We start from the raw sequence: 57,671 nt of genomic DNA on the forward strand, positions 1-57,671 counted from the left end.
CAATCGTAGAAGGAGGAGAGCTGGCGGTTCTTGGCGCAGTGGCACTTGCGGGTGATGAAGATGCACAGCAACAATTTGCGCGTGATGTAGAAACACTCTTCAATAATGTAAACACCGCACTAGGCCAATCGCCAGACTCAGCCCCCACCGTTGATACAGAATACTTTATCAATGGGCTTATCACGCTCAAAAATAAGGAACAGGCGTTAGCTGGTACAGGAGACTATGAGGCGTACAATCAAATAGCACAACAACGTGATGAGTTGATGTCGGGCCTCCCATTTGAAAGCAAAATGGAAATTACCGGCGCGGTTAACGAATTTATTAGCGCAACAAATAACTATAATTCACCAGAGAAAAATGGTTTCCAAGCAAAAGGAAATGAGCCTTCTGCAGGTAATATGGATAATCCTGTTTCCAATGTGCCTGCTACTGGGAATTACATTAATATCTCGCCAGAAACGATTGATGCTTCAAGTGTAACTGAGGTAACTGATAGTATTTCATCTGATACTGAAACGGTAGTGCAGGATGAATTTTCTGGCGCTAATGTTCAGTTGAGTATAGATAGCTCGTTGAAATACATTCCTCCACCAAAGGAAATTGATGGAATAAATGGTTTAAAATCTGCAAAGCCTAAAACAGCCATTCAAGGTGGAGGTGGTCTTAGAAAAAGGTGGAAAGATAAGAAAGGCAATATTTATGAATGGGATAGTCAACATGGGACAGTAGAGAAATATAATAAACAAGGCAAACATTTAGGCGAGTTTGATCCAAATACGGGAGAGTAAACTAAACCTGCAGATAAAAATAGAAAAGTTGAGAAATAACAATGACTAGGATTATAAGATATTTTGACAAGCAAGATGAAAGTTTAGTCGGTGAGTTTAAGGTTGGTGAATTGCAACTTGCAGAGTTGCAATTATTGTTTGAGGTTGATTCAAGCAACCCTATGTATGATAGCTTTCAAATCAAATCTGAAATGATTCCATATTTTTCGGCATTTACTAACCATCCATTCAATTTTTCACAATATGATTATTTCCTTGAGTTTGATACATGAAATAAATAATAGACACCCAAACTATGGCACCTAATTTTTTCGAACATTAGAAAGAAGTCCATTGACTTCCACACACTTAAATAATGTACATACACTCTCTACATTCTGACATCGCTTCGAAGTATTAAAGCCTCTTCCAGTACTAGAGGGCAAAATGTCGCCAGCATTTGGTCAGGAAGGTGGTGGTACTCAAATTCTTCCTGACTTGCCTGATAGAGTTAATATTCAATGGCTAATTGATAACAAATATTTAAAGGAAATTGAGGGGTAATTATGCATAATTTCGAAACCATGACTGCAGATTTAAAAAAGCTTGGAGCAATAATTGATGCACCTTCATCCTTGCTTTCCGGTTGGGGTATTCCAAAAGAAGATGGTACGCCTTATATCGAAATAGGGGATGACGTTTACCTTTATTTATCCTCTGAAAGAGGATATCAAATCTTTAAAAAAGAAGTATCTAACTACGATGAATTGTTATATCTAATTTTTAGCAATATAACTCACAAGATGGCGGTCAACTATGAACTTCGTAACCGCAACTCTGAAGAAGATTGTAGAAGAACAATTTTCAGTAAACAATTAGAATTGCTGGGAACTGTAAAAGCTGAATGGCGTTGTAAAAGGGAAAAGGAGATTGAAGCTATTTTAAGAAATGCACCTTTTGAAGATTGAATAGCATAGCTAATTGGAGTTGAGCGATCATCGACACCCACACTCTGATACGTGCTCTTGTCAAACAATGGAAGGATGTTTTTGTAGCTGCCCATCATCTTCCGCTGACTCGATAAACAAAGAAGGCCCTATCAAATCTTGTTCACCCTTACTCTGTATTCTGACATGTGGGAACATCATTCATCTGACAGGTGGGTGTCCAATAGTTTCTGTAAAAGCTGAGGGGGAGTTAGATTCACGGATTTTCATCGATACTAATCAATCTGCGAGGACAACATTTTGAATCGACACTAATTTCCTAGACACCTCTTAGTTAGATAAACTAACTAAAAATACAGAGGTGTTTATGAGCGGAAAACGCTATCCAGAAGAATTCAAAATTGAAGCGGTTAAGCAGGTGGTTGATCGGGGCCATTCAATATCTGACGTTGCCAAACGATTAGATGTCACAACACATAGCCTTTATGCGTGGGTTAAAAAATACGGCCCTGATTCTAAACAGCATAACGAATTGAGCGATGCACAAGCGGAAATTAGGCGATTACATAAAGAGTTAAAACGCACAACAGAAGAGCGTGACCTGTTGAAAAAAGCCGCGGCATACTTCGCAAAGCAGTCCGACTGAGGTATGCCTTTATCAAAGAAAACTCGGACAGTTGGCCTGTTCGTTGGCTATGCAAAATGCTTGATGTTCATCCGAGTGGATATTATGCATGGAACAAACAACCTCGCTCCAAACGCGCCAAAGCCAATCAACGTCTTACAGGTTTGATTAAACAGTTCTGGCTAGAATCAAACATCTCATAGACACCCACCCCCTTACCTCAAGTACAGTATCAAAAAGACGAAGAATGAGGCACAGTTTGAGTCAATAATTTTCACACACTGATGCAACATGCCTCGACCTCGCAAATCGTTAATTTCGCTAACTGACACTCCTTACTACCATTGCGTTTCTCGCTGTGTACGTCGGGCCTTTTTATGTGGCAAAGATAAATTCACAGGGCAATGCTACGAGCATCGCCGACAGTGGGTTGAAGACCGTTTACTTCGCTTGGCAGCGGTGTTTGCTATCGATATATGTGCGTTTGCGGTAATGAGTAACCACACCCATGTCGTACTGCATGTTAATAGAGAAGCTGCATTAGGCTGGTCAACCAAGGAAGTCTTGGTACGGTGGCACAAATTACATCAAGGCACGCTGTTAACCCGGCGTTTTGTTCATGAAAAAGAAACGAGCGCCATGTCAGCGGTTGAGCACAATGCGGTTGAGAAAATCGCTGATATCTATCGTCAGCGTCTGCACGATATCAGCTGGTTTATGCGTTCGTTAAATGAGTATATTGCACGGCAGGCCAATAAAGAGGATAAGTGCAGCGGACGCTTCTGGGAGGGGCGGTTTAAATCTCAGGCGTTGTTAGACGAAACGTCCTTGGCCGCGTGCATGGCTTATGTGGATTTGAACCCTGTTCGTGCAAGAATGGCAAAAACGCCCGAACAATCCAATCATACCAGTATCCAAAAACGAATTAGTGCAGCTAAAAGTAATCGGCAACCCGCAAGTTTATTGTCCTTCGCAGGAAATCCGAGAAAAGATATGCCAATAGGCTTACCTTTCAGGTTAGAAGAATACCTTCAACTGGTAGAAGAGACAGGGCGACACTTTCACCCAAGAAAACGAGGAACGATTATCAGTAATCAACCGATTCTGAAACGCGCTGGTTTAAACTCGGTCGACTGGAACTGGTTGGTTGCCAGTATTGAAACGGAATTTACCACTACCATCTGCGCACCGTTGATAATGCGAAAGTTAGACAAGAGAGGGTACCAAGATACTGCATAAGAGTATGTAGCAATTTACTTTATACCACGTCTATCGTAACAAACGTTTCTCCATGCGAACGATTGCGCCCTCAAAACACCCATGCAAGGCAAAAGTTTCCAGCTCTATTGAATTAGAGTCAATTTTGTACGCTTTTTTAATATAAAAATTTTTTCAGTATCGAAACGCATTGTGGGATTTTCAACTTTTGGTTATGTGGGTGTCTTGCTTTAGATAGAAGTAGCGTCTTGCTTTAGATGGAAGTAGCGTATTAAGTCTTGATTAACGCTACGTCAGCCTCGAAAAATCAAGAGGCCCTAAACCCTTTTTCAGCCAGCCACGCCATGGCCGCGTCTTCATTACTGAAAACGCCTAGCTCAACGCCGGCTCGTTCATAAATACGACTAAACTGCGCATTAACCATTGCTGCAATGGTGGTTTCGCCAGTCACTATGGCGCCTAGCACCATGCCTTTACTAACCCGCCACTCGATTGATTTTTGCAGCTCAATTTCTCCTCCTTTCGTTAGCAAAGCCGAGCCGTGAAGAAAGCCTAAAAATGCCCATCGATGGCCGTTAAACTGACTTACGACCTCCATCATATCACTCCCGTAGCGCGCTATAGCATCAGTGTCTGCAATACCTTCGGCAGATACAGCAACCACATTTCCTAGGACTGCTATTTGATATTGGCCATACTTACTTTTAAGTTTAGCTTGCGGGTTAGTGAAAATTTTCATCCAGCTTACTCTACTGAGAACTTAAATAATGGACACCCACACTCTGTCATCTGATCTTTTCAAACATCTGACAGGTGGGTGTCCAATATTTTTAAATAGTCCTATCGAATAGTCTTTTACATGTGCTCTTTTCGAACATATAACAGGTGGGTGTCTATCGAATAGTCTTTTCTATCGAATAGTCTTTACTCAATATCCTTCAAAATTGCGGTAAGGTCTTTGATGACCACCGGTTTGACCAGGTGATAATCGAATCCGGCCAATTTTGAGCGGTTGCGGTCTTCGCTATGTCCATAACCGGTCAATGCTATCAGTACTGTATTGGCGGCCCGGGGGAGCGCGCGGATGCGTTGCGCCAGTTCATAACCATCCATCTCAGGCATGCCGATATCAATCACCATGGCCTGGGGAATGGCGTGTTCTAATCGCCTGAGCGCTGCCGGCCCCCTGTGCTCAATTTGGGTACGATGCCCCTGAATAGCGAGTAACATCGATAGCATTTGGGCAGCGTCAACGTTGTCATCTACAATCATAATATCAAGTGCACCATCAATCGACTTCTGTGGTGGCGCCTCTGTGATTTCTGGTTCTTTGCAGCTTAACGATAGCGGTAGCAGCACGGTAAACAGGCTGCCCTGATTTAAGCCGTTACTTTCTGCCGTCGCACTACCGTTATGCAGTTCGAGCAAACTTTTGACCAAAGCCAAGCCCAGCCCTAAGCCCCCTTGAGCGCGATCCGGTGAGCGCTCTGCTTGTGTGAAATGGTCGAAAATATGCGGTATCAGTTTGGCCTCGATACCAATACCATTATCCTGGATGGTGATTTTACAATTTCCTTCATCAACCGTTAGTGTCACCTGAATGTGGCCGTTCGCGGGGGTGTAACGATTAGCATTATTGAGAATGTTGGCAACCACTTGCGTGAGCCTGCTGCGATCACCATCAACAATGGCTTGCTGGTGACTGATTCTCACCTCTAGACGCTGTCCTTTTTGTTCAATCAGGGGGCTGACTTGCTCAATCGCATCTTCTATAACTTTTGCCAGATCGACTGGCTTCATTTGCATTGATATTAAGCCTCGCGTTACACGCGACACGTCTAGCAGATCATCAACTAAGCCGGTCATATGTACCACCTGACGCGAGATAATATCACTGGCTTTTTTTACCAGCGAAGGCTCAGCTGGGGAATGGCCAAGGAGCTCTGCCGCCGTACCTATTGGGGCCAGCGGATTGCGTAGTTCGTGGGCCAGCATAGCTAAGAACTCATCTTTTCTGCGATTCGCTGCCTGCAGTTCTTTCTGCACATTCTCTATATCGTGAATGTCAGTATTAGTACCCAGCCATTGCATGATTTTACCCGCCTCATCCCGTAGGGGAGTGGCCCGGGTAAAAAATGTACGATATTCACCCGACGCAGACCGTAGGGGGAAACTAAGTTCAAATGTTTCTCCCGACTGCAGGCATCGCTTGTACGTTGACAGCACCATAGGTAGGTATTTGGGTTCGTGAAGTTCTGTCCACTTCCAGCCAGTCACTTGTTCTTCAGTGGTGCCGGTGTATTCGTACCAGCGATTATTAAACCATAATATCTGCCCATCTGGCTCCGCCAGCCAGGCAAGGTGTGGGATGGAATTCGCCAACTGCCGCAAGTGCTGCTCGCTTTCGTGTAGGGCTAAGGTGGCTTTCACTGCTTCTGATACATCACTGCCTTCAATAAAGATGCCTGTTATCTGTCCACTCGCATCACGAATGGGCTGATAGATAAAATCTACGTAATACAGTTCTAATTCTTCGGCAGGGGGGCGGCGCAATTTCACTGGAATACCCCTACCTACATAGGGTTCACCTGATTCAAAAACGCTATCAAGCAGTTCAAACAGGCCTTGGCCCTCAATTTCAGGAAGTACATCGCGAGCCTTTTTTCCAATTAACTCTCGGTTGCCTACTAACCGCTGGTAGGCGTCATTGGCCAGTTCAAAGACATAATCCTTTCCCCGCAGTACCGCGATAATGCCAGGTGCTTGCTGGAAAAGTTGACGCAGATGCTCTATTTCATTTTTGCGTTGTCGCGTTGCCAGCACCTGCTGTGTCGTCTCGGTGCAGGCACAATACATGCCTGCAACAGTGCCGTTTTCATCGTAGATAGAAGAGTAAGAAAAAGTGAACCAGGTTGACTCCTCGTAGCCTTTTCGTTTCAGGGTTAAGGGTAAATTTTCATGATAAGTAGACTCTCCCGCCATTGCCTGTTCGACAATTGGGGTAATATCGTTCCATATTTCTGACCACACCTCTTCGAAGGGGCGCCCTAATGCGGAGGGATGTTTGTTGACCAGCAAATTTACATACGCGTCGTTGTACAGCAGCGCCAGTTGTGGCCCCCAAGCCAGAAACATTGGAAATTTGGAGTTTAAGATTAGCGTAACCACTGTGCGCAATACTTGCGGCCAGGTATCCGGGTGACCTAATGGAGACTGACTCCAATCGTGCGTTCGCATTAAAGCGGCTACGGTGCCGTCACCAAAATTATCGGCAACGTGCAAGGAAGGACTGTTCATTTAGTGTTACCGGTAAGTAATGGCTGAAATTGCTGCAAAAATACGACATTGCAACAAACGAATAGAGAGTATATTTTGACCGTAAGCCATGAGAGTGACATAGACTAATTGAATATTCAAATTAGCACGAAAAGCACGGCAGCTGTTATAAATATTCGGAAGAACCTATAATAGTAAACATTTTACCATTAATATTCTTCCGCGAGGAACATCGCGGTTGATACCTGAGACAGATTGATTAATAATCGAGGTCAATATTGCTCTCGCGCTGCTTGATGGTCTGGGCGGAGATACATTATGAACCATAAAAATTCTGCTCGGCTACTTACTTTTCTCTTAGCATTGTTGGTGTCATTTTTCGGGTACCCGCAACCGATTATTGACCTCACCGATACCCCAGAACTCACCGCGGGTGAATACACCCGTTACTTGCAAGAAAACAATGACGAAAAGCTGACGCTAGCGCAGGCTATAGCTGCGTTTAACTCTTCTGAAGTACGCCTTGGAAAGCATCAATCCATCTCGTTAGGGATAAGTGTTGCGCCGGTCTGGTTAAAAACCCGCTTGCTGAACTCAACAACGAATGACGAAAACTATCGGATCAGCGTCGAAACTCCTTGGTTAGATGTGATTGAGGCCTGGATTGTTTATCAGGGCAGGGTGATTCAACAGGTAAGCGGTGGCGATGCGGTCGCGTTCGAACAGCGCCCTATGCAGTACCGCTACTTTGCGTTTGAAGCCGAACTCCCCAAAGGTGAGTCGCAACTTTATCTGCGCGTTGAAAGCGTAGGGCCAATGGCCATACCATTACGCATTGCGACGACAGAGCTTGCGGTAAAAAGAGATATTTCAAGTAGTTATCAGTACGGCTTTCTCTACGGCATTATGGTCGCGTTAGCCCTGTACAACCTTATTTTGTTTTTCAGTGTCCGCCTGCCGGAATACGGCCTGTACGCGCTTTACCTGATAGGGTTCGTCATCAACAGTTTATCGTATACCGGCCAACTGCACACTTGGATAACACCCGACTTCGGACCGTACTTTCAGGACTGGCTGGACATATTTTTAATGATCACCTATTCCATCGCCGGGTTGCATTTTGCGCGTAAGTTGCTACAAACAAAGCAGTATGCACCGATATTGGATAGGGCGACCATTGTCGTAACCCTTGTGATTCCTGCCGGTATGGTAATAGGTTTTATTTTCAACCAACTTACTTTTGCACTATTTCTGGCATTTTTGCTTAACACCACTTTTGCCGTACTTTTTATCTTACTGGGGCTACAGGCCCTTAAGCATCGCATAGCCGCAGCCAGACTATTTCTTATTTGCTCTGTTACTGCTGCCACCTGCATTTGTATTTCTACCGCCGCCGTTGCGGGGTTTGTACCCTATAACGATGTAACCTTTAAACTGATAGAAGTCGGTATGGCATTTGAGGCAATTTGTCTGGCGTTTTTGCTGGCACAACGCTTTCGCTCTGCCGAAGCGGACAAGCAAATGGCTGAAAAAACCGCTCGCCTTGATTCGCTTACTGGCTTGAATAATCGCCGCGGGTTTGCTCATGCCGCCCAACCCATCTGGTTTCAGGAAATCAGGAACGGCCGGGATGTTTCGGTGGTGTTGATTGACATTGATCACTTTAAACGGATCAACGATGGCTTTGGTCATTCTAAAGGCGATGAAGTATTAAAAGCAGTCGCTGCGGTGTTAAAACGAGGGGCGCGCAGAAGTGATATTATTGCCCGATGGGGGGGTGAGGAATTTTTAATTTTATTACCAGAAACCTCTGAGGCACAAGCCACCCAGCATGCTGAGAGGCTACGTCAACAAATCGAAAAAATTGAACTGACTAGCCCGGGCGGGGCGATTAAGTTTACCGCCAGTTTTGGAGTGTGCGGTACCATAGATGGTATGTTCAGCAAGACCAAATTACGTGATGATGATTTAGAAACCATAATTAATGTAGCTGACGAGGCGCTTTATCAGGTTAAAGCGTCGGGCCGCAATCAGGTTAAGGCAGCGACTCAGCAGCACGTTCGTCAGAGCCGCTCAAAAGTTAAAGTTTAATCTGGTTTGGATATTCGTGTGATCGCAATGTAACTGAAAAAGCCAGTTTGGCGTGAAATGTTTATTTTTCGTCCGATAATGATTGTTCGTTGCCACAAATTGAATAAACTCAGAGTTATGAATGTTAAGGCATCAGTGAAGATAAACTCCCACACATGATCAATCATATTAAATTGAGCTGCCTATTTTTATGGCTTATTTGTTTCCACACCGTTGCTGAGCCGACCGCCCGCAACACCGACCAGGCCACTCAGCCGCACATCCAGGTACGCCTGGTAAGTGAGTTTGCGCAATTAAAACCGGGGGTGAATTGGTTCGGCATCTGGTTAAGGCCCGATCCTGAATGGCATACCTACTGGCGCAATCCAGGCGATTCGGGTGAGCCACCCAAAATTGATTGGATATTGCCAGAAGGGGTGAGTGCGGGTGAAATTCAGTGGCCGTTACCCAGTAAAATTCCGATTGCTCACTTGGTAAATTATGGCTATGAAAACCATTCATTATTGATGGTTCCGTTGACCCTAAGTGACGAAGTAAAGTATGGGGCGACCCTCGATATCAGTGCGGATCTGTCCTGGCTAGTGTGTAAAGAAGATTGCATACCAGGCTGGGCAACGCTGACCAAAACGCTGAAAGTAGCCTCCGATCACCAGCCTTCAGCGCAGGCCGGGCTTTTTGATGAAGCGCGCGAGCAGCTACCGGACGAAGTAGTTAAGAGTGCTCGGTATGAAATCACCGATAATAAGGTGGTGCTGCAGTTAAATGAATTATTGCCTGACGGTGATTGGCTGCTTTTTCCGTTTTCATCCAGTATATTAAACCATGCCGGTGCCATCCAACATATTGAAACCGCACAATCCTCAACCTTTGTCGGGGCCAAATCAGATTACTTTACGCCATCACAAAATTCACTTCGCTTTCTGGTTAGTGATGGCCAAACCGGATTTTATGTCAAAGCACAAATGAATAATGCGGTTGCTGGCGAAGTGCTTCAAGCTAAGAATGTATCAGCTACTTTTACGTATACAACAATTCTCGTCAGCATGGCCATGGCGTTTATAGGTGGCGTGATTCTCAATCTGATGCCCTGTGTGCTGCCGATACTGTCAATCAAAGCTTTGTCGATGCAAAGAACGTCGCAGTCAACCGCGGTTAAGCTGGCTTATGCATCCGGCGTGCTGGTGAGTTTCAGCGTTTTCGCGTTAATTATCATTGCCTTTAAACATAGTGGTTCAACACTTGGGTGGGGCTTTCACATGCAATCACCTGTCGTGGTTGCCGCACTGGCGTTTCTATTTACATTTATCGCTGCGGCCTTGTTTGATATGGCTCCTGCCGGAAATCGACTGGCGGGAATTGGCCAGGGATTTATTCAGCAGAATGGATTTACCAGCCAATTTGCTACCGGCGTGCTGGCGGTAGTGGTGGCTTCACCGTGCACCGCCCCTTTTATGGCTGCGGCGCTGGGTGTTGCTCTGGTCAGTTCAGACATGATCACACTCGCGATCTTCTTAAGCCTTGGATTAGGTTTTGCGCTGCCGCTGAGCGTTCTTTTTTGGCTACCCGGGTTAACCCGCAAGATTCCTAAGCCCGGGCCCTGGATGAGCACTTTTCGCCAGTTTTTGGCGTTTCCCATGCTGGCCACCGTGATCTGGTTGCTCTGGGTATTCGGCAATCAAACTTCGCCAATGGCAATGATGGCATTGCTTGGCGGCTTGCTCATTTTGTTTTTCGCATTGTGGTTATACCGCCGGACTCAGCGCACCTTTGCGCATGTCGCCGCACTGATGTTCGCTGTTTCAGGGTTCTTAGTACCGCTTTTCGTGCTCACTTCGCCATCGACTGACAGCCAAGCTACAACCCTGGCGTTTAACAAGCAACAGTTAGCCGCCTTGCGCCAGGACAATCAGGTTGTGATCGTGAACATGACCGCCGACTGGTGTATCACCTGTAAAGTAAACGAACAGGTCGCATTCACCTCCAGCGCGTTCACCCAGGCACTCGCGCAGCCGCAGGTACATTATATGGTAGGCGATTGGACCAATAAAAATGATGAGATATTAGGGTATCTGAACCAGTACCAACGTTCAGGTGTACCTTTATACGTAGTGTATGCGGGAGAGCAAAGCAAAGAAGTACTACCGCAAATTTTAACCCCTGATCTGGTAGTAAAGGCAATAACGAAAGCCGTTAATGAGGTGAATGATGAAAATTAAAATGTGGTTAGCCAGCGTTATGCTGGGCTGCTCTTCAATGCTGACAAACGCCGCGGTAGATATTGATAAACAGGCACCCGACTTTTCCCTTACCAACACCCAAGGTGAGCAAGTCAGTTTAGCTGACTTTAAGGGCAAAACCGTCATCCTGGAATGGACAAATCATTTGTGTCCGTATGTACAAAAACACTACAACAGCGAAAACATGCAGGATCTGCAAAAAAGCTATACTGACGAGGATGTAGTGTGGTTAACCATCATTTCGTCTGCGCCGGGTAAACAGGGTCATGTCAGTGCAGCTGAAGCGGTGAAACTGACTGAAGATAGAAATGCCAGCCCGTCACATGTGTTGTTTGATGAAAGTGGCGAAGTAGGGAAGATGTACGCCGCTAAGACCACACCGCACATGTATATTATCGATGACAGTGGCATGCTACGTTATGCTGGTGCTATAGACAGCATTAAATCGGCTAATCCTGCTGATATCGCTAAAGCAGATAATTACGTGAAAATGGGGATGACGTCATTAGCGTCTGGGGAAGAACTTCAATATAAGAAAACCGCACCCTACGGCTGTTCAATCAAATATAAAAGCTGAGGGCAAGCGACGGATATACAAAATAACAAGCCAGCACACTGGTGCTGGCTCTTTTAAATGTCACTTATTCAGCGCTAACCTGAACGTCTTTCTTTTTAAAGTCGTTTACGAATTTAGAAATCGGTGCATCGTTACAAACAATACTTCTTACTTCATGCGCATTCAAGCCGTGAGTCGCAGCAGCGCGCTGCAGACCGATAGCAGCCGCATCTGCACAAACTTTAGATTCTTTGTTGTTCTTAGCTACTAAAACTACACTCTTTTTCGCTGCTTCAGTGTTAATTTCGCGTTGTTCAACTACCGTTGCACCACTATAACGGTTGGCGAAAGCCGACACTGACACGCCATTACACTCGAGGTGTCTGGTGAAACGAGCGAAAGACTTACCAGACTTGCTCACTTCCTGCATTGCCGCGTCTAAACCGTGGGCTGCTGCTGTCAGGCATACGCGAGATTCCAACGAGTTATCTTTCAAAAACAGGCCAACTTTTTCGTTTGCCACTGAACTGAAAGAAAGTGAAGAACCTGCAACTAACGCAACAGCTAAAATAGTTTTCATTGTATAAACCTCAACAAAATAAGAATAAAAAGTAATCGACTCAAGTAATCTGGCGCGCATTATAGGCAGGGGTGGGCAAAAAACAATCTGGATAAACAATAACCAGGTATCTTGCGCGAGACATAGTTATTGTTCCTTACACCATTGTAAAAACGGTGCTAAATCATCGTTTTATTTGTGAATTTTATGGGTGCAACAATGCGTAATTTATAAACACTTCGCCATATTTAAACCGAACTGTTTGCAATTGATAGTACGAAGGTACTACAGCGGAATAAGCCATTTACGTTAACACTTGGTTAACATTTTATCAGTAAGTGGAGACCTTTATGAAATTTCTGTACCTCGTCATAGTAACTATGGCGACTGTTCTGGCCCACCAGGCAAGCCATGCCGGCAGCTGGCAAAACAATGTCACAACGGGCGGATTTAACAGGGTGCATATTTATACCCCCGATAGCCAGTCGTCGGTAGGTGAAGGTAAGGCATTGTTAATTGTGTTACATGGTTGCACACAGTCGATTGATGCATACCTGACTGCGAATCTTGAACAGGCCGCCGAGGCTTACGGAATGGTTATTGCGGTACCTGATGCAATGAACAAAGCGGGGTTTAGCTGCTGGTCGTACTGGCAAGGGGCCAAAACGAGAACCTCAGGCGACTATAAAAATTTGATTAATCTGGCTGGCGCATTAAGCAATGACGCGGCTTACAACATTGACGAAAATCAGGTGTATATTGCAGGCTTATCGTCAGGTGCCGCTTTTGCCAATACCACCGCATGTATTGCACCTGATGTGTTTGCTGGAATGGGCGTGAGCGCAGGCCCCAGTATCGGCACCAGTTCTGGCGGTGCAATTGGCAGTTGTGAGGCGGCCAATGTTGCGCAACGTTGCCAGCAGTACGCAGGTTCGTATGCAGGCTTTTTAGACACCCAGATTGCGTCTATCGCACATGGTGATGCCGATACTACTGTGGATCAGTGTTATAACCGCCAAAATGCCGAGGGCATGGCAGCGGTGTATAACGTTGCTGAATCACCTGGCACAACCACCATTGGCTCTAGTAGTCGTACCGCTGAAGAACACAGATGGACGGACGGTCGCGTTTCCATGTTGTGGCTAAATGGCGTAGATCATGCCTGGTCCGGCGGGCAGGGGGCTTCGGGTTCGTACATCAATGGCAATGGCATTAACTACGCCATGTATTTAGGTGAATATTTTGCTAACAATAATCAGCGGGTAAATCGAAACGAGGCACCGGTGCTGACCAACTTGAATTTAAGCGCTGCCAACAGCCAGATAACGATTTCAGGACAGGTAACAGATGCTGATGGATCAGTGGACACGATCTTTATTCAGGTGCAGGACGATGCCGACAATATCTATCAATATTCCACCCAGGCCCTTGTCGGTGAAACCTTTAGCGTAACGACCAGTGCATTGCCTGATGCACTGTATTACATTGATGCCAATGCCAGCGATAATGAAGGTGCAATATCATTGACTCAATCAGACACCATCAGGATTGGTCCGCCGCCGCCGCAAACCGCGCCCGAACTGAGTAATATTCAGGTGGTTATCCAAGCCCAATGCGCAGACATTACCGGTGAGGTGATTGATATCAATCAAGACCTGACCCGGGTAACGGTTGCCTTTAGCAACGCCACTAAAACTGCAGAAATAGACGGCAGACTGTTCAAAGCGTCAGCATGTAAGTTACCTGGAGGTCAACAGTCAGCCACGGTCACAGCGACGGATAGCACGCAGCTCACCACTTCCGCACAGCTGACATTTTCTATTGATGCGGGAATAACGGATAATCTGGATGGGCATATTGCAGCGGGCAGATTAGATTATACCAACTACTCCAATTGTTATCTTGAGTACAGCAGTAACCCCTTTAAACTGAATGAGATTGGTGTAACGGGCCAACAGTGTCAATGGCAGGACAATGATAATAGCTGTGCGGGCCCCGTTCAGGCATGCAGCGGCAACCAGGGCGGTGGCAGTGGTGGCGGAAATGGAGACGGCAGCGATGATCAATGCGCCTCCTTTACTACCGCCAACTATTATCACAAAGTGGCTGGACGCGCGTTTAGCACCGGAAACTATTGGTCACCAAACTATTTTGCAGTAGGTTCCAATGATCCCTTAACTGGCTCTACCTGGGGTAATAGCACATTGTCGTCACTAGATGGTGAGAGTTGGTACGAAGGCGATTGCCCGTAACCGGCTTAATAAATAACAATGGGGCAGGATGCCCCATTGCCTGGTGCATCTGATTAGTGGCCTTGTGAAGCGCCGCCCCAGCTATCCAAAATGGGTTCCATCTTTTTAGGAATATACGGTTTATCAGGGTCAAACCCTTCTGCTTCGTTGCTTGCCTGGCTCGCTGCCTGTTTATCAATTTCTCTGCGTACTGGTGCGTCCAATTTTTTAACCACATGAGCAGCGGCAAATCCAATACAGCTGCCGATCAATACTTTTGATAGCCGGCTGCTGCCGCGCTTTTTCGACTTATCCAGTATTGCCGATGCCGCAAAACCGGCTGCCGATGCAGCCAATAACGGACCAGAGGCATACGGTACAGTACCACTTACCGCAGCGATAGCGGCCGCATTGTCCGTAGGCCCGTCGACGGCTTCATCAACCACATCCACTATATCGTTGTCGTCTACACTTTTTCGCCTTGTGAGCGCCTGGATCCCCGACGTGACCAGTCCTGCGATGGCGGTGCTGATAGTCGCCTTCAACAGAAAACGTTGTACCTGTTTATATTTGGTTAACTTGGAAACTGAATACGCAGTTGCCGTTAATGCCATTATAGATGGTGGCTGAGTGGCAACACTAAGCGGCTCAGAGGCAACCGCTTGCTCGACACTACGTGTTTTTTGTTTCAGCGTTTTGAATAGCTGGTAGGCAACTAAACCATTGGTTCCTAAACCCATCATAAATCCGTCCTTTTGTGGAAGAAAAAATAAATGTGCGATCTCAGCTTTATATTGGTTTTAGCTACAATTAGATCGCTCAGGCGTAGGTGACACAATGTAAAAAGGCCGCAAGCGCGGCCAATAACAAGTTACAGCCTTAGTTATCTAAGTGACAGTGGCCGTTTGGTGATGGTGCGTTTTGCAGACTCGTCTAACAGGGCCAGTTGGTCCTGGTCATAAAGCCTGACATTGCCAACAGCATACGGGCCAACAAAGGTCTGCTCGCCTAATTTACTTAGATCAAACGGAATGATGATATCCCTTTCACCACTGTTCAACATTTGTGCCGCATGTCCTTCCATTATCGCTACCTGCTTACCTGCGCGGTTATAGCCATACAGAACTGCTCTTACTTCGTATCTGGCAGGCTCACGGGCTAACAACGTAATGTTAGCGGCAGCGGGTTGGTCTGGTAACATGGTATAGCGGGTTAACGATGCCGTCATGGTTGGAATGGCAACAGCCACTTTGACATTGCGTTGCAGTATGTGCCCGCCATACGTTGCATTGAGTTTAACTTCTATATCGTAAAGTCCCTGGCGGGGGGGTAACGGCTGATTTATTTTTGGCGGCAAAATCGTCATTTCCTGCGGCCCCTGTGCCACCTCCAGTTGAATACGCTCACCATCTGGTGCGTGCAAAATCGCTTCCACCGATGCAGCGTGTTTATTCAATGAAAGTTTTTGCCGCGCAAACAGTTTCATCGACACTTTTGCCAGGTGCGGCTGAGTTGTTTTAACCTGTTGATGGGGAGCAAATACATCCAGACTCACCGGAGAGTATTTGTCTTTCACGGTCATGACAAACAATTGTTCGTCAGCAAAAGGTTGATTAGATTGCAGGGTGAGTGGCCCGCGCGCTGCTTTATCTTCAGTCATTACCGCGGCAGAACGGGAGAAAAATCCGGTCTCGCGTAACGCCTGTTCAGATACCATCTGGCTTTTCACTGCGATACCTTGTTTGTCTTTTAAAATAAGCTGTTTTACATCAATGACGTCAGTTGATGAAGATTTTGAATGATGTGAAAGTAAAACCAGCGGTTGCGCACCGTGGTTATATAACGCGACACCTTGCTTCAATTGTTTACCGGAAACCTGCCGCCATAATGTTTTGCTCGACTCCAGCGTTGGTTGATTGGCATTCTCAATGGTCGCGACAGCAGCGATAGGAAAACTATAATGCACATAATCCCCTGTGGTTGCTGAACCAGCATTTACAGCCAGAGACAAGGCCGATGTCGTAAAGAGCATTAAATTACGGAATAAATTTTTCATCATGCAGCCTCCTATATGTCGTCGCGCAATATGCGGTCAAGGTTAAAGCACTTGCGCCGTGATTGCTGGTGACTTAACGGTTCACGTCCTTTGGTTCGTTGCTTATCACGAAACCATAAGTTGCCTGCGGCCTCCTGAGAGCTGCACTCTAAAAAGCCATCAGAGCAGGAATTCAACCAGTTTTGGGTAAATTCCAACGCCACTTGGTTTTGATAGCCGGCGCAGTAGCTGTCTGCATCCCAGATTGCAGAATCGACATCGGTGCCCACCACATTTTTAAATGGTTTGGGCAGAGAAGGGCGGCCAGCGGTACCTAATAAATAAGTATTATTGTAATAGCTCATCCAGCTGGTCTGCTGCTGTTTAACTGCATCACTTTTATACCCTAATATCCAGCCTAAAACTGACTCAAACACATTGCCGTTTATTACCGCATTCGCCAGCGGTGTTCCTGCACTTGAAGCGGCTATCGCGGTAACATTACTGATACGGTCTAAAATTCCGGGAAAACGGTAATCGGAGGTGGGATTTGACATCATCCAGCGCACCATATTGCCACCATGGGAATGGGTGATCACATACATCTGCGTGATATTTTGCGATTGAATAAACTGCGTAAGCTGAGTGGCCAGACAGCCGGTTGCCGCGCTATCCCACATATATTGTTCAAAGTCGCAATTGATCACAATGTAACGTGAGCCGTTGCCCGACATAACTGATGATACAAATGCGGACGTCCAATAGCTATTCAACGCGTCGTCCTGAGCGCCTGTGCCGTGCACGAAAGCGACACCAAAGTTGGCGTGAGCTGTTCCTGCGCTAAGCCAAGTTAAAAATAAGAGCACAAACTTCAGTCTCCCTCCTTTACCTCGTTGAGTTAAATTAAGCATGATGTTTACCTTATTGTTGAGCGATACGGCCCAGACTGATCGGACCTCCGATAAGATTAGTCGCTTTAATAAATTTAACAAATTTTTAACGATTAAATTTATACACTACATTCTGCCCAACAGTCCTAACGCAAAATTCGACAGATATCGTATTCTATTGCGCGTATATGGCCGTTCCTGGAAACAGCCAGACACGATAAACCGGTGAGGGCACAGGCATCTTCAACTGTGCGCAAATTCAGCGCTTTGGCTTCTCCACTGGCTTGTGATTGAACACGCATTAATTCCATGAACAAAACGGGCAGGTATCCATTTAAGGCTGACACAGATGCCGTTTGACAGCATAATTAATTGCTGCCTTACTTGATGCAACGCACTACGACTGTTGCCCGAGGATATGAATGAAAAAAATTGAAAGCATTACCCAGCCCCCCGCACCACATTGGGTAGGTAACGGTTTTCCAGTACGAAGCCTATTTTCTTATCATCAACACGCCCACAAGCTCAGCCCATTTTTATTGCTGGATTATGCAGGCCCCAGAGCCTTTCCGGGTGATAAGACAGCGAGAGGAGTAGGGGAGCATCCTCACCGCGGTTTTGAAACCGTGACTCTAGTTTATCAGGGTGAAGTGGAACACCGAGATTCGACGGGCAAGGGCGGCAAGATTGGCAAAGGCGACGTCCAGTGGATGACAGCAGGCGCAGGAATACTGCATGAAGAGCTGCATTCCCGCGCATTCAGGGAGCAAGGTGGTAACTTACAAATGGTGCAATTGTGGGTCAACCTGCCCGCGTCCAGTAAGCTCGTTGCGCCGTCTTATCAAGGGATACAGGACACTGACATTCCCAGGATCCTGCTAACTAATAGTGCGGGTGAGCTTAGAGTGATTGCCGGAGAATTTGAAGGCAAGATAGGCCCGGCGAGAACCCATACACCCATGCAGGTGTTGGATGCACACTTACATGCTAACGCTACGATCACGTTTCACTTAACCGAAAACTGGAACTCAATGATTGTAGTGCTGGAAGGTTCCGTGAGTATTAATGATTCAAGTGAATTGAGCAGTGCTCAGGTCGCACACCTTAATGCTTCTGATACAGGGGTGACCATCAATGCCAGCGAATCCAGCTTGATCCTCATATTAAGCGGAGAACCTATCAATGAGCCCATCGTTGGCCACGGTCCTTTTGTAATGAATTCCAAAGAAGAGGTAATGCAAGCAATAGACGATTTCAACAGCGGTAAGTTTGGAAAACTGTAAATCAGCGTTGATTTACAGCTCCTTTTAAATAGCCTGGCTTAAAAAAACACGTTGTATACTAACGTTTATTTTTTAGACGAAGATTCGAGTTTTGAAACTAAATACGAGGCGGCAAACCCCACAGCGCTTCCAACCAACACATCTGAAACCCTGTGAGCATCACGCATGGTGCGTGTTTTACCAATTATCGCAGTAGCAACACAACCGGCCGCAGTGGCAGCCAACAGAGGCCCGGAAGTTTTAGGAATACTGCCGACCACAGCGGAAACGGCTGCAGCATGTCCCGATGGCATCGAGTTATACTTATCTTTCAGGGTGGGACCATTATAAGCTGGGCCATTATTCGCGCGCGGACGCTTTCTGCCAATTGCTCGTTTTAACGTCGCATTGAGTAAACCCGCGATAGTTGAACTAAGCGCAGCACGGAAGAAAAATCTCTCTACAGCTTTATTTTCACCCAACTTAGATAAGGCTAATCCGGTCGTAGTGGCAGCTGAAATAGAAACAGGTTTTGTTGCCGCACTTAAATACTTCGACGTCAGTAAGGACTGAGTCTGTTCGTTAGCTTTACCGAGATTGCGAAACGCTTTGTACGTCGTGAAACCTTTTAACATGGTCGTGCCAAACATAAATTTTCCTTTAAATGATTCTGCGGTATTTATAGCTTCCAATAGTCGCAATAGATCCTTTTTGTTTTTTCCTGAATTAGCAGGGCCGCTTGATGTAAGACCACGAGGGACTCAATTGTTAATTGCCTTACGAACGCGCTGGCATGTCACCAACAAGTGTAAAAACAGGATATAAATGAACTCGAGCAAAAACAGCAACAAGAGCGCCCCCATCTACCTAATATTTAATTGCGCATAATGTATATTATGTTAAATAGAGTATTTTATTAATACTCTCAATCTCAATGGCAAATACATTCTAGTTTTGGAATTATCTACAACGATTTTAGATACGTGAGCCTGACCTAACGAGACATATAGGCAAACAATTCAAATATGCAGAGCTATTTATTTAAATTAGGAATACGGTTAAACCTTGCAAGTTGCTTTTGAAATTTTGAGACTCATTGTTTTCTTCAATGTTGTAGTGGTCATGCCACATTAGCTCACATAGCTTTATTCTAACGCTAGAATGTAGGTGCCAGTAATGGCTCAACTGTCGTTTCTATTCCAGTTTTGGAATGGCATTCTAGCGAAGCTGGAATTGATTCCCTCTCCTTTGACATTCAAAACCGATGGTTTGATGGCATCGGTGTTGATAAAGTTCTAAGCTGATAACACACCGGTAGTATCAAGAGTTGATGGCGCTAACGTACTTTACTGATGGATTATTTGGCAAACAGTCGTGTTTTAAGCGTGCGCCACTCTTGGACGAATTGGTGAATTCTTGCGTCTGTACCTACTGACCAAAAACCTTTGTTACTCATTACAGCACTTATTAGTTGGTTAAACAGTCTATCTTTAACCACCAAAGTCTTAGCAGACCCTATTCTTCGATGACCGAGCCGGTAATTATTACAGTATTCGACCAAATGCTGAGCGATGTCAAACTTGCGAGTTACAGCTGACGTTTGTTGCTCTCTACAAAACTTCAAAAAATCTGTTATCTGTGTACCTGACATAGAACATGCTTTTAGTATTCCCTCGAATTCAGCCGCACCACAGAAAAAGAGGTTTTCTATTGGAAATTTACCGTCAATTGTCGACATCAAATTATTGTGATGGGCTTCCTCTAAATAACTACATAGGTCAACTCCATCACCAACATAAAAGTCTTGATGAGTTATGATCAATCCAAATCGTTCTTGGTAACTTGCTAACTCATCGAAATGAAGATCACTTAGTTTTTCGATACATTCCGCTATTTGATCAATACCCTTGAAATGATGGTCTTTCAATTGATCGCGTATAAATCTGCCACTAACAGTTGTGAGAACTTTTGGCTTTGGCTCGACCCCTTTTGCGTCGATGAATAAATTTGAATCGTTCTCATTCAGAAAAAAATCTACGACCTTTCCTGTGACACCACACTTTTTGTATATAGACTCTATGCCATCTTCTCTCATGGGGTCGAGTCCATGCTCCCTGAAAACGTCAAATATGTAATTTTCAAATCCAGTAGTGAACTTATCCCTAAACCTTCTTGGATCAGCCTTTTTCAGAGTTCGTAGAACGAATTCAGAGATACCGATATCTAGAACATGAGGATGTGGCGTGCTGATACCATTCGGTAAAAGAATAACGGGTCTATTTATTAATAGCGGCTCATCAAAATATTCCGATGGATGAATTGAACGCTTTTCTGCTCGAAAGTTTTTCACGGTCTCAGCTAGATCACTTATGGAACCGCCTACTAATCTCAAAAGTTTAACCAACTCGTCGTGTGAAAAATGTGGTGTGAGTTGAATTAAAATAGATTCATACCTAATAAATGGAGTTTCCATTTGAGTGAAACTTGTTTGTAACCACGTCGCAAACACAAAAAATCTCTCAAGCGGCACACCCGTAATCTTTTCAAAATCATTCGCTGGAGCTGCACTATTCATTTGATCGAGTAAGATTGACGCAAACCTAAATAGGAAGAACGCCCGAACATTTGTATTTGTCTGAAATTTTAGTTGGGGAATTAACATTTTTCGCAAAGGGGCGCGATATCCAGTTCCTGCTGTTAGATTTGCCGCATGGTACGACAAATCCCACAAATCTTGTGCAATACAAATCACTTGCCTTTGGGTAGCATGCAAAGAACCTGAGTCGTTAATTAGCTCAAGTGCCCATTCTAAAATCAGACAATATATCCATGGCCTTCTTAACCCCTCGTGCTCTACTGGAGATTTATCGTGTAAGGCATTCAAGCAACACTCAACGATCGACTCGGTAGTGTACCTCTTTAACTTATTTCGAATTGGTCGAGCTCTCTTATCGAAGTCCATTTCTTTAAAGGTCTTTATTGGATATGTTGAGGTTATTTCTTTAATGTATTTTCCGCTTTCCGTAGTCTTCTTTGCACTTTGCTAGATATTTATCGTTTGAAGATATCTTTTCAATAATCGTATCTAGCGCCTCATCAGAGTACAGATGCGTGTTTGTAGATTTTAAACAGTGATGATATTTGTTATTCGAATGCTTCCATTTCAATTTATGGATAATAGCTTGAAAGCAATTTGTGTTGAATGTAGACCTACTACCTTTGTTCGCTACCAAAAATTTTTTCAATGCCTCTTCGGTAAACTTTTCAGTCAACCGTTGATTGATTAATTCGATAGCCTTAGTTTGTTTGTACGGATGAGTTTTCTCAGCGTCTACTGATTTAACAATAGTCAACGCTTTCTGAAGACCGGGCACGCCATCCTCAGCTTTCGCCAGAATGATTTGAGTTCCTTCTTCTCCTTTCCTTGCGAACTGCAATGTAACGTTTAGTGGTATTGCGAACGCGACGTCATCAGAGTCTTCTACTGCCTGACTAAGGTCACTTGCTAGCTCAAGAATATCTGTTGCTGCTTTACCGTATATTGTTTTCATCATTGCTAATGGTGGTGTTTTGAAGTCGCCCACAAGGCTTAACATGCCAACGTTAGATGTATTGATGAATGGGACCTCACAGAACTCTTCGAACCTAGAGGAAAAATTAAAAACGCCAGATTGAAAATAGCGCGATGTAATTCCTTGTAGTTCTGGAATCAATAAGTGTACAGCCTTGTCCCGAAGCTCGATAATTTTCAATAGGTTATCTTTAGCTTTATCGTTCGCATCAAAGCATCTATCTACTGCTTCGCGTAATGAGATGGTCTCTTTATAGCCATTCTTTACATTCCTGAATATGCTAGCCTCACCATCTTTTTCGATTAGCGTTGCTTTTAAGAACTGTTCCCATGCTGAGCAAAACAGCATCACAAAGCCATCAGTCTTGTTCTCTAACGACGGTCTATTGTAAAGCTCTAAGGCTAAGAGCATATTGTCCCGAGCTTTTCTCAGCAGCGCTTTTGCTAGTTTTGATTTGCAATTGTGCCCAAGGGATTGAACATGCTTACTTTGAGATAATTTTTTTTCAAACTGCTTAAAAGTGATGTTAAGACAGTTTGAGGCTTCAAGTTTATTATCATCGGTCTGGCTAACGAATTCAGAAAGCTGCCCTTTAGCCAAATATGATTTGAATGTTGATTCTTTCCACCCGGTCGCGACTAACACGTCATTAACGGTAAACTTCTTACCTGATTGCTCATGTTGTTTTAGAAAATCAAAAAACTTCCTTTGTCTTGTATTTGTTGCAGCCATTTAAACATTCCTTATTTTTGACCTTTTACCAACATATCAAACATCAACTCCGCAAAGCGACGTGATGCATCCTTACTCGCCAGTACTTTCATGGCCATATCGTTGTGAATGCCCATGCTGTCTATTACGGCTTTGTTGATGGCATCCGGGAACGCGCCGAGTAATGCTTGTTCCTTGGTGTTGTTGTTCACTTGCTGCATGGCCTCATCGTTTTCTTCCACCTTGGTGCGGATAGTATTGGCATAACTGAGCATGTCTCCGTCAGTGAAGTTCTCTCCGGCGAAGAGATCATTCAGACGGTCGATGATTTCACGCAGGTATTCTGTCTTTTTCTCGCGAGGTGTGGCCCCTGCCCCCTCTCTTACAGGATCTAAATACGTCTTTTCTTTTTCTTTAACGAGCCGCAAATCCTGCTCGCGTTTTTTATGTAGTTTGTAATGCGTCATTACTACATCTTCAAGCGGGATCTCTTCGTTGATTACTTCTATTCGCAATAGCGGATAAAGCTCTTTTGCAAACAAGGTCAGCTTTTCTAAATCCTCATCTTCAAAATTCACGATTTGCGAGCTGAATTCGTAGAAGCGGCAAAAACCTATCAAGTCTTTTCGGAACACTTCGAGTGCATCGCGTGCGCGTTTGGTTTCTACCACGCTGTTATCGGCGTAGTTGATGGCTTTCTCATTACCCTCTTGCTTTGCGCGATACAGTTCTTTCTGCGCATGCTGATACACTTCGTTGGCATCCTGATAACGCTTCTTGAAGCGCTCGACAGCGGGTTTGCAGATACTGAGTAGCTTGTCTTGCCCAACCTTTTTATCGTGATACGCATTAAAAAAGGCTTCCACTTCATGCCACTGATAGATCCGCGCAGCATCAAGCTTATGTTTGAGCTCATACACCAGATTAGGATCTGACACTGCACTTAGTTCAGCAGTTTGAAAGAACACCTTAAATTCATTAAGTACATCTTGCGGGTCGTTCACGAAATCCAATACAAAGGTCTGGTCTTTACCCGGATAGGTTCGATTCAACCTCGATAGTGTCTGGATGCACTCAACACCTTTAAGAGGTTTATCGACATACATAGCAACTAGCTTTGGCTGATCGAATCCGGTCTGAAATTTGTTAGCAACCAGCATAACCTGATAGTCTTGTGTATCAAAGGCCTTGCGCATATCTCGGCCTTTGAGGCCGAAGTTCATGCTGTTTTCGGTAAAGGCAGACTCTGGAATGTCAGGATCGTTCAATTCACCAGAGAATGCCACCATGGCATTAATGCCCTGATAGCCTTTATCTTTGACATATTTTTCAAAGGCAAGCTTGTAGCGAACCGCTTCCAGCCTGCTTGAGGTCACCACCATGGCTTTGGCTTCACCATTAAGCAGATGCTTAATCCGGCTATTAAAGTGCTCGACGATAACTTCGACTTTCTGAGCGATATTGTAGGGATGCAATCGCACCCATTTGGCTAACTTCGTCGCCGCTTTTTTGCTGTCTACTTCGGTATCAGCATCGGGTGATTTATGTGCCAGTTTATAAGCGACGCTATAGCTGATGTAATTTTGTAGCACATCCAGAATAAAGCCTTCTTCAATGGCCTGTCGCATTGAATACACATGGAATGGCCGAGGCTTATTCTCATCACTAATTGGCTCATTCGGCTTTTCAGGGCGACCGAATAGCTCAAGGGTTTTAGCTTTAGGTGTGGCGGTAAATGCGAAGTAACTAATTTTGTTTGAACCTTTACGTGCCTCTAACGTCAATCGAAGAATATCTTCGCTGCTAAGCTCTTCATCTGAGTTGTCAATTTGCTCAGCCATAAGCACTTCACGCAGTTTACGTGCGGTGGTACCTGTTTGACTTGAGTGCGCTTCATCGACAATCACCGCAAAGCTTTTCCCGGCTAGGCTGGTATCTTCCCGTATCGCATCCAGCACAAAAGGAAAGGTTTGAATGGTCACAATAATAATAGCTGTGCCGGATTTTAACGCTTCGGCTAACTGCGCCGATTTTGCGCCCTGCCCGTCCTCGCGATTGACCCGCGCAATCATGCCCTCATTGTGTTCAAACTGATAGATGGTGTCCTGAAGCTGACTGTCTAACACGGTGCGATCGGTGATCACAATCACCGAATCAAATACCTTGTCACCCGATTTTTTATTCAGTTCAGGGTGGTCAGTATGGTAATGCAAGGATGCGGTTTGGTGGCTTAGCCACGCAATGGAATTTGATTTACCTGAGCCAGCACTATGTTGAATAAGATACTTTTGACCTGTTCCTTCCAGTTCAACGGCGTTAAGCAGCGACGACACCGCAGACCACTGATGATACCGGGGAAAGATCATGGTCTCTTTACGTTTAATCCTACCGTCAGGCTGCTCTTCTTCTATAACCTGAAGATGGATATAACGACCGAGAATGGTCAGCAGATTATCGCGGGCAAACACTTCCTTCCATAAATACTGTGTGGCATAGCCTTGATCAGGCGTATCGTTCCCGCTGCCGCCATCGGCTGTGCCTTGGTCAAACGGAAGGAAAAAGGTTTTAGCCCCATCCAGCTTGGTGGTCATAGCGACATTGTTCTGACTTACCGCAAAATGCACCAAGGCACCACGCTTGAATGTCAGTAACGGCTCTGGCTTTTTGGTGACAGGATCTTTTGGTAACCTGTCCTTCATATACTGAATTTTGGCGTTTTCGATACTTTGCTTAAATTCAGATTTCAGCTCAAGCGTGGCAATAGCTAAGCCATTGATAAACAAGACCAAATCAATACGCCATTTTTTAGCCGCTTTTTTATTCGCGTCTGGTTGAACATCATCTACTTTGACGTCCGCATACGGGCTATAAACGACTTCCGGTACTACACGCAGGATATTTTGGTTATAGCGCTCAGTCGCATCAGGATTGAGGTCGTGGTCGGGCTTAAAGGCACAGAGCGAAAATTTGGCCCCGCGATCTACCACCTTATTACGTAACACCCAAAGCGTACCTTTGTTGGGGTTTTCTAAATCACGCACAACAGCTTTTAACAGTGCCTCTTCAGGATCTTTATGAAAGCTGGAAAGCTTTTGCCATTGTTGTGGGTGCGTGGCTTTCACATAGGCAATGAGGTCTTGCGGGTACAGCGCCCGCTCTTGATCGTAATACTTGTTCTCGCCGACTTCCCAGCCTTGGTCAGCTAACGCCTGAATAATATCGTTTTGGAAAACTGCTTCGTTGACTTTGCTTCTATTCGGATTTTTACTATTACCACTCAAATAATTGAAGGGGTCCTTATGAGATTTTGAGAGTTTCATCATTGCTAGCCCTGAAAACTCTTCAACACCGGAACTTAATTCAACTCTTCTTCGCCTGTTTAATGGTGGCGCTTCATTGTCATCTCTGTCAACTGGGCTATTTTTTTTATTGTTTTTATCTGTCATCTCTCAGCCCCTAAGCAACTATCAACCACATTCACATTGATTGGTTTTCTAGAAGATGCTTCATCTAAATCAGCACCAATGAACACAGCGGCACCCATCACTAGCGGCACGCACCCGCCTAAAACAAACCTAATGCCTGCATTCAGTTTGCTGTTTCTTTTATTATTTACGGTAGAGTTCTCATCGCAACACTCGGCAAGCTCTCTAAAAATCTCATTAGTAATTCCCTCAACACCTGTGTCTGAATCACCAGAATTGATGTGAAATTGACGCCTTTTCTCAAAGTCACCCAAAGATGGGATATAGGAGTATTCGTTTCCCCAAAATGATTTAATTACTAAGATAGCGGCTCCTGCTAGAGTGAGCGTGGAGATTAAAAGGAAAATTGCCGTAGTAATGACCGGCCAAGAAACACCGACTGTTAAATTTTTGGCCATGTAGACAAGTAACCCGCCTACAGCCACGAGAAACGCCAACAGCAACTGAGCTCTCGCCGTTATTTCTCTCTTCGTTTCCAGCTCTAGGGCGTATTGCTCTCTATAAAACTCTAAAAGGTTATTAACTTCCATGATGCATTCACTTTGTTTTGACAGTTATCTCGCGACTACTTTTTCTGGCTTAGGGTTTCCTAACACCAACGTTTGTGGCTTTAACATAGGCAATAAGGTCTTGCGGATACAATGCCCGCTGCTTGTCATAGCGCTTGTTCTCACCGACTTTCCACCCTTGGTCAGCCAATGCCTGAATAATGTCATTTTGAAAAATCACCTCCTGTGATTTGCTAGGCATATGCGTCCTCCGTTTGGTGTGATTGCCAGTTGCGGACGTCGATTTTGCCAGTGACTGCGGCCGAGATCAGTGATGATTTTCTTTCTTTAAGAAGCATTATTGAATCAAGAGCATTTCTTTCAATAGCGTCGAGTTTTTTCTTTAATCTTGAAATCAGAGAATGAATTTGTCTTATTTCCTTTACTGGAGGGACAAGTACAGGAATATTTTCAACTTGCTCGACACGCAGATGGCTAACAGTGCTTCCGTGTGAAACCGCGTTGATATATCTATCCAAGCAATCAGAAATCAAAAAGTCGAATAGGTAGTCCCTGTATTCAGAGCATCTCGGTATGAAATTCATCATACGCTGGCCCATACAAAACTTTAATTCTTCAGGTACGATACATACTTCTCCCGTAGGAGCTTCTCTTGTAAAAAGAATTGATCCAGCAGGCGGTACTCCTCTCTGCGTCCAGATCTTAAAGTTCGTCTCATCTGTGAATAAAGCACCTGTGAAGTTTAATTGCTGATTTTTAACGTTGGTTGTCCGAACCACAAAGTACTCACCATCATCAAAATAAACAGGTGTTTTGTTCCGACAGTCGACGACTTCAGTCTCAAACTTTAGTCTCGAAACCTTCCAATGCTCCGGCACTTCCCCCAACCACTCAATCCCCGAATCTGTCATCGGCACATCAGGATTGAGGCCTTTGGTAACGGCATGAGAAATTACCGCTTGGCGCTTTTCTTTTAGTAGCTCAATCAATCTTTCTTGCTTGGCAATCAACGCATCAATTTTAGCGGTTTCGTGGTCGAGGAAGATGGCGATAGCTCTTTGCTCATTCAGTGTTGGTACAACAATGGGCAGTCTGCGAAAGTCCTCAAACTTTAAACTCTGTCGAAGACCTCCCCCCATCCCATAAAAGACCTTTGAGGTATCATAAAAATGTAATAAGCGGTACAGATATCTATCATCAATTCTATTTGATGCTTTAAGCTTCAAATAAGCGGATGTTATTATTCCCGAAAGAGAAGAGCGGCCAACACGCAGGCTACGCTTATCATTCTGTAAATCTGTTAACCTGAGGATAATGTCCCCCGGCCAAACTAGCTGGTAGGTATTGAATGACTCAGGCAAAAGACCAGAGTTGTTTTCAACATTCCGGATTTTAATATTTCCATAACTTAAAGACAGGACATTAGTTTCCTTACCATCAACATTCTTGATTTGTTCGTGTCTTAACACTGAATAGGCTGGTAATACTTCCCAGTGCGCGGGTAATTCGTCCAAAACCCACGGTATGCCTGATTCCTTAGTTTCAGTATAACTCTGATACTTCCCTGCCATCAGGAGTGCACCTCCTGAAGCAATTGCATGATTTCCGCACTGACTTTATCCAAGTCGGCATCAATTTCTTTTAGTCTGCGTGGAGGCTTGTATTCGTAAAAATGACGGTTAAACGGAATTTCATAACCCACAATACCGACCTGTCCGTCTTTTTCATCACGCTTAGTTTCATCTATCCATGCAAGTGGTACGTGGGGTTTTACCTCACGCTCAAAATACGCATAGATATCTTCTTTAAGCGGCACGTTTTCATAGTCGCGCAGATCCGGGTTGGGCTCTATCTCGCCTTTGTTTTTACCCGAATCGATATAGCAAATCTCGGCGTCGTCATTATGCTCACCGAAGAATTTCACCAACGCTTTCTTGTTAGCGGCTGACGGTTTCGCTGGTGCGATGACCTTTAAAAACTCATCGCGACTCATCAGCGTAGTGCCTTCAGGCAATGTAGACAGTTCCGCGTAACCAATAGGTGGATCTGGCAAGTCTGTTAAATCCGGCTGTTTATTGCGTTCAGCCTCCAGCAGCTGTTGATAATAGTCATCTAGCTTTTCTTTGGTGATGGTGAAAGATAGCTGTAGTGGCCTTTCGACGGTGATGCGGCGATAACCAAAGTCTTGGTAATCAAAAATCTTGCTGACTTGCTTAGTACCTTCTGGGGAAGCTTCAAACTCACCAAACAAACGAACAATCTTCTCGATGCTCTCGTCTGGCAGGTATTTGCGCTTCGAGCCTAATGACTTGCGCATTGACGCGTTGAAATTGTTTTCAGGGTTTTCCTTATCGTCGGTACTGGCGTTAATCAGCTGTACCTTGCCTTTGCGATGGGCGGGCTTGTTATTGGATAACACCCATATGTAGGTGGCAATACCGGTGTTGTAGAACATGTCCGTAGGCAGTGCGATAATCGCTTCCAGCAAGTCATGCTCTAACACATAACGCCGAATTTCACTTTCACCGCTTCCCGCGCCACCGGTAAATAAAGGTGAGCCATTTAAAATGATACCAATGCGTGAGCCACCTTCCGATGGGCTGTGCATCTTACTAATTAAATGCAGCAGGAAAAGTAGCGAACCGTCAGACACTCGCGGAAGACCCGGTCCAAAGCGGCCATCATAACCCTTGACCTTATGCTCATCGTTGATGATTTTTTGGACTTTTTTCCAGTCAACGCCGAAAGGCGGATTACTGAGCATATAGGAAAAGTCCTGATGGATTAATTGGTCGTTAGAAAGCGTATTGCCCAGCTTGATATTATCAACATCCTGCCCTTTAACCAGCATGTCGGCTTTACAGATGGCGTAGGACTCTGGGTTCAGCTCCTGACCAAAGGCGACCAGCTTGGCCTTTTCATTCATTTCATGTACGTATTCCATCCCCGACGATAAAAAGCCGCCGGTTCCGGCTGTCGGATCATAGATCGTGCGGACAATTCCCGGCTGGGTCAGCACGTCATTGTCTTCAATAAACGTCAGCGAGGTGGTCAGGTGAACGATATCACGTGGGGTAAAGTGCTCCCCTGCTGTTTCATTTGAGCTTTCTGCGAAACGGCGGATAAGCTCTTCAAACACCAGTCCCATATGATGATTATCGATGGAATCAGGGTGTAAATCGGTATTGGCGAAACGTTTAGCAACCTTATAAAGCAAGTCAGCCTCTGCCAACTTATCCAGCGTGTTGTAAAAATCGAAATGTTCAAAGATTTCGCGAGCACTGGGGCTAAAGGCGCGGACATAAGCTTCGAGGTTATCACCGACACCCGTCTCGCCAAGGTGGTTTAAGTCCATCTTACTAGTGTTGTAAAAGCTCAGTTCTGCCACGTGCTTGAGTATTTGCTCTTGCGCCTCGGGAGGCATGTACTTTACTTCGTCATACTTAGCCAGAACAATTTCTTTCTTGTCTTCTAAAACACATTCCAGACGACGTAATAAGGTAAACGGGAGAATAATGCGGCCATACTGACTCTGTTTGAAATCACCGCGAAGCAGGTCCGCAACAGACCAGATAAAGGCAGCGGTAGAGGAGAAATTTTCAGTCATTGTTATTGTTATCCACTTTAAACAGCTTAAACTGTTTTTCCCCAAAAATAACACACTTACTTACGCTTGCGCAAAATCCACAAAAGCTCGTGCGCTAAATATCCGATGTGGTTTAAATCGAAATTTCGGTCTTTCTTTATTACAAGTAGTTCAATGTACATTTTGGTTTTGAGCTTTGAAAAGTTTTCGGTGCGCTCAATCTGACTGGAGGAGTTATCCGGATTGAGAAACACGTTCTTATTAGTCTTTTCCAGATAAAAGCACTATAGGCGATTAGCAAATTCTTTAACACTGGATAGGTCTCCTGTGAATCAGGATATATCTCGTAGCCAACTTGGCTGAATGTAGTCGGAAAATTCGTCGCATGACACGAACCGGCCCTTAATGATCTCAACGAGTTGAAAGATTCCCAGTCATCGGGGCTCTGAACCACACTGAAAGGTCCAATCCTTTTGTCGAAAGGAAGAATGAATATGCCCTTTACCCAGTCAGCAGCGAGTGGTAATTTGTCTAGATATTTTAAGACCAGCCCACTTGTGTCAACCTATTCTAGGACGGGACACCCTCTTAAGTAAGGCCTGACAACCCGCACCACTCTTTAAATATAATTGAATAATCAAAGTGATCGTCTGGGACTATAATATCTCTAATTTTTCCTGTTTCTCCATACGTTTTAGACCAAGGCACTTCGTAATGCCCTACAAGCGACACTGTACACCAAGTTTCTTTTTCGTAGACTTTCACCAAACCAACATATTCTTATTATGAATATGATATAACCATTAGAAATAACAGATTTTTGGCGAGTTTCAATAGGCTGTTTAGAAAAATTATCAGAATACCAATACTTTCCATGCTCAATTAATAACACAAAATCACAATTTGTCAATAAATCATTGTTTATTAAACTGTTTTTTTATTATTAACTTTACCAATAATTTTGTACCTGCATATTTACGATTAGATTTTTTTGACTATATTCCGCCTCAAGAACGATTTTTTGAGGCATCCAATGAAAAGTAAAACGAATATACATTCTCGGACAACGGTTTCGAAAAAAATGTATCGATCGAGTTCAATCATGATCTCAGGTCGATTTGCATGTAACAAAAACGAAAACCAATTACTTTTTCAGTCTTATCTAGAATTGGGAGTACTCAGAACCTTTGCATTAGACCCTTCCATAACGTTTATGGATACCCAACGCGGTACTATGAAATGGCGACCAAGTAATTCCAAGGCGCTACGAACATACACGCCAGATGTAGTTTCAATAAATGGGGATGGGGAAATCACCTTCACGGAAGTTAAGCCTAAAGCAAAATTGGTGAAAAATGAGGTAACGCGATTAAGTGAAATCAAAGACTCCTTTAATAATGCAGGCTACGCGTTTGAAGTTATTACTGACGAAGAAGTGCCTTATGAGGTGTTCGTTAACACCGGACAGTTACTAAGTGCAGATATTAGTCATTACGAACCGGGGTTTTTACAAACCATAGTAGACAGTTTATCAACTATTTTCCCTGATAATTTTACGTTTGGGCAATTAGAGCAAGCTCTAACCCTATATGGTTTCCCAATTTGTCACTATGGTCTCATCAAAGCAGGCTATTTCACATTCGACATGAAAAAATTGCTGGAGCCCTCATCTCCTATTTGGAGGGCATCGTGAGTATTCCTTTCTTACGCGAATCAACACGTTTCACTCATCGTGGAACAAGATGTGAAGTTTTAAATATTTTTCGTTCTGAAAACGAGCTTCGTTATCGTGAAATCCATGACGAAGGTGAAAACTATTCATATTCTACCAACCTCATATCGCTAGCAGAATTTGCACGCAAGATGGACGACGGTGATATTCATCTTGAAACATCTATTAAGGAAAATTTTTCTCGCTACTTAACTGCTGAGCAAACAGCACAAATAACCTATCGAGAGATGTATGTGCTAAGAGCGATAAAAGAGAGCCCTTCAGCTCCTACAAGGCCTATAGCGGTAGACGAAGCAATAAAGATTGTTTCAGAGAAAGTAAACGATAGTACACCACCATGCCGCTCCACTGTGCAAGGATGGATAAAGCGTTACAGAGATAGTGGTTACAACAAATTATCGTTAATTGATGGTAACTTCTCGACTAATTGTCGTAACCGACAACTTCCCGAAGTTGAAGAAGCATTTCAGGACTGCATTGCAAATTACTACTTGCAAAACGCGCCCCAACCTATTGAACAAATTTATCAGCGATTTCGTGAAATGTGCGAAACGATCAAGGTCGAAAATACTGGCGACCCAAAATACAATTTTAAAATACCCAGCAAAGGTACTTTTAGAAACCGGATAAAAGCGTTTACCGATGAGGAAATGTTGGTCGCTAAGTACGGCAAAGCAAAAGCTAAGCAGAAAATCAGAGATAAACTAAAAAAGTTTAGGGTGTCCAAAATACTAGAACGTTGCGAAATGGATGGGCTGCATATCCATATCGGAATTGTTGATGAAAACGATACGACAGTATTTTTGGGGTCAATCGTCCTTATGTACGTCATGGACGTGTACTCGCGGACGATATTAGGCTACTCACTACATTTAACCAAAAAGAAAAGCGAGACAGCCGATCTCATTCTCGCATGTCTTAAGCATACTTTGGCTATTGATCGGGATAAACGCTGGCCTATCGTCAATAAAATTTCATTGTTAGTGACTGACGCAAGTGCACCAGCAACCGGGGATCAATGTTCTACTTTCATATTGGAAAATGACATTTCGTTGCTCATTACAAAAGTTGGTCAACCGCAAGAAAAGCCGTTCATTGAATCGCTCAATGCAACTGTCCGGCGAATGTTTCTCAGATTCTTACCGGGATATTTAGGCAGGGAAAAATTTAGGGGCAATAGCATAAAGCTGGGTGAAAACGTTGAAAAACAAGCGTCTATGACACTAGACGGCTTTATCAGAGAATTCGAACACTTTGTCCACGAAATTTATCATAAAAACCCGCATTCTGGTTTAAATGGTCGCGCTCCAATAGATGTATGGAACGAGGAGTTTAACAAGCAGCCTCTTGCCGTAAGAGAACAAGTGAAATTTCCTCAAGCCACATCAATGCATGGGGTACGTGCTGAGCGAAATTTTCAAAAAAAAGAAGATGGCTTCTATGTAGATGGCCGCTGGTATCGCGATGCGAAGTTACATAAATGGTTAGTTTCCAACAGTAAAAGTAACTCTGGCTATGCTGAAACGGAAGTACTTAAAAAGATAACTATTTTATATTCACAAATAGACGTACGTACAATAACAGTGATCCATCCAAAAACACTGGAACCTCGGAAAGTGCAATTATCTGATTTGGAAACACTCAATCATCCAGATGATACACCTCTTCAACGAGAAATATATCTTCGGCTAATCGAACAGCCATATCAGAATCTACCCAAAGCAAACAAACGCTTTTACGAACCTAGTCTTAACATCGCTGAAACTGCGAACAAAATTAATAAAAACCGAAAGACTCTAGATAACGAGAAGAAGCAGAAAGCGAGCGAGAAACGCGTTCAAGACGCTGAACATCATAATGTAGATAGCTCCGAGTACGCGGAGGAGATGGAGAAACTAAAGAAAAAGAACACCCCAGAAAATATTGTGATACACCCAAACAGCCAGTCTGCTGACAACGATCCTAACGAGAGTGAAGAATGGGAAGACGATATTGAATTAAATGATATAGGCAATTGCGAGGAGTAAAGACAATGAGCCAACCAACACACCACGAAATATACATTAATTCACATTTTACGAAAGTGATAAAAGAGAGACTACAATATTGCCTGCGTTCAGTAGGGAGAAATGCCCCCAGTGGCTTGATTATAGAGGGGCCAACAGGTGTTGGTAAAACGACAACCTGTGAACGTGAGCAGCTGTTAATCAATAAACAATATATTAAAAATGGCTTACCTGCGCCAGTCTACTTGGTTAAATCCCCGAATAATCCCGGCACTAAAGACTATTATTCAGAAATACTCGCTGAACTAGGTGATCACGCCCCGTATACTGGGACTTTACAAAATTTACGAGATCGCCTTTACAAGCAACTTGTGCGCAAACAAGTAAAAGTTTTAATTTTTGATGAATTCCAACAATTGATTGAAAAACGAAGTGCTAAAGTTGTTCGGCAAACCCTAGACGATATAAAACTAATCTCCGACAAGTTTAAAATTGCATGTGTATTTGTTGGTACAACGGGTGTCAGCAAATTGGCTGAAAATAATGAGCAAGCTGCTTCCCGTTACCCAAATATCATTCGCATTAACTATATGAAGTTTAACAATGAAACGAACCAAGCGAGAACTACAAGATTTATATCTTCGTTCTTAAAAATACACTCTTTTTCTGGGTTGGATCTGGATGAATATGAAATTGCCCTTCGCTTTTTCGCTGCAACCCGGGGAGACTTACGCCTCTTTGTTCACTTATTAGACGACGCTACAGGTTTCTTGACTGCCCCAAGTGATATCAAACCATTAACACTCGCAAGGTTAGCAAGCTCATACAAATTTTTTTCAAAAAAAATAAAAAAAACAAATATATCTCCATTCACCGCGGATATCGCGGCAATAGAGGATGAATTGAAAGTCACTAACATGTTAAAAGCTTCAGGAAAAGCTTCATGAAAAATCCAGAATCCACGTTTAGGTTGCCCTCTAGAGGAGAGTCAGCCTTCCACTATTGCGAAGATATAGCGCATTCACATGGCTGGCTTTCATCTGAATTACTTTTGAAGAGTTGTGGATATAATCCAGTAAAAAACTGGTTTATAAAAAAACAACCTGCCAATAAGGCAATTAGTATTCTCATTAGCCCATTTGGCAACAAGGCGGATATTGCTTCTTTCGAATTTACGTTTTTCGAAGATATTATCCCGCAGTTGCGTATTTGCCCTAATTGCCTCAATGAGGGAAAACCACATCGCTCTGACCATCAAGTTCCGTATATTACACACTGTTCCATACATGGCACAGAACTAATTGACCACTGCCCTCATTGCACGACAAAGATCTTATCACCACTTCTTCGAGAATGTGAAAGCTGTTTAGCCCCATTAAAAGCAAGTAGCATCACCAGTCGCTCAAGATATAATGATTTTGCTTACAAACAGAGAGATCCGAATCAGTTTTTGAGCAATCTGTCCATTGTGGCTGGTCTTATTGCGAGGCCATGGGACTTATTATCTGCCCCAGTTGACTGGAAAAAGCTAACCAACAAAGAGATTGTACAGGCCTTCGATTGTGCTTTCATGATGGTGACAGATTCTTTAGCCTTTCCCCAATATAAAGAAATGTTGTATTCGCGGCATAGCAAGAATTGGAAGCTACTCTCCCCTTTGCTTGAAGAAAAGATAGGTGTACTGAATACCGCCATAACTGAATGTGTCGAGGAGTTTGGGCCGACAGTACCTTTAACTAGATTTGGACTAAACAAGTCACAACTAGAAGCTTTGTCATCTTCTTCCGTAAAAATGCTCCCGCAAAAACGGTTGGTAGTGATGAGTGATGATGAAGAAGCTATTGAGGAGCATTGCACTGGCAGACAAATTATTAAGGTATTTGGCCTCGATTGCGTCACGTTGAACAAATTAATTGAAATGGATATTTGTGTACCGATAAGTAATACGAGGGTACTGAACCACGCGATATTTTGTTTTAAATCTACCGTTGAACGGATCAACGCTTGCTTAGCTGCCTACCACTTACATTCGGGCGGTGAACACTTCTGTTTTAACCATTTATCAGAACAAGCTTTAAAAGCTTACGGACTGACAAAAGGCGATATTTTTGTAAGCATAATTAACGGTGAAATTGAAGCTCAGTTTGATGATAAGCAATTGATTGAAGGAAGTCGTATCTTCATTGAATCATCGTCACTTTTAGCGTTTATAAACACACGCTCGATAATCAAGGATCATATAACAATTGCAGAATTTGCAGAAATTCTGCTTGTACCAGAAGATGTGATTGAAGAGTTAATGACTAGAGGCGTTGGCATACTCAACGCTAAGTACGGAAAAACAGTTCCACTTCAATTAGACAAAGCTTCACTGAAAGCTTTCTTTGGAAGCTATGTTCCTATAAATAGAATCGCTTGGCTTTACAAGATTCCTCTTAGTAAGATTTTTGAGATTTTAAGAAGTGATGGTCACCGCCCTTCAATAATGTTCATCTATAGCCCATCCATAAGAAAACGATACTGGTTTGTAAAAATAGATGAGCATGTTCGATGCAGGTTAAGCGAACTTCTCAGCAAAATTCCCAAAAGACTTATTCAAAAAAAGTGGTATCGCTATGACGGTGACTCGATTTTTGAAGGTATAGAGGATTGCTTTAGTAATTATGATATGAATGTACCACATGAATACTAGAATTTTTTCTTGTACCTATTTGTTTCAAATTAACAGGAGTAGGCAAATAGAGGATACTTTTCAGAAACTTTGTATTGGGTTTAATTAATTTTGTTAAATCGAAATAAAACGCCAAGGGTTATTGTTTATGAATGTTATATTTTTGTGCACATCGAATTTAAATCGCTCTAGAACGGCAGAAAATTATTTTCGCAGTAGATTCCCTGAAATTAACTTTAGAACGGCTGGTTTAAGCGAAAAATATTGTAAACAATATAAGACGATTTTGTGCACCGAAGAGCTTTTAAGTTGGGCCGACAAGATATTCGTCATGGAGGATATGCATATAGAGCGGATAAAAAGATCCACGGATGAAAAATACCTTCATAAAATCATCAATCTCGAAATTGAAGATAAGTTTGCTTACTTTGACGATACATTGATTAAGCTACTCGAATCGCGGGTTGCATTACCGTAGATTGGCTATAATTGCATCTAGCAATAGGAAAACAGCATGAAAAATGATGACGTTTTAGATGTACTCGCACTCGCACGTAAAGTTAAACGCGTTAGTGAAGGTGGCGCTTTGCCCACTGAATGGCTTCGCGAGGAACAAATACTTTACGGAATGAACCATGATTTTCCTAATGATTTGCAGCGAATCACACCCGACTATAGGATTTCTATAGGCAAATTTAAAGAATCCCAGTTTCATTCGCTTTTTAGTCTGTTACATAAATTCGTTCGATAACATCATGCCGTATTGCCACTCATCATTGAAAGCTCGGATCCCTGAAATGGTTGAAAATATTATCAATCGCATCGCTATAGATAAATTTCGTGCTAGACAAGCTTATAGTCTAGACAGCAACATGTGGAATATAGACGGTTCATTAAACGATGTTCGCGCTGTTTGCAATGATGGTAATGAGATTGTGAAATTCTTCTGCCGGTACGAGGAGGATATAAAGCGTACCGACGCAAAGATAGCAGAATTTGCCCGCAACCATTCGACATTATGTGAACTGGTTAATAGCAAGGAATAATGAGGTCCTAGTGGTAGTAGCTCATATCTGATCTGCCAGTTCGATAAATATGGTTTGACTTCATTTGACAGACAGTTGTTTGCGCACAGCAGTAATTAATCTAGATCGTCTCTTTCGGAGTGACGCTGTGAACCTAGTTCTAGAAAATCTGAAGATGGTTTGCTTTCGAGGCAGCTATCCCAAGTTTTATTCGTTTTTTCTTGCTTGATTAGCTCAATTGCTACCAACTAATTGTGCACATACGCCTGCACAAATCAACGGCAATTGTAGCTCGTTCGTAAAAGGAGCTACCCACTCAATTGTTGAACAGCCCGTTGACCAATTAAACGTGAAGCAGGATGTTGCGCAAACTAAAACAACTCAACAAGCTGTAGTGGCATAGTGGATTTGGCCAATATGCTTAAATCTGTCGAGGATCCAGCACTCGAAAATGCGTTTAGTTACTACATGGAAGCCGCAAAAGCCGCCCACATGTAGTTCAACGACTCAACATTAAGTGAAGCAAAAAAGTCTCGTTTACTGGATGTCAATCTAGCGAATAAGAAACAAAAGATGTGTCAGGTTCGTGAGGAGGTAATCAGTTTAGTGCAACAAGGGTATGCCTCTGGCGTGAATACTCCAGAATATTGCCGTTAAATTATTAAGCCCCGATTAGGTGATGGGCCCCCCTACTGGTGTTTATCTTCAACTACTTCGAGCGCACTTGAACTTTCACAGCACAGTTGCTCTTCTGGAGCGTCAACTTGCGAATCTGCAATTCTTTTGAATCGTAGATAAAAATATGCGGAGCACAATCCCCAAAGAAGAAAATAGCCAAGCTGTTTCTCCACTATCAAAATTGTTAATTTATCGTACCAGAGTAGAAAAACTGTTTGCTCCCATAGCATTGGAGTCGCTGAATACGGCAAAAGATAATATGCGTTATCAATAAACGCCCCCAAAATAAGTATCAGTGTTATCCCAGCGATTGCTGAAGCAATTTTGCGCTCTGTATCACTGACATCGGGTGACCGCAGTGCCGGTAAAATTAACGCCAATAGTATTATTCCTATCGCCATATCGATGAAGTCGTAAGCACCACCAGCTGATGCAACTGATATCGCTCCACCCAAGCCAGTTGCATAAAGCGCAAACTGCTCTGTGCCGATATTATTTTTGTTTTCCATTCGCTATTTTTCCCTTGTGGTTAGCGTTGAGAGGCTGGCCCAAACTTACTGTTTGAGAAGAATACTTGCATAATTAGGGGGAACTGTACAATATACCACCACAGTCACTTCGTTCCAAATATTTAGGCCAAGCATTTTACGTCCTTAGATGGACTGTTTGTTAGCTATTTACTACGCCGTTCATCCCAAGTTGTTGATTTGCAGCTAAATCTGATCCACTGTTTGCATTGAATTTGATCCACCATGTTGGTTAAATTAATGCCACATTTTTGCTGTGTTTACTAGTTATTCTTCCCCTTAGTTCGCTGTGATGATTGTTTAAACCGGTAGCTATCGTTACCCGTTTCAATGATATGGCAATGATGCGTTAGTTTGTCCAGCAAGGCGGTTGTCATCTTTGCGTCACCAAACACTTTCGACCATTCCGTGAAGTTGAGGTTGGTTGTGATGATGATGCTGGTTCGCTCGTAGAGCTTACTGAGCAGATGGAACAGCAAGGTGCCTCCCGCCTGACTGAACGGCACATAGCCAAGCTCGTCGAGGATAATGATATCGACAGAGGCAAGTCGGTTAGCTGTACGACCCACATGGCCTTGTAGTTTCTCCTGCTCCAATTGATTAACCAGCTCAATGGTAGAGAGGAAGCGAACTCTGAGGTGGTGGTGTTGAATTGCCTGCACACCTATAGCTGTAGCCAGATGCGTTTTACCGGTGCCAGGCCCGCCTACCAGAACGATATTCTGACAGTCCTGTACGAACTCACACCGATGTAGTCCTTTTACCAGCGTGGTGTCCACGGTGCTTTCAGTAAAGTCAAAGCCATATAAATCGCGATAGGCGGGGAATCTGGCTGTTTTCATTTGATACGCGATGGAGCGTACTTCCCGGTCGGAGACTTCTGCTTTTAGTAAGGTGGTGAGAATAGGCAGCGCTTGCTGATAGGCGGGTGAGTTCTGCGCCGATAGCTCCTGTATACTTTGCATCATGCCATGAAGTTTAAGCGTTTTAAGGGTATGGATTAATGCTTCAATGTGCATATTTGGTGCCTCTCAACTGTTCATAACGGGCTGTATCTACGGTAGGCTCGATGGTTAATTTCAGTCGGTTATCCAGTGGCACTGGCTCCGGGGTTTGCGGCTGTAGTAACCGATTGAGGCAGTTAATAATATGCGGCTTAGATGTTAGCCCGGCTTTGAGTGATTCAGTGATGGCTTGTTCAACCAACCCCTCATCGTGATGCAACACTAGTGACAGGATATCCACCATGTCACGGTCACCACCAGTACGCTTTAACCATTGTGATTGCAATTGACTGAAGGCTTCCGGCAGGGTTTCGAACGGTGCACCATTGCGTAGTGCACCGGGTTTACGCTGGGCGACAAGCAGGTAATGTTTCCAGTCATACACTGTATGACCCGGATGGTTATGGTCACGACTAAATACACGGTTATGCTCTGCAACCTGCTTCCCTTCGGCAATACACACCAGTTTGACAGGATACACATGTAAACTGACTAAGCGATTAGCATAGCTGGCTGGAACGCTGTATTTGTTACGCTCGAACATGACAAGACAGGTTGATGATACACGTTTGGTCTGTTCGATAAAGCCATCGAACGGTGCCGTAATCGCCATTAGGTGCGACTGCTCCGACTGCCAGATTTGTTCTACGGTTTGTTTTGCGTACTCCGGGTGAAGTTGGTTTTGCCACTGCTGGCGGCAAGCGTCTTCCAACCATCCATTCAGTGCATCAAGCGAGTCAACCCTAGGCAGGCTATTCCACAGAGTATTGCGGCTGTCTTGGACATACTTCTCTACCTGGCCTTTTTCCCATCCAAGGCATGATACGGACAATCAGTTATTAGCTTTTGAAAGAAATTTACGAGTGATTACCAGACATTTAATCACGATGAAATATATTTTTGTTAAATCGACAGGCTGAAGGGTTTTTAATTTTAAGCTATATGCGAAATGCAAATTGGGTTGTTAAAGCTAGGTTAGATCGCTTTACTTTCGTTGCTGACGAACTTACTTTTTTCTCACATTTCACCCCCTCAATAAGGCTATAAGCACAATATTGATATTTGCCCTTTTTCTGTTATCTTCAATAACGTCTGTATAAAAAATACCCACAACCTTGCAAGGGAACTGTCATGAAACTATACATTCTCGCAACATTACTAATTTCGCTCTCATCAGTTAGTGGCTCGCTATCCGCAAGCGACTCACCAAATATTATCGAGATTGAATATAATGGGGTTAAATCGAACGTTGTTAGTGTTCCGATTAACCAAAGCGGCCTCATTGGGCAAGAAGGCTTAAAGAGAACTTGCGGACAAAGACAAGCAGAATTTAATCAGCTTAGAGAAATTATTCTGGCAGCAAAACAACTTTCAGAGGTGGAGGGTAAACGGCAATATTTTGCTATAGCTCATGGCTCAGAAGATGTATTTTTTAGTCGCTATAGGAGCATGGGTGTCAGGATAAGCAAGTTTAATAGAGGTGCCGAACTACCTGAGAGTGGATTTGTGTTATGCATCCACTCTGACAACAAACAGCAATTACAAGGAAATAAAGCCGATTTATATGACACTCTCATGAACCTTGGTTTTGGTGGCATTAATATTGGTGACCAAAATCCATGGTTTAATCCCGCCAGCATCAGCACGGAAGACTATCCACCAGGGTCTATTACCTTCTTTCAGGTGGTCGGCGACGTTAAATTTTATGCCAAATTTTATAATCATGTTATTCAAAGCGTGAACGAGACAATCACGACCTTGCAAAACCACGTACCTTTAAATGAGAGGGAAGAATTTAATGCGCTTCTACCTGAAATCGCTAAATCAAAAGAGCATTTCACAATGGGAGTATCTCCTTCCATAGATGACAGCCCGATAGAGTTGGAGGATGGCTGGACCCTGCGAAATGCCCATACGGAGCAAAATGGAATTATCACTTCTTATACAATACAGAAATTTTATGAGAATGTTACCGCCGCACAATTAAAGGACTTGTACGCAGACAGAATTGGGCATCCAGCAATAGGCTCTAGCGGCGATAAATATGTAGTGTTTGAAAATGACCTTTCGCCAAAACAAATGCTGCACTACTTAAGTAAGAGTAAGCCTGAGGAGAAATATAAAATCCTTGTTCGCTTTAGAACTAACCAATCTCCAGAGGGGACTATGTTAATGGTTAGTGCAAGTTCCCAAACGCTTTTAAGTCAATCAGAAGAGAGGTCGAAAAGAAAACTTGAAGTCTTCTTGGATGATTACAAAAAGAAAGTGATGGCACAAAAAAGAAGTGATATTTCACTCTAAAGTAAGAAAGAGAAGGTCACCACACAGAAAAATACTTTGAGGGTTATTGATTTGTGCCAGGCAATTATAAGATTTAACACCTTATCTTCATTGCTTTTTAAGTCACTTTTCCGCTATGTTGGTAATGATGTCAATCAGTTTTTCCACGAACGATGCCATTGCTTCACTCTCTTTTCTCTCAGATTAGCGGATTCCATATCCGAGAATTGTTCAAGGTACATTAATTTGGTCAGATTATACTTAGTACTGAAGACTTGAATTGGTTTATTCCTATGCAGGCAAACTCTCATCAGCAGGTTGCTAGTAACACCGATATAAACTGTCGTGAGTATTTGTAACAATGTAAATAGCTGGCGACTTCAATCTCAAGCTCCGTTTGAGTAGTGTAATCAAAGATTAAAATGCTTGATGAATTGAATAAAGTACTGTTTAAGAGCAGTCAGGTAGCCTAGGGAGGTTGCGGCCTGCGCCGCAATGACCTCAGTTTTCTAGGTTCACCAAGGTCTGCTTTACGTACACAAGAGACTGTCAGTTTTGATCTCGCTCTGTTTTAAAGTTGCCAGATTAAATAACAACTAACCGACCTAAGCCAATCGACCTAAACTACCAAAATAAATCTGTATGATTACTTAATCATGACTCTAACAGCGCTATCACCTAGATTTTTTGAAGAAGTGTTTTCCTCTGTATCCAAATTGAAAACTCTGTTGCGAGAAAGAAATTTTGACAACAGGAATGACTATCCGCTTACAAATTCAAATTAAATGATATCGTTATCGATTTTTGCGTTCTGGGGCTTTGAGACTATACCATCGTCGATAGTGTACGCTCCTTTAATGGACACTATCCCTTCATCAACGAAATATTGATTTTTAATTTCTAAGGCCAACACAGCAGATTTTGAAATTATGTCATCATTCATATTGGTCATAAGATAATACTCAATTTGTAGGGTATAGAAGCACTTTACTAGCTTGTGATTTTCGCGCAAGTTGCATATTGCGGGAAAATTTGTTACTACTCTTAAAATGCTGATTTTATTTATTATTTAACTTTTTATGTCAGCATGTTTACGCATAACCACCAGCCCCGATTGCCTCTATATAACTAACGAGGACATCGAATTGATTGTTTTCAATCGCCACTTTTGCTGTGCAGCCTAATGGAGGAAGGTTCACTTCTTGATACCATTTCTCCGCATTCTCTCTGCTTCCTGCCCAGTGCTCTACGAGTGTGAGAATTTTTTCGCGTTGCTCGTCTTTGGTCATTTCGCTGCTCTTTAAAATATTTTATTTAGCGTAGCCCAAAATGAGGAATTTTTGGGTGTAGATATATCGTTAAGTTTTGCCCTCTCATTATCCTGAATAGCAGCTATACACCACAAACAACATTCCGCTTGAACACTTTTTTTACCTATATTGATTGTATCCATGGGCTGTACTTGATTATTCGAAACATCACCTAAATCAGAGAATGCAACTCTACTTGAGGTAGAAGTAACTTAGATTTCAGTGGTTGGGGCCATTTAATACGGGATTCATCTTGTGTTTGATGGTGAACATCAAATGGTACAATCCAAAGTCGCAAATCATCAGAATATTTAAAAGAATATGGTAATGGCTCTTTAAATTTTGAGTTCATCGGGTAGATCAGAATTAAATCGCCACTACCTTTTAAATATTTATGGCCATATGCAAACATTTGATAGAGATCAGCTTGGGCCAACATAAACTTATCTGAGCCATTGTTTTTGCTGGCATCGATTAATTTCCACTTTGTATCCATCACGAAAACAAGTTTTTCATTTTGATAAACCGCAATATCTGGCTTTAACTTAAACATACGCTGCGTGTTGAAATGGACGAGATACGTTGTCTGTAGTTGCCCTTTAACATTCATAAACGCAGGCAAAATTATCTGTAAAACTCGTTCAACGTAACTTTCAAAAATTGACTCCAATGGAAATAGTAATGAGAAAGCATTTGCTCGACCTTGCATTGATAATGGCGATACGCCCCTGAGGACCATTTCTGCCCAAGCAACAGCAGGCTTATAATACTCCATCCCTCTATTCACGCCCGTATGCAATGCCTCGCTATAATCATAACTCGTCAATTTACCAACATCGTTGAAAGCGAATTCTAATTCTCTTGCTAGCCGCTGATTTTGCTGTGACCTTGTAAATGACAAAACCTTTTGAAGAGCTCCCTTAATCAAACGGTTAGCAGGGATGTCAGGCTTGAACTCATCATATTCGACGCAAAATTTTTGTCGCTGTATGAGATTACGTTTCAATTGATCAGCGACTTGCAGTTTTCCTTTTAAATAGAAAAGATTATCAAATTTATTTATGTAATCGCGCTTAATACCGCGCTTCACAACCGTGTTAACTGATGATAAAAACTGCGCGACAAACACCTCCAATAAAGGCATTTTCTGTTCCATCACATTTGCTAAATTACTCTGAATGTGTCGAAACTCTCCCAAGGAGCGTAACATGTTCAGTAACGCTAAGCGTGACTCCACAAGTCCATTCTCATGCTCAGTTAATTTGGCTACCTTGGGTAAAATTTCTATCTGAAAGCCATCGGGTGTAATAAGCACGCCAACGTAATTTTGGAATTGCAATACTTCGCAGCCACCTAGACTTTTCAGGCGCAATATTTGTGAATGCTGGCTATCATCTAAGCTCAATAACCGCAGAAATCGATAGGCTGATTCAGGCACTACGCTGACATTATCTTTAAAACCAGTATTTTCACCCGAACAGATATAACCAAATTCAAATACTTGTATGAACCTTTCCATTTTATATCACAATTCAGATTGCGCTGAGTAAATATGAATATAAGTAGCGGGATTATCCCAGACGTTGCTCGTAGACGGTGAAATCGCAAAAGATTTCGTTTCGGTCACGTAATTATCCAGTCCGTGGTTGGCTCCAAACAACTCATCATATTTATATGAAGTCTCCGTAATGAACTGAAGCTCATCTTGCTTCTGGTTATCGCCGAGTACCAAGCGTATCTTGTTCCAATCTTCGAAAAAATATTCTTCTAGTAGCGGAAGAACTCTCTTTTGTACTACTTCTTGAAGATTTTTGAATGCTGCCTCTTCTCCTTTATCTTTAAGAGCCTCGCTTACAGGTATAAAGAATGCGTGACCCAGTGTATGCTCTCTATCATATAGTGCTTCGATACGCATATTGATGGTTTCTAAGAGTCGTTTCAAAGAGATACCTTTTACATATAGGTCAGTCAGCGTATTGTAGTCCGGCATCATCTCAATAAACTCAAACCTACGACGCAACGCGGTATCCATCATCGCAAGAGAGCGGTCCGCTGTATTCATCGTCCCGATTAGGTATAAGTTATTGGGAACGGTAAAAGGATCACCTGAATAGGTAAGAGAAACTTCAATAGCTTCATTACTTGCACCAAACGAACGTTTGCTTTCCTCGATCAAAGTAATTAACTCGCCAAAAATTTTTGAAATATTTCCTCGGTTTATTTCATCTATTATCAACACATAGTTTTGCGCTGGTTGATAAGCAGGAACGTTGCTAACTAGTGTTTTTAAATGCTCAACCAGAGGGAGGTAATAAACATTCAATCCTCCTTTAATGACCTTTGTGCCATTAAACACCTCTCTGAGCGTCTTAATGGCTAAAGTGTGTTTACTGCTCCCTTGTGCTTTCTCGAAATGAATGGTGGTATCTGTCACTTCCGTTATACGAAAGGATGACTTCTTTGTTGGAATAGTCACTCCTTGGTCATCATCAAAGGTGTCTAAGAAAATTTCCCAACTGGCTTCAAACCCGACGCGCCCACTCTGAAATGACTTAGCCAAGTTGTTAGCCGCACTTGTACAAATGCGTTTAAACACTCCAGATTGAACTTCGTAACTAATATTGCCGTCCTCTGAAACAGCCTTTAGGCCTTCAATAAACTCTTCGTAGCCGTAACTTTGGTGAAATGTGACAAATTGAATGCGTTTTTGAGCTACCAATTGATCATACTTATCTTTTAACTCAGCGCGGCTTTCCCACTTAAATGCAGGTTCAGCGGCCCTTACCGCAGCCTCAATACTGTAGTAGGTTTTTCCCGTGCCCGGTGGTCCATAAAATATTTGGTTGAGTGGCTGAGGGGAATACGGTACGACCTTTTTCTCTCGTACAGCTAAATCATTGGTTTTCGCAACCAGATTTAGCTCTTCTAACGCAATCATTAGATTAGGTTTCATCTGCCAAGTGAAGCCATTCTGATGCTCCTCTCCGTCAGCCACGAGCTGCCACCATCCAGTAAAGCGGTTGCGAATATCATCTTTTTCTATATCAAAAAAACGAGCAATTCGTTTGCTTAATCTGCCAATAATCCCATTCACGGCGGCGTGGCTTTTTAGGCTCAATGCCTTTGCTAACTGAGAACTTGTCGCCTTGGCTTCGGGTAATTGATACAATCCCTTTAGCACACTTAAGCTCTCATCATTAAGCACATCTGCACTATTTAACGCTGCTTTATACTGCTGTACAGTTAAATCCAGCGGCTCTACCTTTTGCGCAGAAATTTCCTTTTTAACTATGCCATCTTTGATATCAGACTCAGCTTTGAGCATCTCGACCAAGTTCCAAACTGCGACATTAATTTTTAAATCGTCCACATCAGCCGGAACATTTGCTCGAAGTGCAGCTTTTAGTTCTATGTTATTATCAAACCAATTACCATCGAGTGTTAAACCCAACTCAAAATGCGTATTGATAAATTGGGCGACATTATTGAAATCCTCTTCTTTCACACAAGAAGTTAATTTATCCGACATATAAGCGGCAAATACGCGGTTTAATAATGCCCGGTACGCAAAACGAAAGACACCTTCACTTTTCAGTTGTTCAATGGCAGCTACGGATTTAGCGTAAGTTTCAGAACTTGGATTTTGGCGAATTTGTTCTGTGAGAGTTCTTAAAGTTTCCTTTGCTGAAGTAAATTCAATTTTAGACGTGTTGCCTTGCATGAGGCTAGAAACGGCATTGTCCCGTTTAAACCAAAGTAACTCTAAGATTTCATCGTTAATCGGTGATGATTTAACCTTTTCAACGGTTTCCTTATAGGCGGGATACCACCTACTTTCGCCAACTTGCTCATATACGAAGCATTCAGAAATCATTTCTGGAATCGAATTGAATTGCGGCATGTATTATTCCTTTACTAATTATTGTTAGTTCCTAGTTTTTAGACATATTCAAGCTACTGATAATACAGCTTTTAATCTTCAACAGGTTTCAGGGCTCCTTTTGTACCATGCTTTTAACTTCAGTAGTATAGTCTTTCAATTCAACCATCTATTTTAAGTTTTAAATGAGTACTTGGGCGGTAGATTGTCACTTTTTCACTGACATTGAGAAGGAAGTCTTTTGCATTATTAGGAAATGGCTAGGGTTTCAGACGTGATTCAGACTTAGTTTTCAACCTATACAATACTCTTACTCCACCGTTATCAGTACGTTCGTCACGAACATCAAACACTTCAGAAGCTATGACGAGGCTTTTAAGCGTTTTATGACCATAGGTTTGTTTCAAAAGAGTAATTTCCTCTGAAGCATGTTGTTTCAATAATTGGCCTGCAATACTCAACAGAGTCCAGCCGTCATCGCGATGCACCTGCTCCGCAATTTCTTGAAGTAAAACGACTAGCCTGCTTCCTTGAATAAACTGCAATTCAAGATTCTTTTTACCTTCTTCAGAGCTGATAAAGGCAAGCAAATTTTTTCTTCCTTCATCGAGTGACTTTACGATCATACTTAAATTGTTAATTTCATGTCGTACTGTTTCACTTTGCGCATCGAGTTTCCGAGCTATTTCTTGGCAGCTATCAGGTGAGTCAGGCTTAAAATACGGTAGAAAATGATGAACCAGTTCGTTGCGTTCATTAACCAATCTGGATAAGGCGACTTTCTTTGTTTCAAAGTACGCTGAATCACTACTTATTCGGAACTTGAATGAAATGTGAGCTTCGTCCTTGTCGGCGAAAACTTCATCTTCCGTGTCCGATGCGTCATGTATATCGTCAATGTACTGACTTACAAGCTTTCCCAAGGTCTGCGTGCTTACAGTTTCAACTTGTTTTGCTCTCTTAGCGTGAAAATTTCCGATATGACCGGAGATGTTTCCATTTAGTACGATGTGCTTTAGCAAGTATTCTAGTTGTTGGAAGAGCAGCATATTTCTTCCGATCTTTTGTTGGACCTCATTGACTGAGACTTTAACCAATATAATCCCTCCGTTTATAAGTTCATCTTAAACCGACATGTAATCTCAATCATAAATTAAATACAGTATTTACGATATGGAGCAAACTGAATAAGAAGTTGAGTTTTGGTAAAGCTAGGCGTATTGTAAATAGCGCAACAACAAGCCGAATGTTTAATCTTTGTATTTAAGGATACCTTCACTGCTCACCTAGGTTTGCGGCTATGTCGAAAAATTCTAACTGTTATTTGGAATTGAACATTTTTTCTAACAGTTAATTGAGTTTATCAAAATCTCTATTTGCGTTTTCTTACCACAATCCCTTATTTCGCAGGGGATTCATTTCTAGCGCTAGAATGTAGTTGCCATCAATGGTGGTGAAAATGCTGCAGCGACTTAAGCGCCCATGGTCACTTAATTGTGTGTAAGCAAGTTAAATGTAATCCAGAAGTATTCCCCATCAGTAATCATCGTTAATAAGCTATTACTCTAATAACCTGGAGCATTACGTTAATGGAACGCAATCTACTCGTATTGATACCTTCTTCAATTTTTCTTGCGGCGTGCGGTGGTGGCGGCTCTGATTCGTCCGCCCCTGAGCCAGAGCCAACTAACTACACGGTCACGGCTACAGCTGATGAAGGCGGCACAATTTCTCCTGGTTCAGCTACCGTGCTTACAGGTGGCTCAACTACGTTCACCGTCACACCTGATAACGGCTTTGAAATTAAAAACGTGACTGGTTGTGGCGGCACATTAGAAGGTTCGGAATATACTACAGGTGCAATTAGAAGCGCCTGCTCTATTACCGCGCGATTTGATCCAATTCAAATTATGGTCTCTGGCACCGTAAGTGGCCTTAATGGTGAAATTACGTTGAAACTGGACAACAAAACGCAAAAACTGTCTGAAGACGGAAATTTTGAATTTAGTGTCAACCAGTTTACAGATTTTAATATAACGATCGCCAATGAACCAGACAGCCAGAATTGTGCTATCGAAAACGGTGAACAGACGGCATCGGAAGATATCGATAATGTGGTGGTGACGTGTGAAAACAAGGTCACAGCGGCTGCCGCAATAGACGCGGTCGCAGATTTCAGATTTAAGCTGTGTCTGGAAGACACTATCGAAGAAGAATATGCACAAGATGTAGAAGTGATAAACTGTGCAGGCAGACAGATAACCGATATTACCGGTATTGCTGCGTTCACGTCCCTTGAAGAGCTAAATATCGAGTCGAACGCGTTAACCTCGCTAGATCTGACTAATAATCGTCGCTTGCAACGTGTTAACGCATGGTCAAATGCCTTGACGTCGATTGATGTCTCCCGGGTGCACAGTTTAAGAAGCCTGAAAGCCTATGAGAATGAGCTCGACAGTATTGACTTATCTACCAACATTCGTCTTGAAGTGCTTAATATCAGTTTCAATAATCTCACTGGGATTGATCTGGAAAGAAATGAAAGCCTGGTTGATTTGTCCGTATCGAATAATAACCTGACAACGCTGGATATTACTCCCAATACCGCCCTCACCTTCCTGCATGCTGGTGCTAATGCGCTAACAGAAATTGATTTATCTGCAAATACTGCGCTTAAAACGGTTTACCTGTCTAGCAATAACCTTAGTAGTCTGGATGTAAGCAACAACACCGATTTAAGAGGGTTAAGTGCCAGCAGCAATAGCCTTGGCGGTGCGGGTGCCACCGTTGATTTGTCTAACAACCCTGAACTGGTGGAACTCAGGCTTTCTGGTAACGGTTTAAGCACTATCGATTTACAAAATAATACTAAACTGACCACATTGGACCTGCCAGACAATAACTTTTCAACGCTCGATATATCAGCCAATACCGCTTTGACCTCGCTGAATCTCATGGACAATATATTTACCACTGTGGATGTCAGCGCGAATACTGCGCTTACCACGCTAACGCTGGATGGCAACGGGTTGACTACTATTGATATCTCTAACAACAGCGCTTTGAACTATTTAAGCATTAACAATAACCTGTTGAATGCAATAGATGTGTCCAATAACCCAGGGCTGTCTACCCTATTGTTAACAAACAATAATCTGACCGTTGTGCCCACCGGGCTATCAGGAATTACGAATACACAAGCGACTATCGATTTGCTGCAAAACGAGTTTACGGCATCGGAAGAAAGCCAGCTTGATGTATTGGTCAACACCTATCCAAACCTTGTCTACGATGATGACAATCCATAAGGATTGCAAAAGGGGCTAACAGTTAGCCCCTTTTTTATTGGGCTTTTTGAATTTTATTATCTTCGGAAGGCGGCACTTCTTTTTCATCAGGGGAATGATCCGCGACATAAGCGCCCCGCTCTCCTTTTGGCGCTGGTTTTCCTGAGGTGCTGTCTTTTTCGGTCTGGTATTCCATGGCAGAATTCAATTCTGCGCCTATGAGAATGATGTAGGCACTTAGATAAAACCACATCAGTAAGATAATAATGCCACCGACAGATCCATAGGTTTTGTTGTACGAAGCGAATTCTTTCAAATAATAGGAAAAAGCAAACGAAAAAACGATCCAGAATACGGTGGCGACGACAGAACCAGGGGTTACCCAACGCCATTTTGCGCGCGAACGATGTGGGCTGTAGCGGTAAAGTGCTGCCAAGCCGGTGTTAAACATTAGCACTAAAATCGGCCAGGTTATCCAGTTGGCGGCCTGATCAGAAAGTTTATAACCCGACAATATGGTAATGACTTTCGGTAACACAGTGATAGAAACGAGTGCGACGATCACCGCAAGGATAATGGCCACTGTCAAAACCATTCTGGCGATAATCGACCCGATAAAACTGCGCCCTTCGGTTTCCGAATAGGTAATGTTACAGGCGGTGATCAATGCATTCGCTCCTTTACTGCTGCTCCACAGGGTTAGCAGTAAACTTACAATTACCCCGGTACCCAGCGCTTGGCTTGAATTGCCAATGAGGTGTTCTAATTGCTCTTCAAGTATGTACCTGCTTTCCTGTGGTAAAAATGTGATCAGAAAGTTCATGTGTTCTGCAAGTTGATCAGGCGTAACAATAAGCCCATACAACGATATTAAACCGGCCAGGAACGGAAATATGGCTAGCAAAAAATAAAATCCGACGCCTGCAGCGATAAGCGATAAATTATCCTGTTGCATCTTTGAATAGGTTCGCTTACCAATTCGCCACCAGGCGCGCGGAGAAAACTCGATTGCTGAATCAGCGTGGCTTGCAGACTTTTTGCTCATCAGTGAATCCATAATGTACGATTTCAGATATCAGTTCGGTACGGGCAAATTATTTAAAAAGCCTTATACGATGTTTTAAAAATAACCGATAAATCAATTGCATCTTAGCAGATGCACACTGAATAACTTATCCCGGTCCTGCCATACCTTAACGGATTGAAAACCCGCCTCTGAAGCCAGTTCAGCAAACCCGGGTAATGAATATTTGTAAGAGTTCTCAGTGTGAATTGACTCGCCTTTCTCGAAACGAAAAAGCTCACCATCAATAACAACCACCTGATCTTCTTTACTGAATAAATGCATCTCTATGCGGCTCTCAGCTTCATTCCAGATCGACGCATGACGAAATTTGTCTGGGTTGAAGTTTGCATCCAATTCGCGGTTCAATCTTATCAGCAGGTTCTTATTGAACGCTGCTGTGATCCCCTGGGGATCGTTATAGGCCGACTCCAGCACTGCCGTATCTTTAATTAAATCTATACCGATAAGTAACTCACCTCCCTGACCCACCAGCTGCCTTATTTGCTTAAGCAGGCAAGATGCTTCTGCGGGGGTAAAATTGCCGATGCTGGAACCGGGAAAAAACGCCGTGCGCTTACCCTCGATCTCCATCGGTAATTGCCACGGAGCAGAGAAATCCACGCACACAGCATGCACATCAAGCCAGTCGAAATCTTCAGCAAGAACGGTAGCGGCATTGATCAAATGCGCTTTTGAGATATCCATGGCGACATACGCTTTGGGTTTTAGCGCATTCAGTAATGTACGTATTTTCGTGCTGCTACCACTCCCTAATTCCAGCAAAATGGCGCGTTCCCCTATCAATGCGGCAATCTCGTCACCAAACTCTTGCAGCAACCCGATTTCGGTTCTGGTCACATAGTATTCCGGTAATTCGCAAATTTGATCGAAAAGCTGCGAGCCGTTCTGGTCGTAGAAGTATTTTGGTGAAAGTGATTTGGGGGTGGAAGATAATGCTGTAATTACATCTGCACGGATATCATCCTTCGGGGGGTAAAGGTCATAAAATTCAATAGCGGGTCGGGGTAACACGGCTTCAGATTTCATAGTTTTCTCGCAATAGATTTGGTGTTATTCAACGAGTCGGATACCACTAAACTGCCATCGGTCTTTGGGGTAAAAAAAGTTGCGATAAGACGACCGAATGTGATCCGCGGGGGTGGCACATGAGCCCCCTTTCAATACCATTTGGTTACACATGAATTTGCCATTGTATTCACCCACTGCCCCTGCCATTGGCTGGTATCCGGGATAGGGTAAATACGCTGATTGCGTCCATTCCCAACAACTACCAAATAATTGTGACAGCTGCGTTAAACTGCCCGCTGAAGCTGGGTGAAAAATGGGCTGCTCCCCCTCGATAAGTAGCTGTTCGTCACCTTCAGTTTCTGTCGTGGTTTTTGCATACTCCCATTGGGATTCGGTGGGCAGCTTTTTGCCCGCCCATCGTGCGAACGCTTCCGCTTCATAATAGCTGACATGGGTCACAGGGCTTGCCGGTAATAGCGGCGCAAGTCCGTGAAGTGTATATTCATGCCACTGCTCATCATGTTTCTGCCAGTACAACGGAGCGGACCAGTCTAGTTGTTGCTTCATTTGCCAGCCGTCTGATAACCACAACAACGGATCGTGGTATCCGCCATCGTCAATAAACTGTAAAAACTCTTCGTTTGTAATTAATCGGTTGGCCATTTTGAACGGTGGCACAATCACCTCATGTACCGGCGTTTCATTATCAAAATGAAACCCGTCATCGCTAAATCCCTGGCGAATGGTGGCATGCTTAAATGCAGTCCAGTTTAGCGCTGAATTGGCGTTTTCGGCGTTGGTTAGAGGTATATCGCAGTAGACAGGTAAGAGCGGATTGGCAGAAAAGCTGAACTTAATGTCGGTTAACATCAGCTCCTGATGTTGCTGTTCGTGATGAAGACCTAACTCGATGAGCGCAAGGATATCTGGTTGGTGAAGGGTTTCGATAAGCCTCATCATGGCGTCATCTACCCTCTTTCGATAGCTTTCGACCTGCTCTAACGTGGGCCGGGACAGAAGCCCTCTGTGGGGGCGCTGAAACTGCGGCCCTACTCCCTGGTAATAGGAGTTAAACAGACGTTCAAACTCAGGGTGATATGCTTGATATCCGGGACTGTGTGGTTTTAGCAAGAAGGTTTCGAAAAACCAGGTAGTATGCGCCAGATGCCATTTAGGTGGCGAAACTTCAGCAGCAGCCTGCAGCCCGTAATCTTCAATTAAAAGCGGCTTACACAGCCACAACGACATCTGCCGTACACGCTGATAGCGTCTTTGAAGGCGTTGATGTGCAGTCAGTTCAGAAAAAGAAACAGTGTCTTTCATGTGTGTACGATGCTTGATTATTAGTCTACTTTTTACATGTTAATTGTTCGTTATTACTTTTAACCCGTCATCTGACAGGTTTAGGCCCGCGCTGGCGTGCTCGTCGGACTAAATAGCCCGGTGTCAGAGTAATGACGCTCAATCAAATTTTTATGCAGCGTGCTTAGCACACTACGCCCGCTGATACCCAGTACTAAGCATGGTGGATTATTGAGAAGTTGCAAATTTATCCCATGAGGAATTATTAACTTTTACGACACGAACTTTATGCTGCAGCCAAGCGTATGAAATTTCATTCGATAATAGCGAAGGAGCTCACATGGTCTCAGAAATTACGGAACACCACGCCAAAACCTTAATTGCATTGATGGAACAAACCAGCAACTGGAAATTACATCCGGAAAAGCAACCGGCCTTTCGTTCAAGCGACGATGCTCAGAAGTATGTTGAAACTCATAACGAGCCTCTGTGTATAGAGATACCTGTGGTAGGCGCAGATAAAACGTTGTCAGTAAAAGTTACGTCCAGTGGCGAGGATATGGTGTTTACGCATATCAGTTTTGAGGAGCCAGTTGAAACGCGGGTGCATAGCTCCCACTTTAAACTTATTTCCAGCTCGGTTGCCGATATGCTAAATGCCAAGCTTCCTGACGGACAAAAAGTCTCGTCGTTCTAGGTTTTGCCTCACCAGGCTATCCAAGCACTGGCGCAGGGTTACATCAGGATCATTGACCAAACAATTGCCGCCAGAACCAGGCTCATAAACACGGCGGCAGAACCGATATCTTTTGCCTTTGCTATCAACACATGAATTTCGCTGCTGACCCTGTCCGCCAGCGCTTCCACCGCACTGTTAAGTAGTTCTGCAATCAGCACAATAAACAGGCTCATGATGAGTAAAATTCTTTCCACTACACTGACATCCACGAAACAGGCGATGGGGATCAGCACCACCATGGCAGCCAGTTCCTGTCGAAACGCGGGTTCACTGTAAAAAGCAGCCTTTAGTCCTTTCAGGGAATAAATAGTAGCGAAATATAAGCGAGGGAAACCAGTATGCTTTGAGGTCATAAGCTTGTTGTAAACCGCTTTATTATTGTTGGAAAAAGGGTTTTGTTAATGATGTATTGGTTAACAAGCTTACTTTAATCACAGCGGCGAAAAGAGGTCAACCACCTGTCATCAAAAAGTTCAAAAAAACGGCCGGAGTCACCGGCCATTTTTAGAGGTGAATAAGGGTTAAATTTAAACTACCCAGCCCAACGACTGCGCTTGTTCGTACGCGTATTTGGGCACATCTCTGGCGACAAAATAGTGATGTAACAGCATTACGCCCAATGCATGGTTGAGAATTGCATCAATCTGCACCTTATCTGAAACAGGCGTATCATCTGATTCCTGTCTGGCAATCAGAGATTCCAGGTAGTCTGCATCAAGTAAACCAGCTTGCTGTACTTTATCACGGCTGGCAAACTCATTAAGCAAATGTTTGAGTTTGTCCCACTTTGCTTTATCCGTATGCGCTGGGGGTGCCATAAAAGCAAATTTCTCACGCTCATAAAGCGTTTGTGGAAGCACCCCTTTCATTGCTTCACGCAATACATATTTTTCTTTACTGCCTTTAATACGCATCTCAGGTGGAATGGTAACAGCAAATTCAGCCAGTTTATGATCGAGAAACGGCGGCCGGGCTTCCATTGAGTTAGCCATATCTACCCTGTCGCCACCCCAGGTTAAAATCTGCCCTTCCAACATGGTTTTAATCCATACATATTGGGCCTTATCCAACGGATGTCTGTCCGTAAGTTGGTCAGGATCGAGTTTGCCTGCTATGGCTGCCCCTGGCTCATAATCCTTAATATTTTCGCGGTGTTCAGGGTGAATAAGCTTTCTGGCATGATCAGAGCAGCCCAACCACGGCTGCAAGCAACTAGGAGTAAAGCCGATGATCTGGTTTAGATATTCAGAAGTGTACTCATCCTTGGGCAACATGGCACCTTTGAATAGTTCATTTGAAGTTTCCAAAGACTCACGCCATTCTGTCGCCTGACTGGCGTCAAGCCCTTCCATACCATGCAAAAACATGTCTTTACGAAATGCAGGATACCCCGCAAACAATTCATCTGAACCTTCGCCGGTTAATACCACTTTGTAGTTAACGTGACGAACCTGCTGACTCATCATCAGTTTGGCCACGGCCAGTGTATTGTATATGGTGCGTTCGGTATGCCAGATGGTGCGGGCAAAATTGTTGTACAACAATTCGGCATTCAGTTTAAGAATTTCCTGATCTGCTTCAACCGATTGTGCCATTTCGGTGGCGATTTCAGCTTCATCGTATTCAACGTTATCAAAGCTGATGGTAAATGCTTTCAATGGATATTGCGAATAGCCTGACGCGAGCCCCAGAATGGCACAAGAATCGATACCACCGGAAAGATAACACCCCACAGGTACGTCGGCAGTTAAGCGCAGTTGCACGGCATCAAGCAGTTCTCGGCGCACACCTTCAACGTAATACTCATCAGGATGCTCTTCGCGTTCACCGATGGCGGGAAAAGCCATATCCCAGTATTTGGTTGTCTCGATGTTAAGCTTTCCAGCTTGTCGGGTTACCTTGAGCATGTGGCCCGGTTCCACCTGCTGAATTCCCTTAAACGCAGTGGTTCCTGGAACCATCACCTGAATAAGCTGGTGAAACAGGCCTTCTGAATCCAGTTCGGCTTTTACCTCTGGGTGCGCCAGGATGACTTTCACTTCTGAGCCAAACACCAGTGAATCGCCAGTCTGGGTCCAATATAGGGGTTTGATCCCAAAACGATCGCGCACCAGATACAAGCAGTCCTGCGCTTCGTCATACAGCGCAAACGCGAACTCACCGCGCAGCTTCGTTAGCGTTTCATCCATGCCAAAGCACTCGTACAAAGCTGGCAGCACTTCAGAATCACTCTTACTGGTAAAGGGTTTTCCGCGGGCAAGCAAGTCTGTGCGTAAACGTTGGTAGTCATAAAATTCACCATTATGTACACACATAGTCTGTCCACCATGTAGCCAAAAGGGCTGGCGGCCTCGATTCTCATCCAGATCATTGATTGAAAGCCGCGCATGGCTCATACCCACACCCATGTCGGCAGGGTTACAATAGCCATAGTTATCGGGGCCACGATGGTTCATGATCGCAGCCATATTCACCAAAGTTTGTGAGTCTATCGCGTGTTCTTTGGAGGCAGTAAAAATTCCGGCAATGCCACACATAGTTGCTTATTTCTCCTTAGTGAATTGAATCTAAACTA

Annotated in this window: 50 protein-coding genes and 2 pseudogenes (1 of these 52 running past the window's edge); 22 read left to right on the forward strand and 30 right to left on the reverse strand. The window is 43.5% G+C overall.

The features are described from left to right. The 6 genes and pseudogenes from HCJ96_RS16210 to HCJ96_RS13165 all read left to right on the forward strand — a co-directional run. The coding region (locus HCJ96_RS16210) for a colicin E3/pyocin S6 family cytotoxin (protein ID WP_281358631.1) at positions 1-791 on the forward strand (791 nt) is incomplete at its 5' end. Between the two features lie 41 nt (positions 792-832). After that, a complete protein-coding gene (locus HCJ96_RS13145; protein ID WP_169211542.1) occupies positions 833-1,063 on the forward strand; it encodes a DUF7683 domain-containing protein in 231 nt (76 codons plus the stop codon). Between the two features lie 121 nt (positions 1,064-1,184). Then, a pseudogene (locus HCJ96_RS13150) lies at positions 1,185-1,334 on the forward strand (TNT domain-containing protein); the annotation flags it as partial. 2 nt (positions 1,335-1,336) lie between these two features. Further along, positions 1,337-1,738, forward strand: coding sequence for an Imm63 family immunity protein (locus tag HCJ96_RS13155; protein ID WP_169211543.1), 402 nt, complete (start codon positions 1,337-1,339; stop codon positions 1,736-1,738). Positions 1,739-2,084: 346 nt separating this feature from the next. Continuing rightward, a pseudogene (locus HCJ96_RS13160) lies at positions 2,085-2,533 on the forward strand (transposase); the annotation flags it as partial. A 100-nt stretch (positions 2,534-2,633) separates the two neighbouring features. After that, positions 2,634-3,581: a transposase gene (locus HCJ96_RS13165; protein ID WP_169211544.1), complete on the forward strand. Its 948-nt coding sequence runs from the start codon at positions 2,634-2,636 to the stop codon at positions 3,579-3,581. 286 nt (positions 3,582-3,867) lie between these two features. Here HCJ96_RS13165 and HCJ96_RS13170 read toward each other — a convergent pair whose 3' ends face one another. Next, positions 3,868-4,299: a hypothetical protein gene (locus HCJ96_RS13170; RefSeq protein WP_169211545.1), complete on the reverse strand. Its 432-nt coding sequence runs from the start codon at positions 4,297-4,299 to the stop codon at positions 3,868-3,870. Positions 4,300-4,484: 185 nt separating this feature from the next. Further along, positions 4,485-6,857: a hybrid sensor histidine kinase/response regulator gene (locus HCJ96_RS13175; protein ID WP_169211546.1), complete on the reverse strand. Its 2,373-nt coding sequence runs from the start codon at positions 6,855-6,857 to the stop codon at positions 4,485-4,487. 297 nt (positions 6,858-7,154) lie between these two features. Here HCJ96_RS13175 and HCJ96_RS13180 point away from each other — a divergent pair, with 297 nt between their 5' ends. From HCJ96_RS13180 to HCJ96_RS13190, 3 genes are all read left to right on the forward strand, one after another. After that, positions 7,155-8,927 (forward strand): sensor domain-containing diguanylate cyclase, encoded by a 1,773-nt coding sequence (locus HCJ96_RS13180; RefSeq protein ID WP_169211547.1) that lies wholly within the window; start codon positions 7,155-7,157, stop codon positions 8,925-8,927. Positions 8,928-9,082: 155 nt separating this feature from the next. After that, positions 9,083-11,143 carry a protein-disulfide reductase DsbD family protein gene (locus HCJ96_RS13185; RefSeq protein ID WP_169211548.1) on the forward strand — a complete coding sequence of 687 codons (2,061 nt, stop codon included), beginning with the start codon at positions 9,083-9,085 and terminating at the stop codon, positions 11,141-11,143. Further along, on the forward strand, positions 11,130-11,741 hold the full coding sequence (locus HCJ96_RS13190) for a redoxin domain-containing protein (RefSeq protein WP_246261409.1): 612 nt from the start codon (positions 11,130-11,132) through the stop codon (positions 11,739-11,741). The genes HCJ96_RS13185 and HCJ96_RS13190 overlap by 14 nt, the downstream gene beginning before the upstream one ends. A 64-nt stretch (positions 11,742-11,805) precedes the next feature. Here HCJ96_RS13190 and HCJ96_RS13195 read toward each other — a convergent pair whose 3' ends face one another. Beyond that, the gene (locus tag HCJ96_RS13195; protein WP_169211549.1) at positions 11,806-12,300 is read right to left on the reverse strand and encodes a hypothetical protein; all 495 of its coding nucleotides are present in this window, start codon (positions 12,298-12,300) and stop codon (positions 11,806-11,808) included. A gap of 329 nt (positions 12,301-12,629) precedes the next feature. Here HCJ96_RS13195 and HCJ96_RS13200 point away from each other — a divergent pair, with 329 nt between their 5' ends. Continuing rightward, positions 12,630-14,531, forward strand: a complete 1,902-nt coding sequence (locus tag HCJ96_RS13200; protein ID WP_169211550.1) for an extracellular catalytic domain type 1 short-chain-length polyhydroxyalkanoate depolymerase — start codon at positions 12,630-12,632, stop codon at positions 14,529-14,531. A gap of 53 nt (positions 14,532-14,584) precedes the next feature. Here the strand turns inward: HCJ96_RS13200 and HCJ96_RS13205 are convergent, their stop codons facing one another. The 4 genes from HCJ96_RS13205 to HCJ96_RS13220 form a co-directional block, all read right to left on the reverse strand. Further along, the gene (locus tag HCJ96_RS13205) at positions 14,585-15,253 is read right to left on the reverse strand and encodes a hypothetical protein (RefSeq protein ID WP_169211551.1); all 669 of its coding nucleotides are present in this window, start codon (positions 15,251-15,253) and stop codon (positions 14,585-14,587) included. Between the two features lie 140 nt (positions 15,254-15,393). After that, positions 15,394-16,569: a DUF4785 domain-containing protein gene (locus tag HCJ96_RS13210; protein WP_169211552.1), complete on the reverse strand. Its 1,176-nt coding sequence runs from the start codon at positions 16,567-16,569 to the stop codon at positions 15,394-15,396. An 8-nt stretch (positions 16,570-16,577) separates the two neighbouring features. Then, complete coding sequence (locus HCJ96_RS13215; RefSeq protein WP_169211553.1) at positions 16,578-17,456, reverse strand: alpha/beta hydrolase family protein; 879 nt, start codon at positions 17,454-17,456, stop codon at positions 16,578-16,580. Between the two features lie 125 nt (positions 17,457-17,581). After that, positions 17,582-17,737, reverse strand: coding sequence for a hypothetical protein (locus HCJ96_RS13220; RefSeq protein ID WP_169211554.1), 156 nt, complete (start codon positions 17,735-17,737; stop codon positions 17,582-17,584). Between the two features lie 120 nt (positions 17,738-17,857). On the opposite strand from HCJ96_RS13220, the gene HCJ96_RS13225 reads away from it, so the two are divergent. Next, positions 17,858-18,718 carry a pirin family protein gene (locus tag HCJ96_RS13225; RefSeq protein ID WP_169211555.1) on the forward strand — a complete coding sequence of 287 codons (861 nt, stop codon included), beginning with the start codon at positions 17,858-17,860 and terminating at the stop codon, positions 18,716-18,718. 65 nt (positions 18,719-18,783) lie between these two features. Here HCJ96_RS13225 and HCJ96_RS13230 read toward each other — a convergent pair whose 3' ends face one another. After that, positions 18,784-19,347, reverse strand: coding sequence for a phosphatase PAP2 family protein (locus HCJ96_RS13230; protein WP_169211556.1), 564 nt, complete (start codon positions 19,345-19,347; stop codon positions 18,784-18,786). Positions 19,348-19,873: 526 nt separating this feature from the next. Between HCJ96_RS13230 and HCJ96_RS16465 the strand changes: the two genes are divergently transcribed. Continuing rightward, positions 19,874-19,996 carry a hypothetical protein gene (locus HCJ96_RS16465; RefSeq protein WP_281358633.1) on the forward strand — a complete coding sequence of 41 codons (123 nt, stop codon included), beginning with the start codon at positions 19,874-19,876 and terminating at the stop codon, positions 19,994-19,996. Between the two features lie 58 nt (positions 19,997-20,054). Here HCJ96_RS16465 and gapS1 read toward each other — a convergent pair whose 3' ends face one another. The 7 genes from gapS1 to HCJ96_RS13265 are packed head-to-tail and all read right to left on the reverse strand — an operon-like array spanning position 20,055 to position 30,581. Then, positions 20,055-21,659 (reverse strand): GapS1 family protein, encoded by a 1,605-nt coding sequence (gene gapS1, locus HCJ96_RS13235; protein ID WP_425483745.1) that lies wholly within the window; start codon positions 21,657-21,659, stop codon positions 20,055-20,057. A gap of 40 nt (positions 21,660-21,699) precedes the next feature. Further along, positions 21,700-23,001: a DUF3644 domain-containing protein gene (locus HCJ96_RS13240; RefSeq protein ID WP_169211558.1), complete on the reverse strand. Its 1,302-nt coding sequence runs from the start codon at positions 22,999-23,001 to the stop codon at positions 21,700-21,702. An 11-nt stretch (positions 23,002-23,012) separates the two neighbouring features. Further along, complete coding sequence (locus HCJ96_RS13245) at positions 23,013-26,426, reverse strand: type I restriction endonuclease subunit R (protein ID WP_246261411.1); 3,414 nt, start codon at positions 26,424-26,426, stop codon at positions 23,013-23,015. After that, the gene (locus HCJ96_RS13250) at positions 26,423-26,995 is read right to left on the reverse strand and encodes a Pycsar system effector family protein (protein ID WP_169211559.1); all 573 of its coding nucleotides are present in this window, start codon (positions 26,993-26,995) and stop codon (positions 26,423-26,425) included. Before HCJ96_RS13250 ends, HCJ96_RS13245 begins: the two co-directional genes overlap by 4 nt. 49 nt (positions 26,996-27,044) lie before the next feature. Then, the gene (locus tag HCJ96_RS13255; protein WP_169211560.1) at positions 27,045-27,215 is read right to left on the reverse strand and encodes a hypothetical protein; all 171 of its coding nucleotides are present in this window, start codon (positions 27,213-27,215) and stop codon (positions 27,045-27,047) included. Continuing rightward, positions 27,208-28,545: a restriction endonuclease subunit S gene (locus tag HCJ96_RS13260; RefSeq protein WP_169211561.1), complete on the reverse strand. Its 1,338-nt coding sequence runs from the start codon at positions 28,543-28,545 to the stop codon at positions 27,208-27,210. The genes HCJ96_RS13255 and HCJ96_RS13260 overlap by 8 nt, the downstream gene beginning before the upstream one ends. Next, positions 28,545-30,581, reverse strand: coding sequence for a type I restriction-modification system subunit M (locus tag HCJ96_RS13265; RefSeq protein ID WP_169211562.1), 2,037 nt, complete (start codon positions 30,579-30,581; stop codon positions 28,545-28,547). The genes HCJ96_RS13260 and HCJ96_RS13265 overlap by 1 nt, the downstream gene beginning before the upstream one ends. A 1,012-nt stretch (positions 30,582-31,593) precedes the next feature. On the opposite strand from HCJ96_RS13265, the gene HCJ96_RS13270 reads away from it, so the two are divergent. From HCJ96_RS13270 to HCJ96_RS13300, 7 genes are all read left to right on the forward strand, one after another. After that, a complete protein-coding gene (locus tag HCJ96_RS13270; RefSeq protein ID WP_169211563.1) occupies positions 31,594-32,253 on the forward strand; it encodes a hypothetical protein in 660 nt (219 codons plus the stop codon). After that, a complete protein-coding gene (locus HCJ96_RS13275) occupies positions 32,250-34,319 on the forward strand; it encodes a DDE-type integrase/transposase/recombinase (RefSeq protein ID WP_169211564.1) in 2,070 nt (689 codons plus the stop codon). Before HCJ96_RS13270 ends, HCJ96_RS13275 begins: the two co-directional genes overlap by 4 nt. A 5-nt stretch (positions 34,320-34,324) precedes the next feature. After that, positions 34,325-35,245 carry a TniB family NTP-binding protein gene (locus tag HCJ96_RS13280; protein WP_169211565.1) on the forward strand — a complete coding sequence of 307 codons (921 nt, stop codon included), beginning with the start codon at positions 34,325-34,327 and terminating at the stop codon, positions 35,243-35,245. Beyond that, positions 35,242-36,990 carry a TniQ family protein gene (locus HCJ96_RS13285; RefSeq protein WP_169211566.1) on the forward strand — a complete coding sequence of 583 codons (1,749 nt, stop codon included), beginning with the start codon at positions 35,242-35,244 and terminating at the stop codon, positions 36,988-36,990. Before HCJ96_RS13280 ends, HCJ96_RS13285 begins: the two co-directional genes overlap by 4 nt. A 310-nt stretch (positions 36,991-37,300) precedes the next feature. After that, complete coding sequence (locus HCJ96_RS13290; protein ID WP_169211567.1) at positions 37,301-37,447, forward strand: hypothetical protein; 147 nt, start codon at positions 37,301-37,303, stop codon at positions 37,445-37,447. A 36-nt stretch (positions 37,448-37,483) separates the two neighbouring features. Next, on the forward strand, positions 37,484-37,720 hold the full coding sequence (locus tag HCJ96_RS13295) for a hypothetical protein (RefSeq protein WP_169211568.1): 237 nt from the start codon (positions 37,484-37,486) through the stop codon (positions 37,718-37,720). 46 nt (positions 37,721-37,766) lie between these two features. Further along, positions 37,767-38,015 (forward strand): hypothetical protein, encoded by a 249-nt coding sequence (locus HCJ96_RS13300; protein WP_169211569.1) that lies wholly within the window; start codon positions 37,767-37,769, stop codon positions 38,013-38,015. A gap of 668 nt (positions 38,016-38,683) precedes the next feature. Here HCJ96_RS13300 and HCJ96_RS13305 read toward each other — a convergent pair. The 3 genes from HCJ96_RS13305 to HCJ96_RS13315 all read right to left on the reverse strand — a co-directional run bounded on the left by HCJ96_RS13305 (position 38,684) and on the right by HCJ96_RS13315 (position 41,035). After that, positions 38,684-39,181 (reverse strand): hypothetical protein, encoded by a 498-nt coding sequence (locus HCJ96_RS13305; RefSeq protein WP_169211570.1) that lies wholly within the window; start codon positions 39,179-39,181, stop codon positions 38,684-38,686. Positions 39,182-39,462: 281 nt separating this feature from the next. Then, positions 39,463-40,218, reverse strand: a complete 756-nt coding sequence (istB, locus tag HCJ96_RS13310; RefSeq protein ID WP_169211571.1) for an IS21-like element helper ATPase IstB — start codon at positions 40,216-40,218, stop codon at positions 39,463-39,465. Next, the gene (locus tag HCJ96_RS13315; RefSeq protein WP_169211572.1) at positions 40,208-41,035 is read right to left on the reverse strand and encodes a Mu transposase domain-containing protein; all 828 of its coding nucleotides are present in this window, start codon (positions 41,033-41,035) and stop codon (positions 40,208-40,210) included. The genes istB and HCJ96_RS13315 overlap by 11 nt, the downstream gene beginning before the upstream one ends. 299 nt (positions 41,036-41,334) lie before the next feature. Here HCJ96_RS13315 and HCJ96_RS13320 point away from each other — a divergent pair, with 299 nt between their 5' ends. Continuing rightward, complete coding sequence (locus HCJ96_RS13320; protein WP_169211573.1) at positions 41,335-42,504, forward strand: hypothetical protein; 1,170 nt, start codon at positions 41,335-41,337, stop codon at positions 42,502-42,504. 134 nt (positions 42,505-42,638) lie between these two features. On the opposite strand, the gene HCJ96_RS13325 is transcribed toward HCJ96_RS13320, so the two are convergent. The 6 genes from HCJ96_RS13325 to HCJ96_RS13350 form a co-directional block, all read right to left on the reverse strand. Next, positions 42,639-42,794, reverse strand: coding sequence for a GIY-YIG nuclease family protein (locus HCJ96_RS13325; RefSeq protein WP_246261431.1), 156 nt, complete (start codon positions 42,792-42,794; stop codon positions 42,639-42,641). A 470-nt stretch (positions 42,795-43,264) separates the two neighbouring features. Next, positions 43,265-43,435: a hypothetical protein gene (locus HCJ96_RS13330; protein ID WP_169211574.1), complete on the reverse strand. Its 171-nt coding sequence runs from the start codon at positions 43,433-43,435 to the stop codon at positions 43,265-43,267. Between the two features lie 139 nt (positions 43,436-43,574). Then, entirely contained in the window at positions 43,575-43,772 is a 198-nt protein-coding gene (locus HCJ96_RS13335) for a hypothetical protein (protein WP_169211575.1), read from the reverse strand. A 193-nt stretch (positions 43,773-43,965) separates the two neighbouring features. Continuing rightward, on the reverse strand, positions 43,966-45,312 hold the full coding sequence (locus HCJ96_RS13340) for an McrC family protein (RefSeq protein ID WP_169211576.1): 1,347 nt from the start codon (positions 45,310-45,312) through the stop codon (positions 43,966-43,968). 6 nt (positions 45,313-45,318) lie between these two features. Further along, a complete protein-coding gene (locus HCJ96_RS13345; protein ID WP_246261413.1) occupies positions 45,319-47,694 on the reverse strand; it encodes an McrB family protein in 2,376 nt (791 codons plus the stop codon). Positions 47,695-47,933: 239 nt separating this feature from the next. Continuing rightward, a complete protein-coding gene (locus tag HCJ96_RS13350; RefSeq protein WP_169211577.1) occupies positions 47,934-48,770 on the reverse strand; it encodes an OST-HTH/LOTUS domain-containing protein in 837 nt (278 codons plus the stop codon). Positions 48,771-49,262: 492 nt separating this feature from the next. Here HCJ96_RS13350 and HCJ96_RS13355 point away from each other — a divergent pair, with 492 nt between their 5' ends. Further along, on the forward strand, positions 49,263-50,981 hold the full coding sequence (locus HCJ96_RS13355; RefSeq protein ID WP_169211578.1) for an InlB B-repeat-containing protein: 1,719 nt from the start codon (positions 49,263-49,265) through the stop codon (positions 50,979-50,981). A 34-nt stretch (positions 50,982-51,015) separates the two neighbouring features. Here HCJ96_RS13355 and HCJ96_RS13360 read toward each other — a convergent pair whose 3' ends face one another. From HCJ96_RS13360 to egtB, 3 genes are all read right to left on the reverse strand, one after another. Further along, positions 51,016-52,005: a YihY/virulence factor BrkB family protein gene (locus tag HCJ96_RS13360; RefSeq protein WP_169211579.1), complete on the reverse strand. Its 990-nt coding sequence runs from the start codon at positions 52,003-52,005 to the stop codon at positions 51,016-51,018. Between the two features lie 93 nt (positions 52,006-52,098). Next, positions 52,099-53,073, reverse strand: coding sequence for an L-histidine N(alpha)-methyltransferase (gene egtD, locus HCJ96_RS13365; RefSeq protein WP_169211580.1), 975 nt, complete (start codon positions 53,071-53,073; stop codon positions 52,099-52,101). A 24-nt stretch (positions 53,074-53,097) separates the two neighbouring features. Further along, positions 53,098-54,378 carry an ergothioneine biosynthesis protein EgtB gene (gene egtB, locus HCJ96_RS13370; RefSeq protein ID WP_169211581.1) on the reverse strand — a complete coding sequence of 427 codons (1,281 nt, stop codon included), beginning with the start codon at positions 54,376-54,378 and terminating at the stop codon, positions 53,098-53,100. A 319-nt stretch (positions 54,379-54,697) separates the two neighbouring features. Here egtB and HCJ96_RS13375 point away from each other — a divergent pair, with 319 nt between their 5' ends. Beyond that, positions 54,698-55,054 carry a hypothetical protein gene (locus HCJ96_RS13375; protein WP_169211582.1) on the forward strand — a complete coding sequence of 119 codons (357 nt, stop codon included), beginning with the start codon at positions 54,698-54,700 and terminating at the stop codon, positions 55,052-55,054. Between the two features lie 38 nt (positions 55,055-55,092). Here HCJ96_RS13375 and HCJ96_RS13380 read toward each other — a convergent pair whose 3' ends face one another. The 3 genes from HCJ96_RS13380 to HCJ96_RS13390 form a co-directional block, all read right to left on the reverse strand. Further along, on the reverse strand, positions 55,093-55,449 hold the full coding sequence (locus HCJ96_RS13380) for a diacylglycerol kinase (RefSeq protein WP_169211583.1): 357 nt from the start codon (positions 55,447-55,449) through the stop codon (positions 55,093-55,095). A 174-nt stretch (positions 55,450-55,623) separates the two neighbouring features. Then, a complete protein-coding gene (gene asnB, locus HCJ96_RS13385) occupies positions 55,624-57,633 on the reverse strand; it encodes an asparagine synthase (glutamine-hydrolyzing) (protein WP_169211584.1) in 2,010 nt (669 codons plus the stop codon). A gap of 30 nt (positions 57,634-57,663) precedes the next feature. Then, a protein-coding gene (locus HCJ96_RS13390) for an aspartate/ornithine carbamoyltransferase family protein (RefSeq protein WP_169211585.1) crosses the window boundary here: on the reverse strand, positions 57,664-57,671 show its final stretch. The gene runs 1,066 nt beyond the window's last position; 8 of the gene's 1,074 nt are visible here — the last part of the coding sequence; the start codon falls outside the window, past its right edge; its stop codon occupies positions 57,664-57,666.

It is taken from the genome of Alteromonas ponticola (genome assembly GCF_012911815.1).
In the GTDB taxonomy this organism is placed as follows: Bacteria; Pseudomonadota; Gammaproteobacteria; order Enterobacterales; family Alteromonadaceae; genus Alteromonas; species Alteromonas ponticola.

Coding starts and splice junctions, on each gene's coding strand:
- HCJ96_RS13145 (WP_169211542.1), top strand. CDS start 833: ATGACTAGGATTATAAGATATTTTGACAAGCAAGATGAAAGTTTAGTC.
- HCJ96_RS13155 (WP_169211543.1), top strand. CDS start 1,337: ATGCATAATTTCGAAACCATGACTGCAGATTTAAAAAAGCTTGGAGCA.
- HCJ96_RS13165 (WP_169211544.1), top strand. CDS start 2,634: ATGCCTCGACCTCGCAAATCGTTAATTTCGCTAACTGACACTCCTTAC.
- HCJ96_RS13170 (WP_169211545.1), bottom strand. CDS start 4,299: ATGAAAATTTTCACTAACCCGCAAGCTAAACTTAAAAGTAAGTATGGC.
- HCJ96_RS13175 (WP_169211546.1), bottom strand. CDS start 6,857: ATGAACAGTCCTTCCTTGCACGTTGCCGATAATTTTGGTGACGGCACC.
- HCJ96_RS13180 (WP_169211547.1), top strand. CDS start 7,155: ATGAACCATAAAAATTCTGCTCGGCTACTTACTTTTCTCTTAGCATTG.
- HCJ96_RS13185 (WP_169211548.1), top strand. CDS start 9,083: ATGATCAATCATATTAAATTGAGCTGCCTATTTTTATGGCTTATTTGT.
- HCJ96_RS13190 (WP_246261409.1), top strand. CDS start 11,130: ATGATGAAAATTAAAATGTGGTTAGCCAGCGTTATGCTGGGCTGCTCT.
- HCJ96_RS13195 (WP_169211549.1), bottom strand. CDS start 12,300: ATGAAAACTATTTTAGCTGTTGCGTTAGTTGCAGGTTCTTCACTTTCT.
- HCJ96_RS13200 (WP_169211550.1), top strand. CDS start 12,630: ATGAAATTTCTGTACCTCGTCATAGTAACTATGGCGACTGTTCTGGCC.
- HCJ96_RS13205 (WP_169211551.1), bottom strand. CDS start 15,253: ATGATGGGTTTAGGAACCAATGGTTTAGTTGCCTACCAGCTATTCAAA.
- HCJ96_RS13210 (WP_169211552.1), bottom strand. CDS start 16,569: ATGATGAAAAATTTATTCCGTAATTTAATGCTCTTTACGACATCGGCC.
- HCJ96_RS13215 (WP_169211553.1), bottom strand. CDS start 17,456: ATGCTTAATTTAACTCAACGAGGTAAAGGAGGGAGACTGAAGTTTGTG.
- HCJ96_RS13220 (WP_169211554.1), bottom strand. CDS start 17,737: ATGCGTGTTCAATCACAAGCCAGTGGAGAAGCCAAAGCGCTGAATTTG.
- HCJ96_RS13225 (WP_169211555.1), top strand. CDS start 17,858: ATGAAAAAAATTGAAAGCATTACCCAGCCCCCCGCACCACATTGGGTA.
- HCJ96_RS13230 (WP_169211556.1), bottom strand. CDS start 19,347: ATGTTTGGCACGACCATGTTAAAAGGTTTCACGACGTACAAAGCGTTT.
- HCJ96_RS16465 (WP_281358633.1), top strand. CDS start 19,874: ATGGCTCAACTGTCGTTTCTATTCCAGTTTTGGAATGGCATTCTAGCG.
- gapS1 (WP_425483745.1), bottom strand. CDS start 21,659: ATGGACTTCGATAAGAGAGCTCGACCAATTCGAAATAAGTTAAAGAGG.
- HCJ96_RS13240 (WP_169211558.1), bottom strand. CDS start 23,001: ATGGCTGCAACAAATACAAGACAAAGGAAGTTTTTTGATTTTCTAAAA.
- HCJ96_RS13245 (WP_246261411.1), bottom strand. CDS start 26,426: ATGACAGATAAAAACAATAAAAAAAATAGCCCAGTTGACAGAGATGAC.
- HCJ96_RS13250 (WP_169211559.1), bottom strand. CDS start 26,995: ATGGAAGTTAATAACCTTTTAGAGTTTTATAGAGAGCAATACGCCCTA.
- HCJ96_RS13255 (WP_169211560.1), bottom strand. CDS start 27,215: ATGCCTAGCAAATCACAGGAGGTGATTTTTCAAAATGACATTATTCAG.
- HCJ96_RS13260 (WP_169211561.1), bottom strand. CDS start 28,545: ATGGCAGGGAAGTATCAGAGTTATACTGAAACTAAGGAATCAGGCATA.
- HCJ96_RS13265 (WP_169211562.1), bottom strand. CDS start 30,581: ATGACTGAAAATTTCTCCTCTACCGCTGCCTTTATCTGGTCTGTTGCG.
- HCJ96_RS13270 (WP_169211563.1), top strand. CDS start 31,594: ATGAAAAGTAAAACGAATATACATTCTCGGACAACGGTTTCGAAAAAA.
- HCJ96_RS13280 (WP_169211565.1), top strand. CDS start 34,325: ATGAGCCAACCAACACACCACGAAATATACATTAATTCACATTTTACG.
- HCJ96_RS13285 (WP_169211566.1), top strand. CDS start 35,242: ATGAAAAATCCAGAATCCACGTTTAGGTTGCCCTCTAGAGGAGAGTCA.
- HCJ96_RS13290 (WP_169211567.1), top strand. CDS start 37,301: ATGGAGGATATGCATATAGAGCGGATAAAAAGATCCACGGATGAAAAA.
- HCJ96_RS13295 (WP_169211568.1), top strand. CDS start 37,484: ATGAAAAATGATGACGTTTTAGATGTACTCGCACTCGCACGTAAAGTT.
- HCJ96_RS13300 (WP_169211569.1), top strand. CDS start 37,767: ATGGTTGAAAATATTATCAATCGCATCGCTATAGATAAATTTCGTGCT.
- HCJ96_RS13305 (WP_169211570.1), bottom strand. CDS start 39,181: ATGGAAAACAAAAATAATATCGGCACAGAGCAGTTTGCGCTTTATGCA.
- istB (WP_169211571.1), bottom strand. CDS start 40,218: ATGCACATTGAAGCATTAATCCATACCCTTAAAACGCTTAAACTTCAT.
- HCJ96_RS13320 (WP_169211573.1), top strand. CDS start 41,335: ATGAAACTATACATTCTCGCAACATTACTAATTTCGCTCTCATCAGTT.
- HCJ96_RS13325 (WP_246261431.1), bottom strand. CDS start 42,794: ATGAGAGTTTGCCTGCATAGGAATAAACCAATTCAAGTCTTCAGTACT.
- HCJ96_RS13330 (WP_169211574.1), bottom strand. CDS start 43,435: ATGACCAATATGAATGATGACATAATTTCAAAATCTGCTGTGTTGGCC.
- HCJ96_RS13335 (WP_169211575.1), bottom strand. CDS start 43,772: ATGACCAAAGACGAGCAACGCGAAAAAATTCTCACACTCGTAGAGCAC.
- HCJ96_RS13340 (WP_169211576.1), bottom strand. CDS start 45,312: ATGGAAAGGTTCATACAAGTATTTGAATTTGGTTATATCTGTTCGGGT.
- HCJ96_RS13345 (WP_246261413.1), bottom strand. CDS start 47,694: ATGCCGCAATTCAATTCGATTCCAGAAATGATTTCTGAATGCTTCGTA.
- HCJ96_RS13355 (WP_169211578.1), top strand. CDS start 49,263: ATGGAACGCAATCTACTCGTATTGATACCTTCTTCAATTTTTCTTGCG.
- HCJ96_RS13360 (WP_169211579.1), bottom strand. CDS start 52,005: ATGAGCAAAAAGTCTGCAAGCCACGCTGATTCAGCAATCGAGTTTTCT.
- egtD (WP_169211580.1), bottom strand. CDS start 53,073: ATGAAATCTGAAGCCGTGTTACCCCGACCCGCTATTGAATTTTATGAC.
- egtB (WP_169211581.1), bottom strand. CDS start 54,378: ATGAAAGACACTGTTTCTTTTTCTGAACTGACTGCACATCAACGCCTT.
- HCJ96_RS13375 (WP_169211582.1), top strand. CDS start 54,698: ATGGTCTCAGAAATTACGGAACACCACGCCAAAACCTTAATTGCATTG.
- HCJ96_RS13380 (WP_169211583.1), bottom strand. CDS start 55,449: ATGACCTCAAAGCATACTGGTTTCCCTCGCTTATATTTCGCTACTATT.
- asnB (WP_169211584.1), bottom strand. CDS start 57,633: ATGTGTGGCATTGCCGGAATTTTTACTGCCTCCAAAGAACACGCGATA.